Annotated in this window: 58 protein-coding genes and 1 pseudogene (1 of these 59 running past the window's edge); 54 read left to right on the top strand and 5 right to left on the bottom strand. The window is 42.2% G+C overall.

Going from position 1 to position 57,671, the window contains the following annotated elements; all coding sequences use genetic code 11:
• The 30 genes and pseudogenes from LKD41_RS15955 to LKD41_RS06025 form a co-directional block, all read left to right on the top strand.
• On the top strand, nucleotides 1-1,295 hold the 3' end of the coding sequence (locus tag LKD41_RS15955) for a DUF4368 domain-containing protein (RefSeq protein ID WP_227700724.1). It extends 1,669 nt beyond the left edge of the window; 1,295 of the gene's 2,964 nt are visible here — the last part of the coding sequence; the start codon falls outside the window, past its left edge; it ends in the stop codon at nucleotides 1,293-1,295.
• Nucleotides 1,292-1,636 carry a TnpV protein gene (locus LKD41_RS06170; protein ID WP_227700723.1) on the top strand — a complete coding sequence of 115 codons (345 nt, stop codon included), beginning with the start codon at nucleotides 1,292-1,294 and terminating at the stop codon, nucleotides 1,634-1,636. The genes LKD41_RS15955 and LKD41_RS06170 overlap by 4 nt, the downstream gene beginning before the upstream one ends.
• A gap of 157 nt (nucleotides 1,637-1,793) precedes the next feature.
• Entirely contained in the window at nucleotides 1,794-2,153 is a 360-nt protein-coding gene (locus tag LKD41_RS06165; protein ID WP_227700722.1) for a PadR family transcriptional regulator, read from the top strand.
• Nucleotides 2,150-2,608: an HAAS signaling domain-containing protein gene (locus LKD41_RS06160; protein WP_227700721.1), complete on the top strand. Its 459-nt coding sequence runs from the start codon at nucleotides 2,150-2,152 to the stop codon at nucleotides 2,606-2,608. Before LKD41_RS06165 ends, LKD41_RS06160 begins: the two co-directional genes overlap by 4 nt.
• A gap of 2 nt (nucleotides 2,609-2,610) precedes the next feature.
• The gene (locus LKD41_RS06155; RefSeq protein WP_227700720.1) at nucleotides 2,611-3,051 is read left to right on the top strand and encodes a DUF6591 domain-containing protein; all 441 of its coding nucleotides are present in this window, start codon (nucleotides 2,611-2,613) and stop codon (nucleotides 3,049-3,051) included.
• Between the two features lie 349 nt (nucleotides 3,052-3,400).
• Complete coding sequence (locus LKD41_RS06150) at nucleotides 3,401-3,760, top strand: DUF3847 domain-containing protein (protein WP_227700719.1); 360 nt, start codon at nucleotides 3,401-3,403, stop codon at nucleotides 3,758-3,760.
• Nucleotides 3,726-5,222: a MobQ family relaxase gene (gene mobQ / locus LKD41_RS06145; RefSeq protein ID WP_227700718.1), complete on the top strand. Its 1,497-nt coding sequence runs from the start codon at nucleotides 3,726-3,728 to the stop codon at nucleotides 5,220-5,222. Before LKD41_RS06150 ends, mobQ begins: the two co-directional genes overlap by 35 nt.
• On the top strand, nucleotides 5,219-7,090 hold the full coding sequence (locus LKD41_RS06140) for an AAA family ATPase (RefSeq protein WP_227700717.1): 1,872 nt from the start codon (nucleotides 5,219-5,221) through the stop codon (nucleotides 7,088-7,090). The genes mobQ and LKD41_RS06140 overlap by 4 nt, the downstream gene beginning before the upstream one ends.
• 141 nt (nucleotides 7,091-7,231) lie before the next feature.
• Nucleotides 7,232-7,390, top strand: a complete 159-nt coding sequence (locus LKD41_RS06135) for a transposon-encoded TnpW family protein (RefSeq protein ID WP_003500132.1) — start codon at nucleotides 7,232-7,234, stop codon at nucleotides 7,388-7,390.
• A 41-nt stretch (nucleotides 7,391-7,431) separates the two neighbouring features.
• Nucleotides 7,432-8,256 (top strand): annotated as a pseudogene (locus tag LKD41_RS06130) (VirD4-like conjugal transfer protein, CD1115 family); the annotation flags it as partial.
• 124 nt (nucleotides 8,257-8,380) lie between these two features.
• Nucleotides 8,381-8,596 (top strand): Maff2 family mobile element protein, encoded by a 216-nt coding sequence (locus LKD41_RS06125; protein WP_118656865.1) that lies wholly within the window; start codon nucleotides 8,381-8,383, stop codon nucleotides 8,594-8,596.
• Between the two features lie 3 nt (nucleotides 8,597-8,599).
• A complete protein-coding gene (locus LKD41_RS06120; RefSeq protein ID WP_055264206.1) occupies nucleotides 8,600-9,472 on the top strand; it encodes a VirB6/TrbL-like conjugal transfer protein, CD1112 family in 873 nt (290 codons plus the stop codon).
• 12 nt (nucleotides 9,473-9,484) lie between these two features.
• Nucleotides 9,485-9,901 carry a PrgI family protein gene (locus LKD41_RS06115; protein ID WP_227700716.1) on the top strand — a complete coding sequence of 139 codons (417 nt, stop codon included), beginning with the start codon at nucleotides 9,485-9,487 and terminating at the stop codon, nucleotides 9,899-9,901.
• Nucleotides 9,840-12,311, top strand: coding sequence for a VirB4-like conjugal transfer ATPase, CD1110 family (locus LKD41_RS06110; RefSeq protein WP_227700715.1), 2,472 nt, complete (start codon nucleotides 9,840-9,842; stop codon nucleotides 12,309-12,311). The genes LKD41_RS06115 and LKD41_RS06110 overlap by 62 nt, the downstream gene beginning before the upstream one ends.
• 1 nt (nucleotide 12,312) lies before the next feature.
• A complete protein-coding gene (locus LKD41_RS06105; RefSeq protein WP_227700714.1) occupies nucleotides 12,313-15,003 on the top strand; it encodes a CD1108 family mobile element protein in 2,691 nt (896 codons plus the stop codon).
• A gap of 18 nt (nucleotides 15,004-15,021) precedes the next feature.
• Nucleotides 15,022-15,285 (top strand): DUF4315 family protein, encoded by a 264-nt coding sequence (locus LKD41_RS06100; RefSeq protein WP_055264214.1) that lies wholly within the window; start codon nucleotides 15,022-15,024, stop codon nucleotides 15,283-15,285.
• On the top strand, nucleotides 15,260-16,999 hold the full coding sequence (locus LKD41_RS06095; protein ID WP_227700713.1) for a CD1107 family mobile element protein: 1,740 nt from the start codon (nucleotides 15,260-15,262) through the stop codon (nucleotides 16,997-16,999). The genes LKD41_RS06100 and LKD41_RS06095 overlap by 26 nt, the downstream gene beginning before the upstream one ends.
• 2 nt (nucleotides 17,000-17,001) lie before the next feature.
• Nucleotides 17,002-19,113, top strand: coding sequence for a DNA topoisomerase 3 (locus tag LKD41_RS06090; protein ID WP_227700712.1), 2,112 nt, complete (start codon nucleotides 17,002-17,004; stop codon nucleotides 19,111-19,113).
• Between the two features lie 75 nt (nucleotides 19,114-19,188).
• A complete protein-coding gene (locus LKD41_RS06085) occupies nucleotides 19,189-19,428 on the top strand; it encodes a histidinol dehydrogenase (protein WP_227700711.1) in 240 nt (79 codons plus the stop codon).
• Between the two features lie 88 nt (nucleotides 19,429-19,516).
• Complete coding sequence (locus LKD41_RS06080) at nucleotides 19,517-19,834, top strand: hypothetical protein (protein ID WP_227700710.1); 318 nt, start codon at nucleotides 19,517-19,519, stop codon at nucleotides 19,832-19,834.
• 117 nt (nucleotides 19,835-19,951) lie between these two features.
• Complete coding sequence (locus tag LKD41_RS06075) at nucleotides 19,952-20,248, top strand: hypothetical protein (RefSeq protein ID WP_227700709.1); 297 nt, start codon at nucleotides 19,952-19,954, stop codon at nucleotides 20,246-20,248.
• An 86-nt stretch (nucleotides 20,249-20,334) separates the two neighbouring features.
• The gene (locus LKD41_RS06065) at nucleotides 20,335-28,824 is read left to right on the top strand and encodes a DUF3849 domain-containing protein (protein ID WP_331470901.1); all 8,490 of its coding nucleotides are present in this window, start codon (nucleotides 20,335-20,337) and stop codon (nucleotides 28,822-28,824) included.
• Between the two features lie 432 nt (nucleotides 28,825-29,256).
• A complete protein-coding gene (locus LKD41_RS06060) occupies nucleotides 29,257-30,216 on the top strand; it encodes a hypothetical protein (protein ID WP_021960360.1) in 960 nt (319 codons plus the stop codon).
• A 106-nt stretch (nucleotides 30,217-30,322) separates the two neighbouring features.
• Nucleotides 30,323-30,688 carry a DUF6033 family protein gene (locus tag LKD41_RS06055; RefSeq protein ID WP_008118586.1) on the top strand — a complete coding sequence of 122 codons (366 nt, stop codon included), beginning with the start codon at nucleotides 30,323-30,325 and terminating at the stop codon, nucleotides 30,686-30,688.
• 470 nt (nucleotides 30,689-31,158) lie between these two features.
• Nucleotides 31,159-31,746 (top strand): hypothetical protein, encoded by a 588-nt coding sequence (locus tag LKD41_RS06050; RefSeq protein ID WP_227700707.1) that lies wholly within the window; start codon nucleotides 31,159-31,161, stop codon nucleotides 31,744-31,746.
• 16 nt (nucleotides 31,747-31,762) lie between these two features.
• Nucleotides 31,763-32,419: a hypothetical protein gene (locus LKD41_RS06045; protein WP_008118593.1), complete on the top strand. Its 657-nt coding sequence runs from the start codon at nucleotides 31,763-31,765 to the stop codon at nucleotides 32,417-32,419.
• 12 nt (nucleotides 32,420-32,431) lie between these two features.
• Entirely contained in the window at nucleotides 32,432-33,103 is a 672-nt protein-coding gene (locus LKD41_RS06040) for a hypothetical protein (RefSeq protein WP_008118594.1), read from the top strand.
• A 69-nt stretch (nucleotides 33,104-33,172) separates the two neighbouring features.
• On the top strand, nucleotides 33,173-33,502 hold the full coding sequence (locus tag LKD41_RS06035; RefSeq protein WP_117947817.1) for a winged helix-turn-helix domain-containing protein: 330 nt from the start codon (nucleotides 33,173-33,175) through the stop codon (nucleotides 33,500-33,502).
• Nucleotides 33,503-33,719: 217 nt separating this feature from the next.
• Nucleotides 33,720-37,775, top strand: coding sequence for a YodL domain-containing protein (locus tag LKD41_RS06030; RefSeq protein ID WP_227700706.1), 4,056 nt, complete (start codon nucleotides 33,720-33,722; stop codon nucleotides 37,773-37,775).
• Nucleotides 37,776-37,779: 4 nt separating this feature from the next.
• Nucleotides 37,780-37,986, top strand: coding sequence for a transposon-transfer assisting family protein (locus tag LKD41_RS06025; protein ID WP_117831464.1), 207 nt, complete (start codon nucleotides 37,780-37,782; stop codon nucleotides 37,984-37,986).
• A 156-nt stretch (nucleotides 37,987-38,142) separates the two neighbouring features.
• Here LKD41_RS06025 and LKD41_RS06020 read toward each other — a convergent pair whose 3' ends face one another.
• The 3 genes from LKD41_RS06020 to LKD41_RS06010 form a co-directional block, all read right to left on the bottom strand.
• Complete coding sequence (locus LKD41_RS06020; protein WP_117831463.1) at nucleotides 38,143-39,132, bottom strand: Abi family protein; 990 nt, start codon at nucleotides 39,130-39,132, stop codon at nucleotides 38,143-38,145.
• Nucleotides 39,133-39,194: 62 nt separating this feature from the next.
• Nucleotides 39,195-40,565: a relaxase/mobilization nuclease domain-containing protein gene (locus LKD41_RS06015; protein ID WP_117831462.1), complete on the bottom strand. Its 1,371-nt coding sequence runs from the start codon at nucleotides 40,563-40,565 to the stop codon at nucleotides 39,195-39,197.
• The gene (locus LKD41_RS06010; RefSeq protein ID WP_117831461.1) at nucleotides 40,514-40,855 is read right to left on the bottom strand and encodes a plasmid mobilization protein; all 342 of its coding nucleotides are present in this window, start codon (nucleotides 40,853-40,855) and stop codon (nucleotides 40,514-40,516) included. The genes LKD41_RS06015 and LKD41_RS06010 overlap by 52 nt, the downstream gene beginning before the upstream one ends.
• 486 nt (nucleotides 40,856-41,341) lie before the next feature.
• Here LKD41_RS06010 and LKD41_RS06005 point away from each other — a divergent pair, with 486 nt between their 5' ends.
• From LKD41_RS06005 to LKD41_RS05960, 10 genes are all read left to right on the top strand, one after another.
• The gene (locus LKD41_RS06005; RefSeq protein WP_055264237.1) at nucleotides 41,342-42,052 is read left to right on the top strand and encodes a LytR/AlgR family response regulator transcription factor; all 711 of its coding nucleotides are present in this window, start codon (nucleotides 41,342-41,344) and stop codon (nucleotides 42,050-42,052) included.
• 11 nt (nucleotides 42,053-42,063) lie between these two features.
• Nucleotides 42,064-43,470, top strand: a complete 1,407-nt coding sequence (locus tag LKD41_RS06000) for a sensor histidine kinase (protein WP_227700705.1) — start codon at nucleotides 42,064-42,066, stop codon at nucleotides 43,468-43,470.
• The gene (locus LKD41_RS05995) at nucleotides 43,460-44,293 is read left to right on the top strand and encodes a hypothetical protein (RefSeq protein WP_227700704.1); all 834 of its coding nucleotides are present in this window, start codon (nucleotides 43,460-43,462) and stop codon (nucleotides 44,291-44,293) included. Before LKD41_RS06000 ends, LKD41_RS05995 begins: the two co-directional genes overlap by 11 nt.
• Before the next feature lie 18 nt (nucleotides 44,294-44,311).
• Entirely contained in the window at nucleotides 44,312-44,872 is a 561-nt protein-coding gene (locus LKD41_RS05990; RefSeq protein WP_227700703.1) for a hypothetical protein, read from the top strand.
• A gap of 132 nt (nucleotides 44,873-45,004) precedes the next feature.
• Entirely contained in the window at nucleotides 45,005-45,496 is a 492-nt protein-coding gene (locus tag LKD41_RS05985) for a hypothetical protein (protein ID WP_055306800.1), read from the top strand.
• A 60-nt stretch (nucleotides 45,497-45,556) separates the two neighbouring features.
• Nucleotides 45,557-46,174, top strand: a complete 618-nt coding sequence (locus LKD41_RS05980) for a hypothetical protein (protein WP_227700702.1) — start codon at nucleotides 45,557-45,559, stop codon at nucleotides 46,172-46,174.
• A gap of 19 nt (nucleotides 46,175-46,193) precedes the next feature.
• Nucleotides 46,194-46,640, top strand: coding sequence for a hypothetical protein (locus tag LKD41_RS05975; protein ID WP_006859235.1), 447 nt, complete (start codon nucleotides 46,194-46,196; stop codon nucleotides 46,638-46,640).
• A gap of 80 nt (nucleotides 46,641-46,720) precedes the next feature.
• Nucleotides 46,721-47,404 (top strand): DUF3879 family protein, encoded by a 684-nt coding sequence (locus LKD41_RS05970; RefSeq protein ID WP_138347646.1) that lies wholly within the window; start codon nucleotides 46,721-46,723, stop codon nucleotides 47,402-47,404.
• A 50-nt stretch (nucleotides 47,405-47,454) separates the two neighbouring features.
• Entirely contained in the window at nucleotides 47,455-47,733 is a 279-nt protein-coding gene (locus LKD41_RS05965) for a hypothetical protein (protein ID WP_055264245.1), read from the top strand.
• A 116-nt stretch (nucleotides 47,734-47,849) separates the two neighbouring features.
• Nucleotides 47,850-48,272, top strand: coding sequence for a winged helix-turn-helix domain-containing protein (locus LKD41_RS05960; protein ID WP_227700701.1), 423 nt, complete (start codon nucleotides 47,850-47,852; stop codon nucleotides 48,270-48,272).
• Between the two features lie 21 nt (nucleotides 48,273-48,293).
• On the opposite strand, the gene LKD41_RS05955 is transcribed toward LKD41_RS05960, so the two are convergent.
• The gene (locus LKD41_RS05955) at nucleotides 48,294-48,551 is read right to left on the bottom strand and encodes a helix-turn-helix domain-containing protein (protein WP_006859232.1); all 258 of its coding nucleotides are present in this window, start codon (nucleotides 48,549-48,551) and stop codon (nucleotides 48,294-48,296) included.
• A 169-nt stretch (nucleotides 48,552-48,720) separates the two neighbouring features.
• On the opposite strand from LKD41_RS05955, the gene LKD41_RS05950 reads away from it, so the two are divergent.
• Nucleotides 48,721-49,056 carry a hypothetical protein gene (locus LKD41_RS05950; protein ID WP_006859231.1) on the top strand — a complete coding sequence of 112 codons (336 nt, stop codon included), beginning with the start codon at nucleotides 48,721-48,723 and terminating at the stop codon, nucleotides 49,054-49,056.
• 93 nt (nucleotides 49,057-49,149) lie between these two features.
• Here the strand turns inward: LKD41_RS05950 and LKD41_RS05945 are convergent, their stop codons facing one another.
• Nucleotides 49,150-49,500: a helix-turn-helix domain-containing protein gene (locus LKD41_RS05945; RefSeq protein WP_171029199.1), complete on the bottom strand. Its 351-nt coding sequence runs from the start codon at nucleotides 49,498-49,500 to the stop codon at nucleotides 49,150-49,152.
• 526 nt (nucleotides 49,501-50,026) lie between these two features.
• Between LKD41_RS05945 and LKD41_RS05940 the strand changes: the two genes are divergently transcribed.
• The 13 genes from LKD41_RS05940 to LKD41_RS05880 form a co-directional block, all read left to right on the top strand.
• Nucleotides 50,027-50,467, top strand: coding sequence for a sigma factor-like helix-turn-helix DNA-binding protein (locus LKD41_RS05940; RefSeq protein WP_227700700.1), 441 nt, complete (start codon nucleotides 50,027-50,029; stop codon nucleotides 50,465-50,467).
• Nucleotides 50,451-50,699: a helix-turn-helix domain-containing protein gene (locus LKD41_RS05935; RefSeq protein WP_227700699.1), complete on the top strand. Its 249-nt coding sequence runs from the start codon at nucleotides 50,451-50,453 to the stop codon at nucleotides 50,697-50,699. The genes LKD41_RS05940 and LKD41_RS05935 overlap by 17 nt, the downstream gene beginning before the upstream one ends.
• A gap of 444 nt (nucleotides 50,700-51,143) precedes the next feature.
• The gene (locus tag LKD41_RS05930) at nucleotides 51,144-51,338 is read left to right on the top strand and encodes a DUF6462 family protein (protein WP_055264249.1); all 195 of its coding nucleotides are present in this window, start codon (nucleotides 51,144-51,146) and stop codon (nucleotides 51,336-51,338) included.
• 101 nt (nucleotides 51,339-51,439) lie between these two features.
• A complete protein-coding gene (locus LKD41_RS05925; protein ID WP_227700698.1) occupies nucleotides 51,440-51,619 on the top strand; it encodes a hypothetical protein in 180 nt (59 codons plus the stop codon).
• Nucleotides 51,620-51,656: 37 nt separating this feature from the next.
• Nucleotides 51,657-52,898, top strand: a complete 1,242-nt coding sequence (locus tag LKD41_RS05920) for a tyrosine-type recombinase/integrase (protein WP_227700697.1) — start codon at nucleotides 51,657-51,659, stop codon at nucleotides 52,896-52,898.
• A 181-nt stretch (nucleotides 52,899-53,079) separates the two neighbouring features.
• Entirely contained in the window at nucleotides 53,080-53,538 is a 459-nt protein-coding gene (locus LKD41_RS05915) for a hypothetical protein (RefSeq protein WP_046408724.1), read from the top strand.
• A gap of 292 nt (nucleotides 53,539-53,830) precedes the next feature.
• Complete coding sequence (locus LKD41_RS05910; protein WP_049946793.1) at nucleotides 53,831-54,367, top strand: VanZ family protein; 537 nt, start codon at nucleotides 53,831-53,833, stop codon at nucleotides 54,365-54,367.
• A 49-nt stretch (nucleotides 54,368-54,416) separates the two neighbouring features.
• The gene (locus tag LKD41_RS05905) at nucleotides 54,417-54,845 is read left to right on the top strand and encodes a hypothetical protein (RefSeq protein ID WP_055291182.1); all 429 of its coding nucleotides are present in this window, start codon (nucleotides 54,417-54,419) and stop codon (nucleotides 54,843-54,845) included.
• A gap of 145 nt (nucleotides 54,846-54,990) precedes the next feature.
• Nucleotides 54,991-55,806 (top strand): zinc-ribbon domain-containing protein, encoded by an 816-nt coding sequence (locus LKD41_RS05900; protein ID WP_227700696.1) that lies wholly within the window; start codon nucleotides 54,991-54,993, stop codon nucleotides 55,804-55,806.
• Nucleotides 55,807-55,963: 157 nt separating this feature from the next.
• Nucleotides 55,964-56,530, top strand: coding sequence for a type II toxin-antitoxin system PemK/MazF family toxin (locus tag LKD41_RS05895; RefSeq protein ID WP_015530049.1), 567 nt, complete (start codon nucleotides 55,964-55,966; stop codon nucleotides 56,528-56,530).
• Complete coding sequence (locus LKD41_RS05890) at nucleotides 56,517-56,723, top strand: excisionase (RefSeq protein ID WP_002594704.1); 207 nt, start codon at nucleotides 56,517-56,519, stop codon at nucleotides 56,721-56,723. Before LKD41_RS05895 ends, LKD41_RS05890 begins: the two co-directional genes overlap by 14 nt.
• 99 nt (nucleotides 56,724-56,822) lie before the next feature.
• Nucleotides 56,823-57,050: an excisionase gene (locus LKD41_RS05885; protein ID WP_002594705.1), complete on the top strand. Its 228-nt coding sequence runs from the start codon at nucleotides 56,823-56,825 to the stop codon at nucleotides 57,048-57,050.
• A partial coding sequence (locus LKD41_RS05880) for an excisionase (RefSeq protein ID WP_227700695.1) occupies nucleotides 57,016-57,671 on the top strand: 656 nt, incomplete at its 3' end. The genes LKD41_RS05885 and LKD41_RS05880, both read left to right, overlap by 35 nt.

The following is a 57,671-nucleotide window of genomic DNA, read 5'->3' as shown; positions in this document are numbered from 1 at the left end:
AAGGCTACGGTCCGTATCAGATCGCCAGCAAACTGAAATCGGAAAAGGTGCTTATTCCGTCTGCTTACCTTGCCAAACACGGCGAGGGCGTGAACAAAAACAAGACTTTCAAAGATGTGTACGGCTGGGGTTCTTCCACCATCTGCAACATTCTTGAAAAGCGTGAGTATCTGGGACACACCATCAATTTCAAGACCCGAAAGCACTTCAAGGACAAAAAAAGCCATTATGTCCCGGAGGACGAATGGACGATTTTCGAGAATACCCATGAGCCTATCATTGACCAGCAGACCTTTGACCTTGTGCAGAAAATCCGTGGGAATGTCAGACGCTACCCGGACGGCTGGGGCGAAGCAGCTCCCCTCACAGGCTTGCTTTATTGTGCAGATTGCGGCGGCAAGATGTATGTCCACCGTACTAACAACGGCAAGCGTATTTCTCAATACACCTGCTCACAGTACACCAAAGTTCCTTGCGGAACGTTCTGCAAGACCCAGCACCGTATCAATGAAGATGTGGTACTGTCCCTTGTCTCTGAAATGCTGAAAGCCATTGCCGAGTATGCGAAGCATGACAGAGCCGAGTTTGTCCGTGTGGTGCAGGAAGCGCAGTCCAGCCAGCAGACCACAGAGGTCAGGAAACAGCGGACACGCCTTGCCACCGCAAAGCAGAGAGTTTCCGAGTTGGAAGTCCTGCTCTGCAAAATCTATGAGGACAACATTTTAGGAAAGCTGTCCGACAGCAGATACGCCACTCTGGACGCTCAATACGAAAAGGAACAGTCCGAGCTTACCGCTGAAATCTCTGTTCTGGAAAAGGCTATCAAGAGCTATGAAAAGCACGAAAAGGACGCTGACCGTTTTATCGCTCTGATTGACAAATATGAGAACTTCGACAAGCTGACCATTGCCATGCTCAACGAGTTTATCGAGAAAATCCTTGTGCATGAGCGTGACCGCAAAGGCAGTATACAGACCACACAGGAGGTCGAGATTTACTTCAATTTTGTTGGGCGATTCGTTCCCCCGGCGTTTGGTGAAGTGGAGTTGACCCCAGAAGAATTAGAGGAAATCCGCAAACGTGAGGAACGCAAGGACAGGCTTCATCAGAACTACTTGAAGCGGAAAGCCAGCGGAGCGCAGAAGCGATACGAGGACAAAATCAAGAAGAGAAAAAAGGCGGAAATCGAAGCCAAGAAAGCCGCCATTCGTGCGGAGGACATTGCAAAGGGCGTGTTCGTTCCTGTCAGCAGTTTACCGCAGAGAGAGCCGCAGAAAGGAGCGCAGATAGCATGAATATCACTTACAGTCAGAACGACGATTATCTTATCCCGAACATCGTTATCCGCAAGACCAAGCCCCTCGGACACTACGGCAGACTTCGCAAGGCATATCTGGAAATACACCGCCCGATACTGTTCAATGAGCTGGTGCTATCCGACAAGCTCTTTGAGCATTGCGCCGAGATTGACGAAGCGGCACGAAACCGCATGGAGCTGATTGGGTCAGAGCTGGCGAAGCGAAACGGAGTGACCGAACAACTGAAAGCCGACAACCAAATGGAATGGGTACGACAGATGATCGCTTGCAAGGCACAGACAGAAGCTATCGTGAAGTTTGAGCTGATTTATGATTGACACCGAGAACGCCCGGACGAAAAATGTTCGGGCGTTCAATCACTTGAACAAACTGTAACTTTTTCAAGGAAACCATTGACTAAGGCGCCGAATATGAGTATAATTAGTTTTGCTATTTAGCGACACTAATCAGCAAAACTAAAGCGTGGTGAAGATTATGGATAACAAATATGTGCAACAATTCAAAAAAGGCTCTCTTGAAATGATACTATTATCCTTAATCGGGCGCAGAGAGACCTATGGCTATGAAATAATCACAGAGTTAAATAGCAGTGCATCTGTCTTAGGATATGCAAAAGAGGGAACGATTTACCCTATTCTGTATCGTTTACAGGAAGCAGAACTAATTCAATGTCGTTTAGCACCAGCGGCCGCTAATGGCGGATCAAAAAAATATTACTCCCTTACTCTTAAAGGAAAGGAAGTTTTACAGGAGTTGATTGCGTTTTGGGCCAACTACACGGATTGTGTAAATAGCTTTATCGCCACCTATCAACAAACGGAGGTCTCTGAATGAAGGAGCAATACATAAGGCAGGTTGAAAAGGAATTAAATTTATCACGCAAAGCCAAAACTGAGGTTGTGCGTGACTTGAATGAAATATTTAATTCTGCCGTTGAGCATGGAGAAACTGAACAACAGGTAATCGAAAGGCTTGGAACGCCGCAAGAATTTGCTAACAGCACAGCAGAACAGTTTGGAATTGATAATTCCGTTCCAAAGAAACGGAAATGGATCATTTCAAGTGTCATTTCCCTTGTGATAGCTATTGTTGCTTTTTTAATTTATACTACTGCAAAATCTGGTAAAATGCCGGAAGGAGCAATCGGGCAAGCAGACGCAATGACAAACATTCAGGTTAAGGGTGATTTTATTTTTGATGCTTCTCAAATTATTTTATTGGTTGGCATAATCGCTTTTGCATTTGCCACAATTCAGATTATCAGAACCGTCCACAACAATAGGAGGTAACTATGAAAAGATTTATTTCGGTAATTGCAATTTTGCTTATATTGTCATTGACTGCTTGCTCCACCCAAAAAACACCATCCAGAGATACAGGAGATGCAAGCAATTCGCAATCTGAAGGAATTATTAGGCTTGATGAGGGAGAATGGCCAGTCAATGAATATACTGAGGGACTTCCCGTTCCAACTGGCACAGTTGCATGGGCTATGCTTGATACAGACCATGGAAATTGCAGTATCAGTATTTCAGGCATAGAAAAAAATGACTATGATAACTACATGGAACTTTTGATGCAAAATGGCTTTTCCGTAGTTGAGGATGTGTCAGAGAAAATCAAAGGAGAGAACTATGTTTCTGTCGGAACGCTTCTATCAAATGGAGAAAAAGGTTTAAGTATCAGCTACATACCTGATAGTTTAACGATTTATGTTACATTTGAAAAATGAGAGTGTGCAATAAACGGCAAAGCAAAAACCCTTTAGGAACTAAAGGGCGCACTTCTATACTCTCCTATCGAGAGTATCGTGCGTCCTGCGGAGCTTCATTCTCTGTCAGCAAAAAACTGCATGACCTCGAATGTTGCGTCACTTCGTTCCGTCAAGGTGGCTACACCCCCTTGCGCCGCTAAAGCGGCTATCCCCTGTGGACTTGCCGTCCGCAAACAGCATAAAATGCTGTTCGCCGCCAGCAAGTTTGAAAAACGAATACCGAAAATCAGACCGTTGACCTGCGTCGTGTGCGCACAAAGTCAGCGGTCTTTTTTATCATCAAACTCAAAAAAGGAGGTCAATCACAATGGCAAAACCGAAAACTCTTGACCAGCTCCGAGCCGAAAAGGAACGAGCGGAGACGCAGCTTGCACAGGAACAGCACAAGCTCAACCGTCTTGAGAACAGAAAGAAGTATCTGGAGAAAGGCGAAAGGCAGAAACGCACCCACCGCCTTTGCAATCTGGGCGGCACGGTTGAGAGCCTTGCCCCGGAGATCAAAGATCTCACACGCACCGAAATGACAGAGCTGATGGAACACATCTTTTCCCTGTCCGAAGTCCAGCGAGCTGTCCGTCACATGGCGATTACCCACATCAGCCAAGCAAACAGAGAAAGGGAGTTGAAAGCCGATGGCACTATTTCACCTGAGCGTCACGCAGACTAAGCGAAGCGCAGGACAGTCCGCTATTGCTTCTGCCGCCTACCGTGCCGGGGAGCGATTGTATAGCGAGTATTACGGCGAGTACAGCGACTACACCCGCAAGGGCGGCGTGATCTGCTCCGGCATTCTCCTGCCGTCCCATGCACCGCCAGAATACGCAGACCGCCAGACCCTATGGAACGCCGTGGAAAAAGCCGAGCGTGGAAAGAACGCCCAGCTTACATACAGCTTTGACATTGCCTTGCAGAATGAATTTTCCCTTGAGGAAAACATCGCTCTTGCAAGGCAATTTTTGTTGGAGAACTTTGTGAGCCGGGGCATGGTGGTTGACTTCGCCGTACACCAGCCAGACCGGGAGGACGGAGGCATACCAAACCCGCATTTTCATGTGCTTTGCCCCATCCGCCCCATCGAGCAGAACGGCAAATGGGGACTAAAGCAACGCCGGGTGTATGAGCTGGACGAGGACGGCAACCGTATCCGAGACGCAGACGGAAAGTTTGTGTTCAACGCCGTTCCCACTACCGACTGGGGCAGTCCCGAAACGCTGGAACATTGGCGGCAGACATGGGCGGAGCTATGCAATGGCAAGTTTGCGGAAAAGGGGCTTGACGTTCGTATCGACCACCGAAGCTATGAGCGTCAGGGCGTGGAGCTTCTTCCCACCGTCCATGAGGGCGCAACCGTCCGGGCAATGGAGAAGAAAGGCATACGCACCGAGAAAGGTGAGTTCAACCGCTGGATCAGAGCCACCAATGCCGTTATCCGGGACATCAAGAAGAAAATCGCTCTCCTGTTCGATTGGATTGCCGAAGCAAAAGCGGAGCTTGCCAAGCCGCAGGCACCAAACCTTGTTTCTCTGCTGAACGCCTATTACACCAGCCGCAGAGCCGGGGCTTATTCGCAGAAAGGCAAGGTCAGCAACCTAAAGGAGATGAACGAAACTTTCAATTATCTCCGGGCAAACGGCATTTATTCCCTTGAAGATTTGGAACACCGTGTCAGCGAACACAGTGCTGCCACAGAGAGCTTGAAGAAAACGCTGGACGAACAGACCGCCCGAATGAAAGCAATTAAGCAGCTCTATGACAGCTCCGCTGCTTTCCAGAGCTTGAAGCCTGTCTATGACGGCTTGCAGAAAATCAAGTTTGAGAAGCCCAGAGCCAAGTACAAGGCAGAGCATGAAACGGAACTGAAACAGTTCTACGCCGCCAGACGAAAGCTGACCGGGGAGTTCCCAGACGGCAAGGTGGATATGAAAAAGCTGACCGAAGAGTATGACGAGCTGGAACAGGCGCACAACACCACCTATGGCGAGTTTAAGACCGTCAGAGACGATTTACACCGTCTTTGGAAGGTCAAGTCATGCGTAGATACTGCCGCCCGTTTTAACGAGCGTACAGAGGAACAAAAGCTCCAAAATCGACCTCAAACACGACAGAAAAAGGAGGAACTATCCCGATGAATTACACCCAAGCACAGATTGACCGGGCAAACGCCGTCAGTCTGGAAGATTTTCTCCGCACACAGGGAGAGACACTTATCAAAAGCGGACGAGAATACCGCTGGAAAGAACATGACAGCCTGACCGTCCGGGGAAACAAGTGGTTTCGACACAGCCAGAGCAAGGGCGGCTATCCCATTGATTTTGTCATGGAGTTTTACGGCAAGTCCTTTCCCGAAGCTGTCCAGCTCCTGACCGGCGAAAGCGGCGAAGGACAGACCGAAGCCACCACAGCACCGCCCACAGCGTTCCACTTGCCCTTGCACAACCGAACAGCCGACAGAGCAATTCAATATCTTTGCGAAAGCCGAGGTCTCAACCCGAAACTGGTTGAGGCTTTTCTTCTTTCCGGGGATATTTACGAGGACGCAAAGCGGCACAATGTTGTCTTTGTTGGCAGAGACCGAAGCGGTACGCCGAGATACGCCCATGTGCGAGGAACGGCAGACCCATTCAGACAGGATATTACCGGGTCTGACAAGTCCTATCCGTTCCGCTATGAGGGAAACGGCAACCAGCTTTTTGTTTTTGAAGCGCCGATTGACCTTTTGTCCTTTATCTGCCTTTATCCGCAGGATTGGCAGAAAAGAAATTATCTTGCCCTGGGCGGCGTTTCGGGCAAAGCCCTTGACCGTTTTCTTTCTGAACGCAAGGACACCCGAAAAGTGTTCCTCTGCCTTGACAGCGACACCGCAGGAAGCGAAGCCTGTACCCGACTGGCACAGTCCATTCCCGGCGAGATCGCCGTCATTCGCCTTGTCCCGGCAAGGAAAGACTGGAACGATGTTCTCCGTCAGCAAGGGGACATTCCCAGCCGCAAATTCATAGCCGAGACAATCACGCTGCGAGAGCTGCCCACCGCCCAGCCTGTTCCCATGCTCCGCATGGCAGATGTGGAGCTGACGAGCGTGGATTGGCTATGGTTTCCCTATATCCCCTTTGGAAAGCTGACGATTATACAGGGCAACCCCGGCGAGGGCAAGACCTACTTTGCCATGCGTCTTGCGGCGGCTTGCACCAACCGAAAGCCTTTACCCGGTATGGAGACCCTTGAGCCTTTCAACATCATCTACCAGACCGCAGAGGACGGTCTGGGCGATACCGTCAAGCCCCGACTGATGGAAGCGGAAGCAGACCTTGAAAGAGTGCTTGTCATTGACGATAGGGACACACCGCTGACCCTTGCCGATGAGCGTATAGCAAGGGCAATCCGGGAAAACAACGCAAGGCTTGTTATCATTGACCCGGTACAGGCGTTTCTGGGCGCAGATGTGGACATGAACAGAGCAAACGAGGTGCGCCCGATATTCCGCAGTTTGGGAGACATTGCACAGGCTACCGGGTGCGCTATCGTGCTGATCGGACACCTGAACAAAGCCGCAGGAACGCAAAGCACCTATCGGGGATTAGGGTCTATCGACATCACGGCGGCAGTCCGCAGTCTGCTCTTTATCGGCAAGCTGAAAGACAGTCCCACGACGAGGGTGCTTATCCATGAGAAAAGCTCCCTTGCGCCGCCCGGACAGTCCCTTGCTTTTTCTCTGGGAGACGAGAAAGGGTTTGAATGGATAGGTGCTTATGACATTACCGCCGATGAACTGCTTGCCGGAACGGACACAGCCAAGACGGAAAGCAAGACCGCACAGGCAGAAATGCTGATACTGGAACTGCTGGCAAACGGAAAGAAAATGCCAAGTGCAGAGCTGGAAAAAGCGGTCAATGACCGAGGGATTTCCTCACGCACCATGCGAACGGCGAAAAGCCGTATCGGAGACAGGCTCATAACCGAGAAAGACGGCACAGCATGGGTTTGCTATCTCCGAAACTGACACAGGAACAAGGCAAGCGTGGCAAAGACGGCAAGGTGTTTATAGATACCTTAATGTTGCCGCCTTGCCTTGTTCCCTCATACTGACACCGCCCGACGATGAACAGTCACCGGGCATTTTTCATTTACAGGAGGATTTTGAATGAACAATACCGCAACCAACACCGCCACTTGCCCGACTGTCAGAAAGCAGATCGGCAAGACAACCTATATCGTGCGTGTGCATTTCAGCCAGACCGCCAAGGAGACGATGGAGGACAAAATCAAGCGTCTGCTGCGTGAGGAAGTCCGCAGAATGTGACTTCTTTGTGAATTTGATGAAAAAGTCCTTGACTTTTCGTCTCTGGAAAGACAGCAAAATCTATTTTGATTAGCTGTGGTGCAAGGTTGGCACCATTTGACATCAAGGAGCTGCGTGACCTGACTGCTTATGATGAACTGGAGCTTGATACATTGGGTGAGAAAAAGACAGCACTGTTTGTCATTATCTCCGATACCGATGCGACATTCAATTTCATTGTAAGTATCATGTATTCGCAGTTATTCAATCTGCTTTGTGACAAGGCAGATGATGTATATAACGGAAGACTGCCGATTCACGTTCGGTGCTTACTGGACGAGTTTGCAAACATCGGGCAGATTCCACAGTTTGAGAAGCTGATAGCGACCATAAGGTCGAGAGAAATATCAGCTTCTATTATTTTGCAGTCAAAGTCACAGCTCAAGGCTCTGTACCGGGACAACGCTTCCACGATTGAAGGAAACTGCGACACTACCCTGTTTCTGGGAGGAAAAGAGAAAGATACTCTGAAAGACTTGGCAGAAATCCTTGGAAAAGAAACAATTGACCTTTATAATACCTCGGATACGAGAGGTACGAGCCAGTCCTACGGTCTGAATTATCAAAAGACCGGAAAGGAGTTAATGAGTCAGGACGAGATTGCGGTTATGGATGGCAGCAAGTGTATCATGCAGCTTAGAGGTGTGAGACCATTTTTCTCAGATAAATTTGATATAACGAAGCATAAGCAGTACCCGCTGTTATCCGATTATGACAAAAAGAATGAATTTGACATTGAAAAATACGTCAAGAACCGCAACAGACTCCGCTTTAAGAGGAATGATGTGGTGGATGAGGTATGCGATGTCGGAGAAATCACAGCTTAACTTCTGGACATTGTGACCAGAAGTTGTTTTACAACTGAATATGGAACTTATGATATGGGAGCTTTTCTAAAAATTATAATTCAGAGAAGCTCCCTTTTTATTTTTTGAAAAAGGAGACAAATAAATGGGCTTTTTTACAACATCAGTAACAGGACTTAAAACAGTAGTAACCGCAATCGGCGCAGGTGTAGGCGTATGGGGAGTTATCAATCTTCTCGAAGGATACGGAAATGATAATCCCGGTGCAAAATCACAGGGAATCAAGCAGCTTATGAGTGGCGGTGGCATCATCATTGTGGCACAGACGGTAATCCCACAGCTTACCACACTGTTCTCATAATTCATGGGCGGGATCATTGATAAGATTACTGAATTCATAAAGGAACTGTTGCAGGGATGGGTGTTGACAAACTTTGAAACCATGTTTACCGATGTCAATGACAAGGTAGGCACGATTGCAGGGGAGGTCAGCAAAACTCCTAGCACTTGGAACTCCGGTATTTTTGACATGATAAAAACCCTGTCCGATAACGTGATGATTCCCATAGCGGGAATGATCATCAGTTTTGTACTCGTCTACGAGCTTATTTCCATGGTTATTGACAAGAATAATCTGCATGACTTCAATACGGCAATTTTTATCCGTTTTTTTATGAAAGCGTGTATTGCAGTCATGCTTCTTAGCAAGACTTTTGACATTGTAATGGCGGTATTTGATGTGGGAAGCCACATCGTCAATTCCGCAGCGGCAGCAATCAGCGGGGAAACCAGTATTGATGTTTCAAGTACGCTGCAGACGATGTTCAATGAGCAGTTTTCGGAGATGAGCATAGGCGAGCTGTTAGGACTGGGGATGGAGACCATGATCGTCAGTTTATGTATGAAAATCATGTCAGTCCTGATCACCGTCATTCTTTATGGGCGAATGATTGAAATATATCTTTATGTATCAGTAGCACCTGTTCCCTGTGCAACCGTAACCAACCGGGAATGGGGAACGATAGGAACTAATTATTTTAAGGGACTTTGTGCATTGGCATTTCAGGGCTTTTTTATGATGGTGTGCGTCGCAATCTATGCGGTGCTGGTGGCAGGTGTGGCAGTAGCCGACAACCTGCATACGGCACTCTGGTCGGTGGCAGCATATACTGTGATTTTATGTTTTTCCCTGTTTAAGACAGGTTCGCTGTCAAAATCTATCTGGAATGCGCACTAAGGGAGGAACGACATGGCAATATCTGTGCAGGTGCCAAAAGATTTGTCCGGTATCAAGACAAAAGTGGCACTGAACTTGACAAAGAGACAGATCATCTGTTTCAGCGGTGCGGCAGTAGCAGGGATACCCTTGTATTTTTTAACCAAGGGACTGATCGGAACATCAGCCGCATCACTTCTTATGATGGGAGCAATGCTTCCGTTCTTCTTTTTTGCGATGTATGAGAAAAACGGGTTTCCGGCGGAGAAGATTTTGTATTTTATGCTCCGGCAGAAGATACTCACACCGGGCATAAGACCATACCGGTCAGAGAACTTATACAAGCAGTTGGAAGAAAAAGAAAAATTACGAAGGGAGGTTCGTTATCTTGAAGAAAAAGCAAAAGGCAGAACCGGAAAGCCGCAGAAAAAGCAGTTATCAGGGCAATAGCAGGAACAACAGTAAAAGTGGCGGTCTTACCTTTTCAGAAAAGAAGCGTCTTATACAGTTAAAGCATATTTTATCGGGAAAGAGCATTGAGAAAGAAAAGCCGACTACCGCACAAAGGACGATCACTTTTGAAAAGATGTTCCGTGACGGTATCTGTCAGGTCAGCCACCGTTATTATACAAAGATGGTGGAATTTTTTGATATAAACTATGAGCTTCTGGAAGTGGATGACCAGGCGGACATACTGGCACAGTACAGTAAGCTCATCAATTATTTTGATCCGTCTGTGAAGTTTGAACTGGTGCTTTTCAACAGGCAGGTCAACGAGCAGATGCTTACGGAACAGTTTGACATTCCGTGGCAGGAGGATGATTTTAACGATATTCGTGAAGAATACACGGAGATGTTAAAGAAACAGGCGGCAAAGGGGAATAACGGTATTATCAAGTCAAAATACCTGATCTTTGGTGTGGAAAGCAATGGCTATAAGGAAGCAAAGAGCCGCCTTAACAACATTGAAAAAGATGTCATACGGAACTTAAACAACATAGGAACCCTTGCGAGGGGACTGGACGGAAAGGAAAGACTGCGCATCCTGCATGAATATTTTAATCAGGATACGATGGAGCCTTTCCGTTTTTCATTTAAGGATTTGGCAGAATCCGGTAAGTCGGTCAAGGACTATATTGCACCGCCGGGATTTGATTTCCGCTATCCGAACCGCTTTAAGTCGGGGAATATGAATGGCTGTGTGTCCTATCTGGATATTATCGCACCGAAGTTTACGGACGAGCTGATCAAGCAGCTTCTTGACATTGATGCAAACCTTACTATCTCCATGCACATGCAGACGGAAGATCCGGTAAAGGCAATCAAGAAGTTAAAAGCGGTCATTTCCAATATCCAGAAGATGAAGATTGAAGAGCAGAAAAAGGCAGTCCGGAGCGGCTACGATATGGATATTCTTCCAACGGATATTGTGACCTATGAAAAGGACACGCTGGAATTTCTCGATGACCTGAATACGAGCAACCAGAAGATGATCAACATGACATTTCTCATTACCTGTTATGGCAGAACCAAGCGGGAACTGGAGAGCTTAATGCAGAGGGTGTCCGGTATTATTCAGCAGGCAAACTGTGACCTTAGATGTTTACAGTATTTACAGGAGCAGGGCCTTATGGCATCTGCACCGATTGGGTGCAATGAAACCGGAATTGAGCGTACCCTTTCCACAAAGAGTACCGCAATCTTAGTACCATTCTGCACACAGGAATTGTTTATGCCTGCACCGGCAATCTATTACGGATTAAATGCACTCAGCAACAACATGATTATGGCAGACCGCAAAAGGCTCCGTACACCAAACGGAGTTATCTTAGGTACTCCCGGAAGTGGTAAGAGTTTTAGTGCAAAGCGTGAGATTTTAAGCTGTTTTCTTATCACAAAGGACGATATTATCATCTGCGATCCGGAGGGAGAGTATTTTGCTCTTGTGGCAGCACTACATGGACAGGTGGTAAAACTTGCCACCAATTCCAAAGACTATCTGAACCCTATGGATATACAGTTATCCCATAAGGGGGATAAGGAAGCGTTAAAGCTGAAATCCGATTTTATTATTACTCTGTGTGACCTGATTGCAGGCGGCAAGGATGGATTGCAGAACGATGAAAAAGGTATCATCGACGAGTGTATCCGTCATATTTATGATAAGTATTTTGAAAATCCGGTGCCGGAAAATATGCCGCTGCTGGAAGATTTATATGATGCCCTGTTAGCACACAAAAATCCAAAGGCGGAGCGTATCGCAAACAGCCTTGTGCTGTATGTGCATGGTTCACAGAATTACTTCAACCACCATACCAATGTGGACAGCGGCAACCGTATCATGTGCTTTGACATCAGAGACTTGGGAAATCAGTTGAAAGAGCTGGGTATGTTAATCGTGCAGGATGCGGTTTGGAACAGGGTATCGCAGAACAGGGAGCGAAAGATTGCTACCCGTTATTACTGTGATGAGTTCCACCTTCTTCTGAAGGAGAAGCAGACAGCTATTTATTCCGTGGAAATCTGGAAGCGTTTCAGAAAATGGGGCGGTATTCCGACAGGTTTGACGCAGAACGTGGGCGATTTTCTTCGTTCTGAGGAGATTGAAGGTATTTTGGGTAACAGCGATTTTGTGTATCTGTTAAATCAGAATGCCAAAGATCAGGCAATTCTCGCTGATAAACTGGGACTATCTGATAAGCAGCTTTCCTATGTCACCAACTCCGAGCCGGGAAGTGGTCTGATACTGTTTGACAATGTGGTAATTCCATTTGTAGACAAATATCCGACAGACACCAAGACTTACAGAATTATGAATACCAAGCCGGAGGAATCGGTGCAGAAGGAGGACGCAGTATAAAATGGCAGAAAAAAGACAGAAGAAGCAGGCAGTAAAGGCATTTGAAAAAGAGACATTTTCCAAGGATAAGGAAGTGACTGGAGCAAAACACACAGAACACAGGCAGGATAACACCTTTCCTACGGAAAATCATTTTCATGCCAATGAGAAGCCTGTGAGCAATCTGCCACGGGATGCGAACCATGGCAGTGATACAAAAAATGTAACTTCTGGTCACAATGTCCAAAAGTCGGAAACTGGAGCAGAGAGAAAAACGGGCAATAAAAAGAAATATTACCGTCAGTTGCAACAGCAACAGAACACTTCTGGTCACAATGTCCAGAAGTCAGAAGCCGATGCGGAAAAGGCATTCTTAAAGGAAAACAGTTTCATGCAGAAGGAACAGCCGGGGGATTCTGACAGCACGATGGAAAATGAGGTTCATGTCAGGGACACCTACCAACGGTCTGAGGAAAAAGGAAAATATCACAAAAGGCGTGTGCAGAGAGAACACGCACACAGAGAGCGTGCAAAGTCAGAAAATGCAAAGCAGTCCGATTATGGAGATCTTCAGATAAAGGACGCCACATTTTCGCAGGGGCAGGCGGACGAATTTACAGACCAAAAAGTACAGAAGGCTTTTGATAAGTCGGAAAAGAACCGCCGAAAGTTGCAGAAAGCAAAGGACAAGATGCCGACAAAGCGGCAGTATGAGATGAAGCGTGTCTTTGATGAACAGACCGGAAAAGCAAAGTATGTTGTGGTTCCGGTGGATGTGGAGAAGCCATTTAAACCGGATGGACTGGGAAAAACTGCGGTTCACAAGCTCCAGACCGAAAATATGTATTTTGTGCATCGCAAGATTGCAGAGACAGAAAAGGATAATTCTGCTGTGGAGGGCGCACACAAGACGGAACAGCGAGCCGAGGATATTTACCACTATATGAAGTATCACCGCAAGAGCAAGGCACAGAGAAAGCGTGACCGCTTAGAGCGATTGCACAAAAAACAGGTTACAGCGGATATGAAGCTGGAGTATGAGAAATTCATCAGTGAAAATCCACATCTAAAGGGCAACAGTCCAAAGAAGCAGTTGCAAAGGCAGCTACAGAAACAGCGCATCAAGCGTGAGTATGCCAAGGCAAGGCGGGTAGGAGCAGAAGCCAAGACTGCAAAGGAAACATTTACAAAGACAGCCAATGCTGCAACCGGGATTGCAAAGAAGTTACAGGAAATTGCCACGAAAAATAAAACACTGATTATCACAGTGGGTATTTTTGCACTTCTGCTCATTATGATCATGTCGGCACTATCAAGCTGCGGTTCCATGTTTACCGGAACTGTGACAACAACGATGGCAAGCACATATCTTAGCCTTCCGGCAGAGATTGATGCAGCAGATTTATCTTTTACAGAAAAGGAAATGGAACTGCAAAATAAGATTGACCGGATTGAAACTGATTATCCGGGATATGATGAATACGATTATAACCTTGGTGCAATCGGGCATGATCCGTACACACTGATCAGTTATCTTTCCGCAGTCCATACGGAATTTACTGCCGCAGGAATAGAGAGTGAGATTCAGGAATTATTTGATGCCATGTATTCACTTACTACCGAGGAAGTAGAGGAAACACGGACAAGGACAGTCACAAAGACCGGAACCAGAATAGTAACAAATCCGGACGGGACTACCCGTACCGAGGAATACGAGTATGAGGAGGAAGAAGAATATACCGTAACAATTCTTCGTGTCACACTTACGGTCACACCGCTTGAGAGCATTGTAGCCGGACGCATGGACAGCGAACAGACGGAAATTTTTGGAGCCTATACGGAGACAAAAGGCGGCTTACAGGTCTTTGCTTCTCCGGTTGATTATTACTGGTATTACTATATCAGCAGTTATTATGGCTACCGGAAAAATCCAAACACCGGAGCCGAGGAGCTTCACAGGGGTGTGGATATAGCGGTGCCGACAGGAACGTTTGTATATGCGGCACATGATGGAACGGTAACAGAAGCAACTTACGATTCCTATTATGGAAATTATGTGGTGATTACGGACAGTAAGGGATATACCACAAAATATGCCCACATGGACAGCTTAAATGTGTCCGCAGGGCAGAGTGTAAAAAAAGGTGACAATATAGGCAAAAGCGGAAATACAGGAAGCAGTACCGGAAGCCACCTTCATATCGAATGTCTGTATAACGGGGAATATTATAACCCGTTATTTTATTTTGAAGCAGGAGAACAGACCATTTATGGAGAAACAACGGGCGGCACCGGAGGAGGAACCAGCAATGTGATACCGCCGGAATCCTATGATGATGCAACCGTACAGACGCTTATGCGTGAAGCAAACAGGTATCTGGGAATGCCATATACTTTTGGCGGCACAGCTCCGGCTAGTTTTGACTGTTCCGGTTTTGTATGCTGGGTATTTTCAAACAGCGGCGTACATAACCTGCCAAGAACCACAGCACAGGGCATTTATGACCAGTGTACTCCGGTATCAGCGGCAGATGCAAAGGCAGGGGACATTATATTTTTTACAGGAACCTACAATGCAGGACGTCCGGTTACACACGTTGGTATCTACTGTGGAAACGGTACGATGGTGCATTGCGGTGATCCAATTCAGTACACATCAATCAATACTTCTTACTGGCAGAGCCATTTCTATGGTTTTGGAAGATTGAATTAGCGAAGGGAGGAATTATTTTTGTCAGTAGAACGAATCAATTCACAGCTTAAAAAGGTCAGAGAGCAGATAGCACAGCTACAGGCAAAGGAAAAAGACCTTGCAGAACAGAAACAGATGGCGGAGGATGCCGAAGCCATGAAGATCATACGAAAATATAAAATCTCATCGGAGCGTTTGCAGATGTTAAACAAGCTCAGTGAGGATGAAGTCAGAAATTTATTACAGAAACGGGAACAGGAAAAGGAGGTTTCAATCAATGAAAAACAGGAAATTATCGGCTAGGGCGGTAGTGTCCCTTATGCTGTCGGCAATACTTTTTTGTATGCCGATTGGGGCATTTTTTGCCAACAGGACAAATACGATAGAGGTTCATGCGGAGGATACTGCCGAGCAGAAAACGGAAAGTGCAAGTGACGCAGAAAATACGGTTACACCCGGCAATGGCAGGGAAGAAAATTCAGGAACAGATACCGGAGAGGGAAAGACGGAAAATTCCACAGAAGGCACAACAGAAGATTCGTCTGAAGAAACACAGCCTGCCGCAAAATGCACCTGCAAAGAAAAGTGCAGCCAGTATGCGGTGGATGAAGATTGTGAGGTGTGTGCAAAGAACTATAAGGAATGTACCTATATCAATCCGAGCGTAAAAATCACAATCAATACACCGTCTGGATGGCATAATGATACCACGAAAGTAACGGTCAAGGTAGAAGATACGGTAGTGTCCGGCAATTTTACCATTCAGAAAGTACAGGCGAAAGTCGGACAGAATGGAAGCTGGACGGATATTACCGAGGATATGTACATAGAGATTTCCGAGAACAGCACCATTTATGTGCAGGTCACAGACCAGAAGGGCAAGAACTACGAGAAAAACCGTTATATCAAGTGTTTTGATTTTACCAAGCCTACCTTAAATGCGGCAGTCAGCGACGGTCTTTTGAGCATTCAGGCACATGATACGGATTCCGGTATCAAGGCAATCTATGTCAATGGCTATGAGTTTACAGAGCATACGAATGGAGCCTTGAATATCCGTCTGCAACAGTTCGATGCAGGGTATCAGTATTTCACGATTTCTGCCATGGATAATGCAGGAAATACCTCTGAAATCTATAAAACAGCCAATCCGTATTACACCGATCCGGAGAATAAGGACAGCAGTGAAAAAGATCCGGCACAGCAGCTTCCGGTGGATGCGTCGGCAACCAAGCCAAGCTCTGCAACCGCACAGGTCACAGAGCATACAAAAACGGATGTGAATGGAAATACAGTTTCCCAGACAGGCAGTGGAACAACTTCAAGCAGTTCCGCAACAGCAAAGCAATCTCCAAGTACGGGAGATACTTCTAAGGATGCAGACCAGAGCAGTGACAGCCAGACCACAGAAAAAGGCAAGGAATTTTACACAATCCAGACTGCATCAGAAAAGATATTTTATCTTGTGATTGACCGTGATGGGGAAGATGAAAAGGTGTATTTCCTTACAGAAGTCAGTGAAAACGACCTGCTGAATACCACAACGGATAACAGCGAGACACTTCCGAAAAATTCAGCGGCATTGGAATCTGCAATCCCTACCAAAGACAGCGCATTATCAAACAATAATGCTGATACCACAGGAGATAAAACACAGGGAGCAGAAAGTGTTGAGGACAGCACCGAAGATAGCACGGAAGATACAAGTGAGCCGAAAGAGGATACCGCAAAAGCAGATGGTTCCGGCTTTACATATATTTTAATAGGCATTGCTGCGGTAGCTGTGATCGGAGTGGTATATGTTGTGAAGTCTAAGAAGAAAAAGGAAAACTTCATTGATGAGGATGAAGATGAGGACGAGCTTGACGAGGACTATGATTATGAGGACGAAGCCGAGCAGGATTCAGACGAAGCATTCTTAAATGGTGGCGATGATACAGAATCAGAGGACACAGGCGAGAATGACAGTGAAGATAACAGTGACAACGATAATGATGAAGAAAACGGGGAGGAATAGAGATGGAGCTTGTAATTGCAGAGAAGCCGAGCGTGGCACAGAGCATTGCGGCAGTTCTTGGTGCCACACAGCGTAAGGACGGTTATTTGGAAGGCAATGACTATCTGGTATCATGGTGTGTGGGACATCTGGTAGAACTGGTACAGCCGGAAAGCTATGAGGAAGCATGGAAGAAATGGAGTTATGACAATCTTCCGATCATCCCACAGGAATGGCAGCATGAAGTGAAAAGTGATACGAAAGCACAGTATCAGATTTTGAAAAAACTTATGCATGATGACAGGGTGGATGCAGTCGTGTGTGCTACCGATGCCGGAAGGGAGGGAGAGTTGATCTTCCGCCTGACCTACAACATGGCAGGGTGCAGAAAACCGATGAAACGATTATGGATTTCTTCCATGGAGGAGAGTGCTATCCGTGACGGCTTCCATAATCTTCGTCCAGGCAGTGATTATGACAATCTGTACAAGTCAGCACTATGCAGGCAGGAAGCAGACTGGCTTGTGGGTATCAATGGCACTAGGCTTTTTACGGTATTGTATGGTGGCAAGGCATTAAAGGTCGGCAGAGTGCAGACACCGACACTTGCCATGCTGGTAGACCGTGAAAGTAAAATCATGAATTTCAAGAAAGAAGCCTATTATATGGCTCATATCATGGAAAATGGTCTGGATGCTGTATCGGAGCATATCAGTGATAAAACGGAAGCAGAGAGGATTGCAGGAGCCTGTGAAAACGGACAGGCTCTTGTCACTTCTGTGATAAAGGAAGAAAAGTGGGTGGCACCACCGAAACTCTATGACCTTACCACACTCCAGAGGGATGCAAACCGTCTGTTTGGCTTTACTGCCAAGCAGACATTGGAATATACGCAGAGCCTTTATGAGAAAAAGTTAGTAACATATCCGAGAACAGACAGCCAGTACCTTTCCGATGACATGGAAGGTACTGCAAAAAATGTGATCGAAGCGATTTTCAATTCTCTGTTATTTGAGCAGAATGTCATGTTCAATCCGGATATAAAAAGAATTTTGAACAGCAAGAAAGTGACAGACCACCATGCAATCATTCCGACCATGGAGATCATCAAACAGGATTTAAAAGCAATACCGGAGAGTGAGATGAAGATACTTTCCCTGTGTGCTAACCGTCTGCTGTGTGCGACCGGGGAGAAGCACATTTATAATTCCACAAAGGCAGAGATTACCTGCAACAATATTGTGTTTAAGGTATCCGGCAAGGAAGTGTGGAAAAATGGATGGAAGGAATTTGAGGATTTCTTCAAAAATTCCTATAAGACCACAGAGGATAAATCAGATGCCGAGGAAGAAAAGAAGCTGCCGGAGCTTCGTGAGGGCATGACGATTGCAGTGGAGCAGACAAAGGTTTCCGAGCATTTCACACAGCCACCGAAGCATTATACTGAAGATTCCCTTTTGTCGGCAATGGAGCGAGCCGGAAACGAGGACATGAGTGACGATGTGGAGAGAAAAGGACTTGGTACACCCGCCACCAGAGCGGATATCATAGAAAAACTGGTAAAAGACGGATTCGTAAAACGTGAGAAAAAGCAGATGATCCCGACAGAGGACGGAATGAAGCTGATCACGATACTTCCGGATGTAGTAAAATCTCCGAAACTGACTGCTGACTGGGAGAATGAGCTTACTCTTGTATCCAAAGGAGAAGTTGCTGCAGAACAGTTTATGTCAGGTATTGAAGCAATGGTAACTGATCTTGTAAAGACCTATCACAGCGTTAGTGATGAACATAAAGCCATGTTTGGCACAGGCAAGGGTGGACAAGAAGTGCTAGGCAAATGCCCGAAGTGTGGTGCTGATGTAGTCAAGGGAAAATTTGGAGCGTACTGTACCGGAAAGTGCGGTATGAATGTCGGCAAGGCACTTGGGGTAACACTTTCCGATTCACAGGTCAAGAGCCTGCTTCAAGGGAAAAAGATACTTGTAAAAGGATTAAAAGGCAAGAAAGGCAGCTATGATGCTTATTTGATTCCGGAGAGCATCGAGAAATTTTCCTACACGAAAGACGGTAAGGAAATCAAGGGATTTCAGTATAAATTTAAGATGGAATTTCCACCGAAAAAGGACAAATAGAAGAAAACAATTCCAAAATAATTTGTAAGATTTTGTCGAAAACTGTCATGTATATAGTGAAGGGAGGACTTTGGCATGAATAAGGAAAAAGAAATAGATATGCTGAAAGAAAAACTTGACTATTATACGTTGGTAGCCACCGATGAGGAATTTGATGCCGAGGAAGTTATAAAAATTGTAAAAAGGCTGGAAGAACTTGAACCGACAGAAGCACCGGAAAAATCTGTCGCTGAATTTTTGCACGATTTCTGGAAATATTGCGAGGAACGAGAAAGGGAGGAAAAAATACTAGAAGAATTTCGGAAGCAGAAATAGCTGTATCTATGATGAAAAAAGTGTGGTATTATGAGAGAAAGAAATTTGCAAATCGTAAGTTGTGAACTTAGAATTAGAGGTGTTGAAAATGAAAATAATAATTATATTTATTGATTTACTGATGGCAACTGTTCTCTTTTTTGTTGGAAGATTTTTTATCAAATCAAGGAATACAGAAAGAAGTGTGCTGTTTTTATCAGGAGATTATACTGGATTAAATACAGAGAAAATATGCAGAGTTACTGGAAAACGGATTAAGACATGGTCAATGCTCTTTTGTCTTGGCGGTATAATTGATTTTATCAAGCTGGGCGCAGGAATAATAATAGTTTCCGTTTTTTTTATTATCTTACTTGTATTTCATTTGGTTGATATGACTATAAATCGAGACAAGTACCGGGTATAAATTCAAGTTTGTCGGTGCAACACTAATACCACACATAACTAAAATAACAACACAGCGTCAGAGCGTATGGGAAAACCTGTACGCTCTAATTTTTTATCAAAAAATGGAGGAAAACACATGGAAGAAACAAATATAACAATGACAGCAGAGGAAATTCAGGGTGAGCCTGCGGCAAAGGAAAATGAGACAAAGGCGGAGAAGTTTATCCGTATTGGCGAGTACCGCATGAATAAGGCGGTGGATGCCATTGGAAGATTGGAGAATCTTGCAAATCGAGGTTCCTATGAATATACACAGGAACAGGTAGATGCTATGTTTCAAGCATTAGAGGGGAGGGTTGCGGAAATTAAGGCAAGGTTTACGCCTAAGAAAACGGCTGAGAGTAAGACTTTCAGCTTTGGTACAACAGAATAGGAATGTAACGGGAAATAAAGGAAAGGCAGTCATGGTAGTGTATGTGGCTGCCTTTTTGTCATATCTATGACAGGAAGGAGAACTGCGTGAGAAAATATGATTTTATATCGGCTCTGGCAAAGGAGACAGCAGCCGAGGTTGTCAAAAATCGTGAGGAATGGATGAAATACCTGACCACAGCGGCAAGACTGTATAAGTATCCGTTCCGGGAACAGCTTTTAATCTATGCACAAAGACCGGATGCAACAGCGTGTGCTTCCATAGAGCTGTGGAATGAGCGGATGCATTGCTGGGTAAACAAAGGTGCAAAGGGTATTGCACTTTTGGATGAGGATGATGCACATGGAAAGCGCCTGAAATATGTTTTTGATGTTTCTGATGTCCATGCGGCAAGGAGAATCGGACGCTATCCGGAACTTTGGGAATTGCATGAGGAACATAAGGAAGATGTAATTAAGCGTCTGGAGCAGATCTATGGTGCCACAGATGATAAGAAGCTGTTTGAAGAAAGACTTATGGAGTTAGCTGACAGAATTGCGGCAGATTATTATGAGGAATTGTTGCCGGATTTGCAGTACATGATCGAGGGCAGCTTCCTAGAAGGACTGGATGAGCAGAATGTCGGTATCCGTTTAAGAGATACTTTATCTGAGAGTATTTCTTTTACACTTTTATCTGCCTGTGGTGCAGATATGGAGGAATATGGTTCTGAGTTTGCTTTTGATTTTATCCACGAATTTAATTCCATGGATACCCTTGCGGTACTTGGAGATGCAGCAAATGAACTTGCAAAACCGGTACTTTTAGAGATTGGAAGAACCATAAGGGCATATAACAGAAGCCACGAACAGGAACAATCACAAAATTTAACGCAAAAAGGACTTGCAAATACTTCTAAAATAGACTACAATGCGTTAAAGCGTGAAAGTGAGAGCGGACATGAGGAATATAGTGACAACAATCCAAACAGCGTAGAAAGGGGCAATAGCGATGAATCTGACATACGAAAAGAACGGGGATTATCTGATCCCGACATTACAGGCGGACATTCAGCCGGAGGGAACGGTAACGAAGTACGGAATGATGAGGGAGACTTATCTGAAGGAGAACCACAGGGGCGTGTACTCAGCGTTTCTTCTGAAAGGGACATTGAAAGAACACCTGCTGACGATCCAGAAGCAGGCAGAGGAGAGAATGGAGAAGCTGACAAGCCAGATGGCGGCAACCGAGGGAGTGACCGAACAGCTCAAGGAAGCCGATCAGATGCTCTGGGTAGCAAAGATGAACAACATTCAGAGCAGAGCCGAGGAAGTGGTATTGAGCGAGCTGGTATACAGCCTGTAGCAGATACGCCACTCCGGGGAGATGCACCGGAACCTACCTTTACACAACTTAGCCTGTTTCCTTCTTTTGAGGAGCAGGTCGGAACAGTCGCAGCAGCGGAAGCAAGTATGAAATATACCATGCCCGCTGCTTTTTCTTTGCCACAGAATGAGCTTGAAACCATTCTTCGCAGTGGTGGAGGAAAACAGCATAGCAGGAAGCGTATTTTTGCAAAGTACACCGAGGGCAGAAATGCCGAGCAGATGGTAGAGTTTCTGAAAAATGAGTACGGACAGACCGGAAAAGGTTTTGAAATCAATGGAAATCCGGTATCGGTGTGGTTCGATGCGCATGGTATGAGTGTCGGCTATGGAACACAGGCAAGGGAAACACCGATTGTCACGATGGATTGGGAAGATGTGGAGAGCCATATCCGTTCCATGATCGAAAATGGAACATATATGAGTGCCAGTGAAGCATTTCTTGTAGATACGCAGGAGAGAAATCGTGTTGCTAATCAGATATTTTTCTTTCTTCGGGATGGCATGGATGAGACACCGGAAGAACTTGGATTAAAAGCCGGAAATTATCCGGAAAGTGAAGCAAAACTCATGGAGCTTCTTTCCACCCATGAGGGCAGGGAACAGCTTAAAAATATTTTGGAAGATGCAGCAGAGCGTCTTGCATCTGGAGAAACAGAATTAAAATGGCGGCATGTGAAATCACCGGAATATCTGTTATCGGAGATAGCAGACCTTGACAGGGAGAGACTGGAATTTCCATTGCCGGATACTGTGGAGGTAGCACAGGAAGATTTTATCACACAGGATGAAATCGACTATGCACTTGGCAGAGGAAGTGGCTATGAGCATGGAGCTTTCCGCATTTATGAGTATTTCATGGAAGGACATGACCAGAAAGAAACAGTTGCTTTTCTGAAAAATGAATATGGCATTGGTGGTGGTTCCGGCGGACTGCCGGGCAATGATGATTCCCATAATGAACATGATGGAAAAGGTATCCGTCTGGAGAAAGGCAGTTATGGCAATCCGTATGCAAAAGTGCTTCTGAACTGGAATGTAGTCGAGAAAAGGCTACGTGAGCTGATCCATGAGGATAATTATTTATCTCCACAGGGGAAAGAAAACTACAAGGCATACAAGGAAGAACAGGCAGAGAAAGCAAGACAGCGAGAGCTTTCCCGTCTGGAGCATGGACAGCGACTTGAATGTAAGAAGGACATCGAAGCCTTGATTGCCGAGAAATTCAATGGTTTTGTGCTTCCGAGGAATACCGCAGATGAAATCATAGATAAATATGGCATTGACTGTGTGGAATTTGTTCTTGCAAATACCGTCACGCATTTTGATTATGATGGGCGGTTTTCGCAGAACAATAAGGAATGGGCAAAAGGCATTGTTGCGGAAAATGAGTGGCAGAATAATGATCTGATTCTAAGCTCACATCCGGCGGTATTGGACGGATTTACCAATCAGGCGAGAAGATATATCAATGTGCTTCGGGAAAAAGAAAAGGAAGCACAGGAAACAGTCACGATTGATGGATATGAATGCATTCCGGTTGATCAGTGGGGCAGTGAAAAAGAGAAATACCTGCTTGGAAATAACATAGAGGACAGCAGTTTTTATTATGCACAGGTCAATGGGAAAACCTTTGAATACGACCATAAGCCGGAGCGTAGCGAAGTAGAGGACGATTATATCAATGCCATTGCAGAGGAAGATATTGACAGGCACGAAGCAGAAGTGTTTTCACGCTTTGAGGGGACGGATGGTATCGCAGAGCTGGATGAAGTGCAGGAATTAGCGTGGCATGTGGTACATGATGCAGATGATGAATATGGAAATCCGACACAGTGGAGTGCCACCTTATCAGAGGGAGTATTTCTTTGGATTGATAAGGAAGTGGACGGATATGCTATTTATGATACGGCAGACACCACCCGTCCGGCATTGGAGACATTTTCGACTTTGCAGGAAGCAATGGACTGGGGCAATGAGCTTGCAGAAAGTGGCAGGGAAGCAGAAGCGGAGTTTTCTGATGAAAAGGAACAGAATGTTGTTACAGAACAGACCGAAGATGAACTGGACAGTATAGATACGCAGTCTGCCCGTGAGCGTCTGGAGAATGGTGAAGCAGACCGACAGACAGAGGAAATGCTGTCACAGGTGCTTACCGGAGAATGGGAGCCGCTTACACCTTCGGCAGAGGAGAATAAGACTGTACAGGAAAGATCTGTGGCTACACCGGATAAAAGCAACGCAGTCAATTTTCATATCAGTGATGATCGCTTGGGCGAAGGCTCTCCAAAAGAGAAATTCCAGAGAAATGTTGCAGCAATCAGGCTGTTGGAGCAGATCGAGGGCGAAAACCGTTATGCTACACCGCAGGAACAGCAGATTTTATCCCAGTATGTCGGCTGGGGTGGTCTTGCCGATGCGTTTGACGAGAGCAAATCAAACTGGTCAGCAGAATATCACCAGTTAAAGGAACTGCTATCACCGGAGGAGTACCGCATGGCAAGGGAGAGTACCTTGAATGCCCATTATACAAGTCCGGTCATTATCCGCCAGATGTACGAAACATTGGAGAAAATGGGATTTTCCAAAGGAAATGTACTGGAGCCTTCCATGGGTATCGGCAACTTTTTCGGTATGATGCCGGATTCCATGAAAGAGAGCAGGCTTTACGGAGTAGAGCTGGACAGCATTACCGGACGCATTGCAAAGCAGCTTTATCCGCAGGCAGATGTGCAGATCAAAGGCTTTGAAAAGACTGATTATCCGAATGATTTCTTTGATGTGGCAATCGGAAATGTGCCTTTTGGTCAGTATAAGGTGGCAGACAAGCAGTATGATAAAAACAATTTCCTGATTCATGATTATTTCTTTGCAAAGACGTTGGATAAGGTGCGTCCCGGAGGTGTGGTTGCTTTTATCACAAGCAAGGGAACCATGGACAAGGCAAGTCCGGAAGTCAGAAGATACCTTGCACAAAGAGCAGACCTGCTTGGTGCAGTCAGACTTCCGAATACCGCATTTAAGGCAAATGCAGGAACCGAGGTCACTTCGGATATTTTATTTTTCCAGAAGCGTGATCGCATGGTAGAGCGTGAGCCGGACTGGGTACATCTGGGAGAGGATGCAGATGGCATTGCAATGAACGCTTACTTTGCACAGCATCCGGAGCAGATCGTAGGAAAGATGGAAATGGTATCCGGTCCTTATGGCATGGAAAGCACCTGCAAGGCAGATGATGGCAGACCATTTGAGGAGCAGTTAGCGAAAGCACTTCAAAACATTACAGGACAGATTGATACGATTGATCTGGATGAGGAGCTTGCGGATGAAATGAGCAGGCAGAGTATTCCTGCTGATCCGTCCGTCAAGAATTTCAGTTATACCGTAGTCGATAATGAGGTATATTACCGTGAAAACTCTGTCATGAAGCCGGTGGAAGTATCAGACACCGCAAAAGAACGTATCAAGGGAATGGTGGCAATCCGTAACTGTACGCAGGAACTGATTGATATGCAGCTTGAGGAATACTCCGATGTAACAATTAAGGAAAAGCAGACAGAACTTAATAGCCTGTATGATAATTTCTCTAAGAAATATGGTCTGATCAATTCACAGACGAATAAGAGAGCCTTTAATCAGGACAGCAGTTATTGCCTGTTGTGTTCTTTGGAAAAACTTGATGATGAGGGCAATTTCAAGGGCAAAGCGGATATGTTCACGAAGCGTACCATTAAAAGGGCAGAGGTGGTCACAAGTGTGGATACTGCAAGTGAAGCATTGGCAGTATCTTTAGCAGAGAAAGCTAAAATCGACCTTGATTATATGGCAGAGCTGACTGAAAAGGACAAGGATACGCTGATTGAGGAGCTTCGTGGTGTTATTTTCCAGAACCCGCTTACCGATGTCTGGGAGACAGCAGACCAGTATCTCAGCGGAAATGTGCGTGAGAAACTTGCCATTGCAGCAACCTATGCAGAAAATCATCCGGAATATGCTCCAAATGTGCAGGCTCTTACGCAGGTACAGCCGAGGGAGCTGGACGCATCGGAGATTGAGGTGCGTATTGGTGCCACATGGATTGATCCAAAATATATCAATGATTTCATGCGTGATACGTTCCAGACACCGGAGCATTTATTCCGCAGAGATACGATTGGGGTGCAGTTTTCGGGTATGACCGGAGAGTGGAACATTAAAGGGAAAAACGCTGATTTTGGAAATACGCTTGTCAACATGACCTATGGTACAAGCCGGGTAAATGCCTATAAGATACTGGAAGATTCCTTAAATCTGAAAGACACAAGAGTTTATGATACCATTGAGGAAGATGGAAAGGAAAAAAGAGTTCTTAATAAAAAGGAAACCATGATTGCAAGCCAGAAGCAGGAAGCGATAAGGGAAGCATTTAAGGACTGGGTATTCCGTGATCCGGAGCGCAGGCAGACACTTGTGGCAAAATATAATGAGCTTTTCAATTCCACCAGACCAAGAGAATATGACGGTTCACATCTGAAATTTCCGGGTATGACACCGGATATTGAATTAAAGTCGCATCAGAAAAATGCGGTTGCCCATGTGCTGTATGGGGATAATACCCTGCTTGCACACTGCGTTGGTGCCGGAAAGACCTTTGAAATGACAGCGGCGGCAATGGAAAGCAAGCGTCTGGGACTATGCCAAAAGTCATTATTCGTGGTGCCGAACCACCTGACTGAACAATGGGCAAGTGATTTCTTACGGTTATATCCAGGAGCAAATATCCTTGCGGCAACGAAAAAGGATTTTGAACCCGCCAACCGTAAGAAATTTTGTTCCCGTATTGCAACAGGTGATTATGATGCCGTTATTATCGGGCATAGTCAGTTTGAAAAAATCCCGTTATCACAGGAAAGACAGGCAGCCACAATCGAAAAACAGATTGATGAGATTGAGCTTGCTATTGATCAGGCAAAAAGAGACAACGGGGAGCGTTATACCATTAAGCAGATGGAAAAATCGAGGAAAGCATTGCAGGTGCGGCTTGACAAGTTAAATGACCAGAGCCGTAAGGATAATGTCGTGACTTTTGAGCAGTTGGGTGTAGACAGGCTGTTTGTGGATGAGAGCCACAATTACAAGAACCTGTTCCTTTATACGAAAATGAGGAATGTGGCAGGCATCGCACAGACAGAAGCACAGAAGTCCTCCGATATGTTTGCCAAGTGCCAGTATCTTGATGAAATCACAGGCGGCAAGGGTGTAACTTTTGCGACCGGAACGCCAATTTCCAACAGCATGACGGAGCTTTATACGAATATGCGTTATCTCCAGTATGGTACGCTTCAGAAGCTGGGACTGGGACATTTCGATGCGTGGGCGGCTTCTTTTGGGGAAACACAGACCGCCATAGAACTTGCACCGGAGGGAACCGGATACCGGGCAAAGACAAGATTTGCGAAGTTTTTTAATCTTCCGGAGCTGATTGCACTTTTCAAGGAGAGTGCGGACATTCAGACACCGGATATGTTAAAACTTCCTGTGCCGGAAGCAGAGTATGAAAATGTGGTATTAAAGCCGAGTGAATTTCAGAAAGAAATGGTGGCTTCTCTTGCGGAACGTGCTGAAGCAGTCCGGGACAGACAGGTGCAGCCTTACGAGGATAATATGCTAAAGATTACAAATGACGGAAGAAAGCTGGCACTTGACCAGAGGCTGCTCAACGATATGCTTCCGGATGAGGAAAATTCCAAAGCGGCAACCTGTGTGGAGAAAGCCTATGAGATATGGGAGAACACCAAAGAGCAGAAGTCGGCACAGTTAATCTTCTGCGACCTCTCCACACCGAAGGGCGATGGCACTTTCAATGTGTATGAGGATATAAAAAATAAGCTCATGGAAAAGGGAGTGCCGGAGCAGGAGATCGCATTTATCCATGATGCCAATACAGAGCTTAGAAAAGCGGAGCTGTTTGCAAAGGTAAGAAGCGGACAGGTTCGTTTTTTATTAGGTTCCACAGCCAAAATGGGAGCCGGTACGAATGTGCAGGACAGACTGATTGCATTGCATCATCTGGATGTGCCTTGGAGACCTTCTGACATTGAACAGCAGGAGGGAAGAATCTTACGACAGGGCAACCAGAATGATAAAGTAAAGATATTTCGTTATGTTACGGAAGGTACGTTTGACAGTTATTCATGGCAGCTCATTGAGAATAAGCAGAAATTCATCGGACAGATCATGACCAGTAAATCCCCGGTGCGAAGCTGTGAGGATGTGGACGAAGCGGCACTTTCCTATGCAGAAGTCAAGGCACTTGCCACAGGTAATCCCTACATAAAGGAAAAAATGGATCTTGATATTCAGGTATCGAAGTTAAAGCTGATGAAGGCAAACCATACCAGTCAGAAGTACAGGCTGGAGGATAACATCACACAGCATTATCCGCACCAGATCGCTGTTTACAAAGAACGTATCGAAGGTTTTACTGCTGATATGGAAAAATATGCGAAAAATAAGCCGGAGGATAAGGAGCAGTTCTTTATGCAGGTGGGTGGAAAGCCATACACCGACAAGAAGGAAGCGGGAACTGCAATCATAGCCATGTGTAAGGAAATCAAAGGTATCAATGCCAGTGCGGATGTAGGTGAATATCTTGGATTTAAGCTGAATGTAACCTTTGATTCTTTCAACAATAAGTTTGTGATGAATGTTAAAGGTGCTATGAGCCACCCGATGGAAGTCGGCTCTGATCCGCTTGGAAATATCACAAGAATCAACAATGTACTGGAAGCCATGCCTTCACAGCTTGAGGAAGCACAGACGAAGTTATCCAATGTGGAACATCAGCTTGAAACAGCAAAAGCGGAGGTAGATAAGCCATTTCCACAGGAAGCGGAGCTATCTGAAAAGCTGGAACGTCTTGCAGAGCTTAATGCCCTGCTTAACATGGACGAAAAAGGAGATGATGCGATTGGCATGGATGACGATGCTGCAGAACCGGAAAAACCACAGGAAGATGTGAAATCGGTGGATAAAAAAGGTGATGAGGTTGCGGATATGCCGGCAAAGCAGAGTAATCTTGGAAAAACAGTTACGGATAGTAAGCTGTCAGACCGACCGGCAGAACGGACTTCATTGCAAGAGAAGCTCGCAGCAATGAAGGCAAGGGTGTCCGGGACACCTGCAGGAAGGGATGCAGCAGATAAGGCAAAGAAAAAAGAAAAAATTTTATAGGAAAATCTATTTTATTCCCAAGTTTATTCCCAACCTGTCAGCGCTATTTGGGTTGGGAATATTGAAAAGTGTTATAGCAGTTTATGTAAGGGCAGTCCGTAGTGGCTGCCCTTTATCGTGCAAAGATGGAGATCATTTATGGCAGACAATTGTTATTGGTAGGAGCATGTGGCAATGAGGATTGGCAGATGTTACCGTTTTGCTTGGATGCGCAATCAGGAATTGTATCAGATTGTGAAAATGCAAAGGAGTATCGAAAACTTATAGGGTTACAGATATAGTAAGAGGCACGCCCAAATTTCAGGTTTCGTTCCATTCTGTAAAGAAAAATGAATAAATGTCGATAAATATTATGAGCTAAGGATGGCGTCTGTTTTCAAGGGATTGAATGTGAAAATAGACGCTGTTTCTGTTTGGATTGGAGGTTATATTATGAGAATACAAGCGGCAAATACATTTTATACAGGTACTTACTCTGTTTTGAATACGAAGTCATCATTTCCATATGCTGTGAAAGTTGAAGGTTACGGAAATACAAGAAACCAAAGGAGTTTATTTCAGTTTGCACATGTGACAATAACAGAACATATGGTAAATGCAAAATATGGTACAAAGATTACAAACGGTTCGAGAGTGCAGATGCAGACCGCAGGTAGTAAGAAAAAAGAAGATTGGACTGAGGTTTCCAAAGAACAGTTGGCAGAAGTAAAACTACCGGCATCATTTGATAAATTGAAAGAACAAAATTCTTATTTTTATCATGGAGAAAACATATCGGATTATGAACTAGTGCAAACTGCAGTAGCATTGGGGAAAATGGAATTACCAACAGATGAGAAAAAGTGTATCCCAGACAGAGTTGCAATGGATGCATTTGAAGTGCTTGTCAGAGACCAGGCGGCTCCAAAAAACTCATGGTCAAATACATTGTATTCGGAGGATGGAAAATATACCTTTACAAAGACTGAAAGCGGAAGATGGCAGATGCATTTGATTGATGATGCTGCCATAGGTGCATCTTTGGAAGATATAGCAAATTGGATGATGAGCGGCACGCCCAATAGAAATATTGAGACACGCTACCTAAATTATCTTCATACTGTTGATCCGGATTTATATAATGTGGCGATGCGAATAGGTTCCGAGGTTCGTTCTTATGGTTTTATGGAGGATTTACATCAGCAGGGAGTATTAAGTGATAGTCAAAATCAGTATGATATGAGTCTGTTGGGTATGTTATTCGGTAAAGATGCGGATAGTATGCGTATGATATTGAATGGGTGTAAGGAGTCTGGTAATTTTTTGGAATTATTGGATTTGTATAGCCCGGATGGAGCAAAATCGTTGGATAAGCTTCGGGAACAGCAATATAAGCACGGTGGAATTGTTTAACATAGCGAGTTTTATGACAGGATATGAAAAAGCAATTAATTCTCGAAGTAGAAGAGTGTGAAACACTAATGTAGCAACGGAGGTAAAGACAAACAGCAAGGACAAAGTGCAGGAATACTATGAGAAACTGTGTAAAAAGTTCCCGGAGATTACTTTTAATACGGGTAGCAGTCTTATGAGTGGAAATGAAAATAAAGTGGTAATAAATCTTTCTAGCGAATGTCTAAAGAAAATGGCAAATGATCCGGAATTTGCCAAGAAAGTAGAGTTTAATTTAACTGGTGCAGTACCGGGACAGAATAGAATGTTTGCACAAGCCAAAGCTGATAATGCAGTGATACATGGTGTTACAACTGTAATAGATGCCGATGGGAATGCTTCTGTTACTTGCGGAGGTATGACAAGAACCAGTGGTTCAAAACAAAATTCAACTACATTGAATGCGGAAAAGAAACAAAAAGAAAGATTATAGAAAAAGCGTGAGGAAAGAAAAATCTCAGAAGAAAAGGCAGCTAAGAGACGGGCAGAGAAAAAGGCGCAGTTGGAGAAGCTGACAGAAGATGAAACGTTTACAATATCAGCTACTGGCACTGATGTAAAAAGTGTTACGCAGAACCTCTTAGCTGCGGTTTCTGGTACATCTGCGCCGACAGGGGCAAGTTTTGATATAAAGGCATAAGGAGAAATTGTTCATATTCCGCAAGGCGCATAAACCTTTGCTTTTGCGGACTGCCCGGACTTATTGCAAGGGGGCAGGGGCGGCAATATAAAAAATTGATGACAATGGAGGATTAGGAAATGGCTATTAATGGAGTCGGACATAATTATGATTATTTGGGAACGACTACAAATTATATACGGGGAAAAGCAACTGTTAGGGAAGCAATCTCAAAGATGGTGAAGCAGTAGGCAAATCTTTCTATTTCTGATGCAGGAAGAAATATGCAGCGGGAAATGGCAAGCAAATTTGAACCCGATTCGGATTATACCAATGTCAGGGAACTGACAATACAAAATACAAATGAGGTTGCTTGGGAACACTATACCGCAATGCGGGATATTAGCAGCCTAACATTAAAAGACGGGAATTATAATGTTGAAGATGTGATGAAATCTATAATGGATACATATGAAACCCGTTATAATGAAATCGTAAAAGAACATGAAAATGGAGATCGTGAAGTTTCCTACGAACTTACGGGGAAAAGGTCATTGACACTTGACGAAGATTTAGCCGGATTGGACGAAGCCTTTAAAATGCGTCTGGCAAATTTAGAAGGATATATTACCTGTCAACAAACCAATAAAGCATTTGAAAACGCAGGCAGTTCATGGTATTTCCGTAGAAATAGCCCTCAAAATGAAGTAAAAACACAAGATAAGGCTCAAATGTTTGATACAAAATATCAGAAAACCGCAGTATCAATAATGGAGCAGGCTAAAGAGAAGTTTTTGGTAGCCTTTAAAAGTATAAATTACAAACAAGGAACAGCAACAAGCATACTATCGGATATTATGAAAAAGTGCTGATAAAGGAGGATTAAAAATGGCTATTAGTGGAGTAGGACAGAGTTATTATCAGAACAATGTTGCAACAACGAAAAGTACAAAGAGCGTAAACAGCACGGGAGAAACGGGCAATACAAAGGAATTATCAGAAGCGGAAGAAATGGCGATTTTCAAAAAGGAATTTTATGCTGAAATTGATAAGATACCCAGAAATAGAACTATAACCAATGTGGCTATCAACATATCAGAGGAAGCATTTAAGAATATGAAAGATGATCCGGAGTACAGGGAAAAGATATTATCAGCACTTAAACGTGACTTAACTTCGTCCTTTGCACCGTTGGAAGCTTCTATGGTGCTCACTGTAGGAGCTACTGCTAAAGATTATAGGGGCGATTCATGGTCTGGTGTTAATAATCAATCGGAATTTTATGCTCGTTCACAAAACAGTTTTTATAAAAAGACAAGCAACAAGAAAGATAGACAAAAAGAGCTTTTGGAAGAATATCTGGAAAAACGGGCGCAGGTTAAAAAACAGCAGCAGGAAATGTTGAATGAAAAGATTGCAAAGCAGGAACAGGAAAGAAGCCGATTATTACGGTCGTGGAACAATGAAAGGCTGTTGTCAAAAGCGTCTAATGCTTATGAAGCAAATGCTATGACGGAAGCGGTTACGGATAGTGCTTTTAAGTAAGGAGAAAGAGATATGTCAATTACATTTTTAAGTCATCCTATTCATCTGCCGGATTTTTTCAAGTTTGATAGGGAATATTTGGGAAAACAGGAAAGCCAAAATGAAGACCAGAAAGTGTTTCATAAGGATATTTTAGAGGTTTCTCAATTATCGAAAAACAGGGAAAATTTAATGGATAAAATTAAGCATACAGTTGTGCATTCGGTTACATCGTTCAGCGATATGAGAGCCGGAATATTAAAAGAAATTAGGGAAGAAAAAGGGCAGTATGACTATACTGATGTTGTAAATGCCTGCGGATTGAGTTATGCAAGGCTGTATTCTGAAATTGAACAGCGCTATGAAAATGAACAGTATTATAAGGTAGATGGGACGCCGCTGACAAAAGAAGATGAGATAGAGTGGCTGGATATACAATTTGAGCAGGAAGCGGCATGGCAGAAATCCTGTGCAAGAATAGCAGCCCAGGGGCAGGTCATTCAGGGGAAAATTTTTGAAATGCCAACAAAAGAGATGGAAGAATTGGAAGACAGCTTTTATCAAGCGAAGGATGCTTATATGAAGCTGTACCGGGAAAGCAGGCAGGTGGGGAAGCCGCTTGTTTTGCAAAATTATATATTTGGCAATGGCCGGATGTATGAAGTGCTGAACAGATTAGGTAATTTACAGGAGAGGGTGGAATAATGCGGGTTAATTTATCCAACAGTTCATTGCAGAACAGATATTTTTCAGGAACAGGAAGAAGTCATTCAGATGTCAGGTATGAACGAGCATCTGTTGAATTTCAAAGGTCTTATGATAGATGAGGTTCAACGGGTAATCATTCGGGAAAATCAGGAGATAGAGCTTACATATACCGAGTTTGAAATCTTGAAGCTTTTTGCAAAGCATCCGGGAATAGTGTTCAGTAAGGAACAGATTTATGACATTGTGTGGAAAGAATCCTATTCCGGCGATTACAACATCGTCATGAGCCATATCCGGAATATTCGGGAGAAGATAGAGGATAATCCTAGCAAGCCAAGCTATATACAGACTGTTTGGGGAGTTGGTTATCGGTTCAATAAAAATTTAATAGCATAGAAACAGGCAATTAAGAAACAAAATCTTGGTTGTCTTTTTTATTTGTAAAAACATTTACAGTGACAGGTGCAGAAAGGAGACAGGAGTACATTGCAGAAATCAAAACGAATACGGGCAGTAATGATAAAGGTTTATAAGTGAATATCGTAGTTATGCAAAGGCAGTCAATAATGGCTGCCTTTTGTCATGCAAAAAATAAGCAGATGGAGGAAATACTATGGCAGAATCTAAAACAGAAAAACAGAAAGTACAGGAAATAACGGAGAAGCTAGAGCAGGGTATCAAGGAGCTTTTTGAAAGCGAGAAGTACAAGACTTATCTGAATACCATGTCAAAATTCCATAATTACAGCTTTAACAATACTATGTTAATTGCGATGCAAAAGCCAGACGCTACGTTAGTGGCCGGATTCAAGGCTTGGCAGAAGAATTTTGACAGGCACGTTAAGAAGGGGGAAAAGGGTATTCGTATCCTTGCCCCGGCACCCTATAAAATCAAAGAGGAGAGGGACAAGATTGATCCGGTCACACAAGAACTTTTACTTGATAAGGACGGAAATCCGCAGAAAGAAGAAGTCGAGATAACAATTCCGGCATTCCGGGCAGTATCCGTTTTTGATGTGGCGCAGACAGACGGAAAGCCGATACCGGAACTTGCGGCAAAGGAGCTTCTTTCAGATGTGGAAGGGTATCAGGATATGATTCGTGCAGTAGAAGCCATTTCACCAGTACCGATTGAACTGGAGGAGATAGCCGGAGATTCCAAAGGCTACTATGACAGGGAAGCAAAGCGGATTGCGGTGCAGGAAAACATGAGCGAGGGCCAGACCTTAAAGACCATGATCCATGAGGTGGCTCACTCCAAGCTGCATAGCAAGGAAGTGGAGCAGGATGAGCAGATGAAAAAAGACCGCAATACCAAAGAAGTGGAAGCTGAGAGCATAGCTTATACAGTATGTCAGCATTTTGGAGTGGACACTTCCGATTATTCCTTTGGATATATTGCCGGATGGAGCAGTGGCAGAGATACCAAGGAACTGAGAGCTTCCATGGATACGATACGGAGGACAGCTTCGGAGTTGATTACCGGGATAGAGGAACAATTACAGGAATTACAAAGGAACAGGGAAGTATCACAGGAACAGACAAAGGAAAGTATTCTCCTCATACAGAATACTGACCTTTCAGAGTTCAGTCTGCTTGATGTATATGGCATGGACAGACCGGAACTGATGCAGGCATTGTCAGAAATGACAGACGATGACAAGTTGAGCATACAGGCATATTTGGAAAGCAGGGGTGCATGGACAACGGAAATCGGCAATCAGGATTCCAGAGAGTACGGAGAGTATCATCTGGATGTGCGTTATAACACAGATACAGATGAGCTGATTGATATGAAGGAGAGAAAGGCGGTCTATGATAAGGCAATGGAGCCGATCAATGCCGATGATGTGGTTGTTAAGTTCGCTTCCATTTTTGAAAGCGAATGGGAGGTTTTGAAAATCACAAATATGTTGAGGGATGATGTCAGAAAAATGCTCAAAGATATGGCTTCTCTTGATGAAAAAGAATGGGATGGCAATTACCTTTCATATATGGAAAAACAGGGAGCGGAAATCACGTTACTTGCGTCCAGTAGTAAGGAATTAAACGGAAATATGCCGGACTTTTGGGATTATGAATACGATTTTGATGCAGGTCTGACGGATGCGGAGAAATTGTCTGTCATTCAACAGGCAGAGCATATCATTAACCGGTTGGAGCATGGACAGCCTGCCTTTTCCGATGATGAAAGAAATCTGATTGTAAATTATGCTTATAAGCTGAGTAATGTGGAGAAAACAAGGGAGCTTGCAGAACATATCTACGCACAGGAAGTGGATGGAAATCAGGATGTTGCATTAGCAATGTTTGATGCACAGGCAGAAATCGACGCACTGCCGGATAGCATGGTCGGAATATCTGAAATGCAGGAATATGGCTATACATGGAATGAAATGTTTCCTCTGACACAGGAAAGGGCAATAGAACTATTTGATCATGATTTGCCTGTGTATCTTCTGCATACGGACGGTTCCGAGACTACTGTATCCGATAGAAAACAGATTACAGAACATGACGGGATGTGTGGCATTGAAAAAGGGGACTGGCTGAATGAACGAAAGCTCCAGATGATGCAGGAAGAACTTTCAGAGAGTGATTCCAACAGGGAAGCACAGCTTTTGTATGGAAATACCGATAAATATGGCATTTATCAGTTGAAGGATGATCCTGAACTGGATAAGTTTCGCTTTGAAGGAACGGAAAGCCTGAAGCGTATGAGAATAACCAAAGATAATTTTGATGCTGTATTGCCGGAAAATTATAAGCTCGTGTATATGGGAGAACTGACGGAATTGCAGGGACAGACACAGTCGGAAACATTGGAAGCAATCTATACAAAGTTCAATATTGACCACCCGGCAGATTATAAGGCTCATTCGCTTTCAGTCAGCGACATTGTAGTATTGCATGAGGATGGCGAGAACAGCGCACACTTTGTTGATTCTTTTGGATTTACGGAACTGCCGAAGTTTATGCTGACATTGGAAGGCAAGGAGAACGAAATACAGACAGAGCTTGCGGTACATATCGCAGACCGTTATATCCTTATGCATGAATGTGATGAGGGATATGATTACTCCATTCTGAATGAGCAGTATCATTTACTGGATGGCGGTGTTTATGACAACCCGGATATTACGATTCAAAGAGCAATGGATATGGTAATTGCAGACTTGCAAGAACCACGCTTTTCATCAGTCACAGAGCAGTATTATCGTGACGAATATTTGCAGGGCGAAGTATATGCGGGTTCTGAGGTGGAGATTGTAGATTATGAGGAGCTTTCAGAAAAAGCGGAGGAAGTGGAACGGGCAGATTTGGAAGCAAAGCAGGCAGAATTCAGAGAGAACAATCCGGATGTGGTTGCAGATTTCCGGGCAAAGACAGAAGAATTGTTTCATAGTCTGGACGGACAGAGTGCGGACGATATAGAAAAAACAGTGTATGCTTATGTGCAGTCGCAGATTGATGAATACGGTCTGGATGCGAAAATCGTGGATGTAGTGGTAGCCGGGAGCCGATGCAGAGGTATTGAGCAGGAAAATTCGGATTTGGATGTGGTTGTGGAATACACAGGCTCCACCAGAGAAGATGACCTTTTCAATATGCTTCATGAGGACAGCATTTATATTGCAGGCATACAGGTAGATATTAACCCGATTACAGAGGGCAGAACCGGAACATTGGAGACTTATCTTCCGGAGGTGGAAACTTACCTGCAGGAGAAGGCACAGCAGGAGCAGATCAACAATCAGCTTGTCACGCAGGGGAGAGAATTGGTGCAGGAACAAAACGCACTTGTATCAGAAGAAAAAGTGCTTTCTGAACTGGAAAAAGAGCCTGTAATTGAACCAGAGACAGTCCATATCACATTTACCGTTGCGGAGTGTGGAGAATTTCATAATATGGGTGAATACCATGAGGGCATTGAAACGATAGAGGAAGCTATGAAACTTTACAATGCCATTGATCCTTCCCGTATGCATGGGATTCCTTCTATTGGTGTAAATATGCACATCGAGGGGACTGAAGAATGGGAAGATGAGCAGGCAGACATTGTAAGCGGCAAGAGAATTGATGTGGATTTCCTGAATTACACACCAGAGCTTCGGGATACTCCCACAGTGCAGGATGCACTTAAAAAACTGATTGCGGCATATCCGGAGAAAGAGGTCAATGACCGGGAGACAAAAGAAACGAAGATACAGACGCTTGCGGCAGAACTTGATCAGTTATCCTATGATATTGACACTTTTGAATATAGAGACTCGGTACCGGACAGGGAAGCACAGGTTCAAATGATTGCAAATGATATAAAAAGCGGTAATGTGAAGCCATTACAGATTTTTTTGCAGACATCTATTGATGAGGGAATTGACGAGGACAGCGAAAGACAGGCAAAAGAGCTGATTGCTAAGCTGGCAGAATATAAGCCGCTTGCCAAGATCGAGGAGTTGGAGGAGCAGAATTATAACATGATTGATGACAGGCTCAACAATGGTGTGGAGAAATTCAATCGTGAGGAAGAAATGAAAGAACAGGCGGAAAAGCCGCAGGTTCGTACTTCCTTAAAGGAGCGTCTGGCAGCTAAGCAGAAGGAAGTGGCACAGGGCAAGAAAGATTCCAAAGAGCAGGAAAAATCAAAGAATACACACAGGGAGATGTAAGAATATGAATAATCCATTTACAGTTGAAGAAACCAATTTGATATGTATTTTCCATAGTGACAGCAGGGCAAAGGTTATAGAGGGCATTCATAAGGCAATGAAACATATCGACGATGATGAACTTTTAGAATTGTCGATGCGTGTGGCAGGAAAACTGGAAAGCATAGGTGATGAAGAATATGCCGGATTAGTGTTGGAAGCGGCAGAATAAAAATATGGTAGTCATTAGGTGCACCTTTTGACTACCGTTTTTTTATTAAAAATTAAAGAGGAGCCGGATCACTCCGACTCCTCCAAGTATGTGTCCGCAAACACATACCCCAATTGCTATCTATAATATACTATAGGCAGGTAAAATATGCAAGCATTATATGGAATTTTTTAAGATGTTTAAGCGAGAGAACAAATCAGGATGAATCGAAATAGCTGAAACATTCGGGTTTACAGAAGATTCGTATTCTCTTGTAATCTTTTCAAATTCACGGATGAATGATTTGATCTCTGTTTTAGAGACTTTCAGTAATTTTAAGTAGTAACAGATAAGGATGATGTAATCGCCGATTGTTTTGAAATTTATGTATGGCATCCCCATTTCTAAAATCAGGCATTGTTTCATTGGTCTTGAAGGGTCCATTTTTTTGAAACGGGTATCATATACCACATCGTTGTGAGCAATGGCATTTCTTAAATCTTTTAAGGCATATACATATTTATAAAGTAATTCCCGGTAAGTATCACTTGATAGATTGATGCCGATTGCACGGGATACTTTTTCACGCATATCAATGGTCAGGCATGAAAGCAAATATCCAAAATCGCCCATAGTGAGAATTTCAAATATTGCCCATAAAGGAACTTCATTGTAATTGACATTATTATAAAAATGAGTGATTTTCGGATTCTCTTTTCGGTATGCAGCAGCAATGGCATTTTGTATGGAGCCTTGAAGATTTAGTTTGTTGTTCTGGTATTTCTTCTTTATATCCTCACGAGTTCCGGCAGGAGCATTCTTGTAGCTGCTGATTGCCTTATCGTACATATCATAGATACTGCTGGAATCAATTTCTGACATAATGGTGTTCAAAGCAATATTTTTTAGAGCAGTTTCTATAAACATCATTTTTCCATATAAAAGAGATTTTAATTTTGTATCATATTGTATGGTTGCGTTAATCTCATTATATGAAGTGAATGGAAGTCTGTTAGAGGAAGATACAAAAAAACGGTATCCTTTATATCCGTGAAAATATCCGGTATTGATTAGTTGTTGCTTTTGTGAACTCCCTGAGATGGAAATTCCATTATCCCTAAGATGCCGCATTAAAGCATCGGGTGATTTATAATCTGTATTTGCCATAGTCTCTCCTAAACATTTGTAATAATAAATTAAGTATAATACATGGGTTTAACATTAACAAGCTACAAGATGGGATTATTCTTTTTCCTAGACTGTTCTGAGGTAAAATCGGGCTGTGTCTGACCGAGGTATTGGCTCAAATTTTCCAGTTTTCGGTTTAATGATTGAACCTCTTTTTCACAATCTTTATAGGTGGAAGTCAGTTCATTTTTCTGTTTCATCAGTTCCTGATATTCTGCTTTTAGCTTATCAACATTCAATCCTTTTAAGTTTATCCCAGTCTGCTCAAGTACACGTCGTGCACCGCCATATAGAATGAGCTGGCTTTCGTATCGGCGGAAATATGCGTCTGGGTTCTTTGACTTTTTGTAGGCGATGTGATAGGAGCGGTTGGTTTTGTACTGCTCGGCATATTTGATGATTTCTGCAAGGTCTTTCATGCGGTGTTCCAGTTTCACAACGCTCTGTTTGGCAGATTTTCCCGCTTCGGTTTTCACAGTAATCTGATGCTTCAGATCGGAGAGAGAACCAACTTCATTATAGCTTTGTGCAGCAATCTTCAAATTCTCGATAGTTGCCCATTGCTGGAGTCCGGGACTGCTTTGGAATTTTTCATCCGAGGTATCAATGAGCCTGCGGACAGAGTAGTCTTTTTTCGGAATAACAGATTTTCGCTCACGCTTCATTTCGATGCGTTCCCGGATACGTTCCTTTGTGTATTCCTTACCAAGCGATTTCATACTGCCACGGACAAAACGTTCTTTATCCAGAGGACGGAAAGAGATGTATTTGGCAGCACTTTCTTCAAAAGATTCCCCTTTAATTTCATATCCTTTGGCTCTCATTAAAAGTAAGAAATCTTCGTATGTGGAAGCTGACTTGATGCAAAAATTGATGTCTCTTCTAAGCTGGGTTTTCCAAGTAGAGCCATTCTGCTCAGACTGCCATTCTTTATATTTTTTACCACGTTCACCACCCGGAATGATGATGGAAAGGTTATGCTCTTTGCATAGTTCATCACTTAGTTTCCGGATGTGGTAATACGACTGTTTGCAGTCGTGATATTTGCTATGCTCGATGTTATCAGCAGCACAAAATATGATGTGATTATGAATATGTCCTTTATCAATGTGTGTGGTGAGAACATACGAATATTTCCCTTCTAAAACTTTGTCAGCAAGTTCTTTTCCAATGCGGTGAGCTTCCTCATAACTGACTTCTCCCGGAGCAAAAGCCTGTATCAGATGATAGGCTTTGTTAGGACTGTTCTCCCTGCAATGGTCAAGGGTGTACTTAAAGTCAATCGCTGCTGTTTCTGGCGCACACGCATAAGATGAAACATAGATTTGCTCATCTGTTTTGTCGGGATTGCAGATGTAATCTATTGCTTTATCAACGGTTGCTTTGATAGCATGGATTTTTGTGTATGCCATACTTTATTCATCAACTCCTTTACTTCATTCATATCGTCCTGATAGATGTTTCCGGTACTGTTTACCCGCTTTGCAATTTGATTCAGACTTGAGCTGATTCGTCCAAGCTCTGTATTATAATTTCGCAGATAACTGTAATCGACATCATACACATATCCATATAAAATCAGTTTGCGTAAAAAGGCTGACATGCTTTTCATGCCGGATGCTTTGAACTTGGTATTGAGAATGTATTGTTCATCATTACTGAGATAAAATTGCACCGGATTAGTGCGGTTTCGGTTTGCCATTGTGCCATGTCCTTTCTAAATTTGGGTACAAAAAAACTGCTGTAAAATGTTCGATTTTTACAACAGTCTGTTTCGTGTTTTATTCAATTTTGGGTATAATTACCCATAACAAATTGTAGCAAAAACGGTAAGAAAGGTCAATGCATTTCGACGGTAAAATGAAGAATAACCGAAGAAAAATCGAGAGAGGGTTAGGGATACTTCACTATGGAAATTCAACTACACAGACGATAGGAAAGTGTGGGGGATTTCGCCTGTGTCATGACACAGGCAGTGCTTGCTATGTGTGTTTTCGACACTCCAAAAGGGTGTGTCGGTGTTCCGATTGCTTAGGCAATCTGATTGGAACACATATCTTGGGCTGATAGAATTACTTTAGCTATTTTTTGTCCACTTGCGCTATTAAACTGTCCATTTGCGCTATCGGCTTCAGAAATTTTTATATAATTTCCGATATAATAATCGAAAAGAAAAAAGAGGTGGAACATGATAAGAATTGCAATATGTGATGATGAAAAGAACATACGAACCTATCTTTCATCACTTGTCAGGAAACAGAACATAGAATGTGAAATCACAGAGTATGCTTCCACTGATGAATACCTGTCAGATCAAAAGGAGCATGATTTGCTGTTTCTGGATATTGAAATGAAAAGCGTTGCGTCCGGTATGGACGGTATGAGCATGGCAAAACAGATCAGGGCAACGGAGCTTACAAAGCAGCCAATTATTATATTTGTTACAGGCTATGAAAAATATGTCTATGATGCTTTTGATGTAGGAGCATTTCAATACCTGTTAAAGCCTATTGATGAACAGAGATTTGCCCAAGTTTTCCGGCGGGCAGCCGAACAGATTATATCAGAAGCGGAGCAGCAGAAGAAAACGCTGGTTATCCAATATGCCAATACGAGCAAGGCTATACCGTTAGATCATATTTACTATCTGGAAAGCCAGAGCCACAAAGTTGTAATTCATATGAATGAGGAAGAACTGGAATATTATGCAAAGCTCGGAGATTTGGAAGAAGAATTGCAGGGACAGTTTTTCCGTATTCATAAGGGATATTTAGTCAATCTTGCCTGCATAGATGAGTACAACAAGACAGAAGTAACGCTTGTCAATGGAGATAAGCTGCTGATTTCAAAATATAAATATCCGGACTTTGTAAAAGCATATCTCCGGTATATGCAGTAGGAGGACAGCGGATGAGTGAAACAGAGTTTGTGTTGTTCCAAAATATAATAGGCGGAATTGAAACTTTTTTATATGCAGTCTGTCTGACAGCTTTTTTCTATCCATTTATGACAGAAAAGAAAGAACGACAGGGAAGTAAATTAAAAAAGATACTAATAGTTTTTGGAAGTTATATAGCCATATCCCTTATTGGAAACTTTGTTCCTGCTTATGGGTGGTTAGGTTTGATGATTGTAATAATTTTATTGACGGCATCTTCTGGCTATTTAGGCATGAATAGAAATTTTACATTTTTTATGGGGATTATATTTTTCTGCATTAGAAATTTAAGTATGCTGATTGTGGAAAGTATAGATTTCTTTACAAGCAGATATTGGGTGCAGGAAAAAACATTAGTAGAGGATATTTTTCGTAATGCATCATTGAATTACATTTTTATTGCCGCATTTAGAATCTTCTTGTTTTTAATTATGCTTTTTGTTGTTGGACACCGATTAGGAAAAAAAAAGATAGAACTGCAAATAAGGGAATTGTGCTATCTGATTTTGACACCGATAGTAGCAATTTTATTTGGAAATATTATTGTCCGGCTTTGGATAGTGGTGAAAGATGATTTGATTTTTCAACTTTATGAACAATATCCAATATTTCTGGGAATAGTGCCAGTAATTGCAATTTTATTCTATGCAGGAATTTTAATCACAATAGTGTCCTATCAGGAGATGGAAAAACTTCAGGAAGAAAAGAAAAAGCATTTTATTGAAGAACAACAGGTTCATTCAATACAGGAGCGAATGGAGGAAGTAGAGCAGTTTTATAACGGAATACGGCAGATGAAGCATGAAATGAGAAATCATTTGACGAATATCAAGGGACTTATGGAGAGTGGCAATTATGAGGATATGCAACAATATCTGTCAAAAATGGATGAGAGTATGAATGTGTTTGAGATAACTATTCAGACAGGCAATGCTGTTACGGATGTGATTGTAAATGATAAGCAGAAAGCAGCAAGCAAACAGGGAGTACAATTTCAATCAGAGTTCTCTTATCCGGTATCAGACAGATATGATGCGTATGATATTGGAATTATCGTCAACAATTTGTTGCAAAATGCACTTGAAGCCTGTGAAAAAATGAATACGGGGGAAAGATATATTACGCTGTCTGGAAAACAAAAAAGAAAATTTTTCCTGATAGAAGTAAGAAATTCTTTTGACGGGGAAATCAAGTTTGATAGCAATACAAATCTTCCAGTTTCCGATAAAGAAAAAGATATTTCCTTACATGGAATAGGATTATCCAATGTAAAGAGAGAAGTAGAGAAGTACATGGGAGATTTAGATATTAAGGTAAAGAAAAATGAGTTTAGTGTAACAATATTGTTACAAGAAAGGAGAACAGAAAATGAGTATTAGTGGTGTAAATGGTATTGGCGCAACTGCCTACGCTTATATGAACAGCAGTATGAAAACAACAGGGGAAGGCAATTTTGCAAGTGAAGTACAAAAGGCAGAGGAAAGACAGAGCACAACATCAACTACCTCTGCATGGGCGGGGGATATGGTTATTCCGTATCCGCCAAATTATAGTGGGTTTACATATGATAGCTCCATTTCCAATAAGTCGAAAGAGGAAATGACAATGGATGAATATAAGCAGTGGGTTATGAATGAAATGTCACAGATGCCTGTAAGTGCGTGGGTTCGTTCTACATATTCATCGGGAGCAACAGTGATTAAAGAAGAAGCATTTGAAAGGATGAAAAGTGATCCGGAGTATGAAAACTATGTTTTGAACCGGGTTCGTTCAGCATATTCAGTAAGCAGCCTGCCTGCCGGATCAAATAATGTCAGCTATGATGTTATCGGAGCATCGCCGGAAGAATGTTATGGATATGCAGGACCAGTAGGAAACAGTAGTTCCAATATTTCAGGTAATGAGAAATCGTGGTGGGAAAAACGACATGAAAAAATGGAAGAATTGTTAGCGGAGCAGGAAAAAGAAGCACTTAAAAGGGCACAGGCACGCAGGGCACAAGCACAGGAAAATTTTCTCCAAAGTCAGTTGGAAAGTAGGCAGAGATTGCAGAGTTTTTTCATGGAAAAAATGCAGAACGAGCAGGGCACTGTAAATATGTCGGCTTTTCAGTCAGCAAGTGTTTCTGCCTCCGCTGTATCAGCCTACGAGGATACAATAAGTACATTTAGTAAGAGCGTGATAGAAAGTCAAAAGCTTTAAACGAGGAGGTTTAAAAGTATGGATATACAGGCACTTGGAATGCTGAGTAATATAACAGCAATTGTGCAAAAACAAAATGTGAATACTATTTCAGGTGATATAAATGTAGAAAAGGATTTTTATGGGACTCTAAGGGAACAGCAGATAAACTGTGTAAAAGAAGATATATATAATAAATTTCATATTGATGTGGGTGCTGCAAATGGCTATTTTGAGTGCTACATTCCAAGTGATGTGCTGTACAGAATGAATACAGACACAGTATTAAGACAAAAAGTTTATGATATGCTTGCGGATTATAGCAGCGATAAATTTAAACTAACGATGCAGACACTTAATCCGCCTGTAAAAAAATGTACACTGGTTTTTGATGATAATGGAGAGGTAGTTGCCACATTAGAGCCGGATGTAGGTGGAGAGAAGGCTGATTCGGAGAGATCAAAGAATACTGAAAAAGTAAGGATAATGAATGGGAGCGATATAAAAGCCTTATTGCAAAACGATATACAGGAGATGATTGAAGAGATAGAAAGACAAGGAGTTATGGCAACGGAATATAAAAAGAAAAGTATTTTATAAATAATGTAAAAAGAGAATGCTTGGACTCAAAAAGAGAAAGCATAAGCAATTCTGACTGACAGAGGAATTGCAGAAACAGGTAGCAGCCGGAAACGGAGTTTTAAGATATTGAATTGCAAGGTGGTGAATAAATTGAAAAAAATAGTTTTAACAATTACAAGCATTTTTATGATAATAATTAGGTTTTTAATAGCAAATGATATGGGTCAAAGCGCTTTAAGGCACGATGACACATCTATAACAAATAATATATTGAATAGTAAAGAGGAAACATTTCAAGGGGTAAAAAGTAATAAAGACAGCTATGAGAGTGACATAGGATATGCAGATAATGATTTGGTGTTTCGGGAGTATTCTTGGGGGTATCGTTTAGAAAAAGGATATGAGATACTAATTGAGCAAGATAAGATTATTGGTGAAGTAGAAAACACGCAAACAATAGTTGTATTTTGGAATGATAGTGTGTATAAAGAGTTTGCTTTTGATGGCAACGATATTGAGTTTGAAATAGATAAAAGTGGCAATTACAGTTTTTATGCAATTGATTCAGATGGTAACTCCTTTGATATTATGTCGATAGTAAAAGCGTATAAATCAGCAGATGGAGGTGTAATGCCATTGTAATCAGATGTGAGTATAAGTGATTCTAGCTGACAGAGGAATTGCAGAAAGGTTGAAAAAATTATGGATATACAGGCACTTGAAATACTGAGTAATTTAGCGGCAATTACAACAAAGCAAGGTTCAGGAGATGCCGAAGTTGTTTCTGGGGACTTTAGCAGACTCTTAAATGAAATAAATGCTATGCAGAGTGTTAGCGATATGCAGGAGGAAATTTGCAAAAAGTTTAATGTTACACTTCATGTTGTAGATTATGCATGTAATACGACAGACCAAACTGCCGAAAATTTTGATCTAGCGATGCTTGACAGTGGGAAATTTTATGGAGCTGGAAATGTAGTCATTTCTAAGAAATCTCTATTGAGAATGCAAACAGATAGTAGGTTTAGGCAAAAAGTATATGAGTCAATAGAAGGATTGGGCTGTACGAGTAAAATGACAGGAGGAATTGTAAAAAGTACAGGAGTATTTATTCACGAAGATGGAACAGGCGGTTACTGGACGGAATTTGACTGGGGAGACGAGGAAGATAATGGAAAAGGGAAAAAACTGTTAATTAGTAAAAAGCCTTTAAATGAATTTTTTCAAGAGCGCAGCAATATAGGTTATCAGCTGACAGAAAATGATATAGAAAATATTATGCCACTCATGATAACGGGGTATTATAAAAAACAGGAGTAATATTTTTTGAGTTAGAGTAATGCTTGAAGATGCCTGTAAAGAAATGGGATTATCTGATGAAGCAGCAGAACAGATAACAACTGCATACGGTAAACAGGCAGAGGAGAAAATCAATAAAGTGAACAGTATGGTTGAGTTTGTTGCAAAGCAGGTAAAAATTGAAAGAGAGAAATTCTATCAGGAGCATGGAGAACCTGCTTACAGAGTGGGAAGCTCTCCGGCAAGGAATACGACAGGAAAAGACAGCGTGGAAGTAAATAAGGAATCGAACAGTGATATTTACAAGATGTTTGCAAATCTTGATGTAAGCAGCAAAGAAAACTTCAAAAGCAGCTTTGAAAATGCGCTGGCAGGGTTCGGAAATTATTTTGTTTCTGATCCGATTGAAAATTATAATGGAACAAGTCGGGAGCAGATGCAGTTAGATGAACTGGTGAAACGATTTCAGAACTTCTTAGAAGTATAGGCATCAATTTGGATATAAAGATTTAAAATTAGTTGTAATGAAACGGATTTCACATTTAATTTGACAAGGAGGTTGCAATTATGCCGAGAATTACAGATTACAGTTTCTTATTTCAGAGTATGTTTGGGACATCAAGGATGAATTTAGTCAACAACATTCAGTTGTCCCAAATTAACAGTAGCTCCGTACAGGCACAACTAAAAGCAGCAGGGATTGACACAAACAGTAAACAGTACAAAGCGGCACTTAGCGAAATGATGAAAAATGGAAATGGTGCAATGTTTACGAATGTTCAGGCGATCAAGAATCTAATGAGCCAGTATGATAAAAATGGAGATTGGGTTGATCCGAATACCGGATTAACAGGGCTTGCTGTAACTGATGAGAACAGAAATAGTTATAAACATATCATCTCTATTCCGGAGAGCAGCCGGGAAGAAATGTTTGAACTGGCAAAGAAGGAATTTTTAAGGGATAATGGCACTCTGAATGGTGATACCACAAAGAGGGAAGATGTATATGTTAACTTATATAGAAAAATGAACAAAGATGACCGTTTGTCAGCGGGATGGACAATGGAGCAATATGAACATCAATACAGGCAGGCATTTGCAGCAGCGGCGAAAGCTGCTGATCCCTCATGGAAAGCGGGTGATCCGATACCGTCTGGAGCATTGGATGGCATTACAAGAGAGTCCATTGAAAGCACACTTGCAAAAAGTGGAAGCAGTTTTGTGAAGAAATCAATAGACGTCAGTATTTAAAAACTGTAGCATTAAATAATGCTTGCGGAGCTAAGGGATAGGTGGCTTACATGGGTAAATATAAAGTATTAGATATTTTTTCTTTTTTACCTGCTAATGTGATAAGTTTAGAACAATTAGAAAAAATGTTTTTAGATAGCTTATCAGAAATATCTAATAATACAAAATTGGGTAATGAAGAAATTGTTGTTACTTGTAGTTCTCAATCTCGGTTTACTGAAAACATAAAAGAATGTGCCACAGAATTAAAGAGTGAGGGAAAGCAAGTAGCATATATCGTATGCAACGAAAAAGTAATTTCCGTTATAGGATATAGGGAAAATGAATAAGAAAAAACAAACAGCAGATAACATACTGCTGGGCTGGATATGGGAATCATTCTTTTGAATTTTCCAGAACTTAGGCAGTATATAAAAGTAATAAGGCAGGTGATGTGTATGGGAAAATGTTAGTTCTGACATTTGAAGATAATGAGGATGATATGATGAGCCACATATTATCGTTGATAAATACCAGAGAGGAAATCATTCAGATGTCAGGTTTGAATAATCATCTATTGAATTTCAAAGGTCTTAAGATTGATGAAGTTCAACGGGTGATCATTCGGGAAAATCAGGAGATAGAGCTTACTTATACGGAATTTGAGATTTTCAAGCTTCTTGCAAAGCATCCGGGAATAGTGTTCAGCAAGGAACAGATTTATGACATTGTGTGGATGGAATCCTATTCCGGCGATTACAACATTGTCATGAGCCATATACGCAACATACGAGAAAAGATAGAGGATAACCCGAGCAAGCCTGTTTACATACAGACGGTATGGGGTGTAGGCTATCGTTTCAACAAAAATTTAAGCAGCGGTCTGTAAAGAACAAATACAGATCACTGCTTATTTTTCATTTCTGACACCTAAAAGATATTCACAAGATACATGAAAAAATTCAGCAAGGGCAACCACTTCATAATCCGGTACAAAGCGTGTCCCTTGTTCTATTCGTAATACGGTCAAATCGCTAAATTCATATCCGGCAAGCTGGAGCTGTTCTGCCAGTGCTTTTTGCGATAGCTGCCTTTCAGTTCGCAATTCCTTTACTCTCTGACCTATCAGATTTTTGGAATTGCTTTCTTTATTCCAGTAAATTTTCATATCATCACCAACTTTCTAAAGATGAAGTGCCACATGATTGATTTTACGGAATAATCTTGATAATATACTTCTAAAGATGAAGTACGAAAAAATATTGTTGTAAGAAATTTTAGGATTGATAATACTGCCTGTAAAATGCAATACTTATTTAGAGAAAGGTGGACACAAAATGAATGAAGTATTTGAAAGATTATCTGATGTTTTTGAGGAGCTTCGAAGCGATGCAGGCGAACGGGAGTATTCCATACAGACAGAGGAAGCAAAGAAGGCGGATAAGGAACTGAAAAAAGAAAACCGGGAATATGAAAAATTCTTATCTGACCTTTCTACAGAGCAGAGAAATTTTTTAGAAAACTATATGGATATTGTAGACCATGCACACTTTCAGGAACAACAGAGAGCCTATTATCAGGGGATAGTAGATGCAGTACAGATACTTGCTGGACTTGGGATTGTTAAAGAGAGTGTTAAGGTAAAAGAGTTACTGAATACAATAATGAAATAAGTAAGCAGGGTGGAGCGTTTAATCATGGAATTTCCACCCTGTTTTTCTTCAGAATAATTCAGAAACAATCCAGAAAAAATCGAAATCTTTCTGCTATTCTGTCTCATGGGTTTTATATGTACGAAGATAGGCTTCCACAAGTGCAAGAATAGTGGTGATCTGATCGTCCGTACATTCTGAAAGATAAACCAGCAGCCTTTGGTAATCCAGATTATCGGTTGGAGCTGCCGGATAAAAAAACGGATCAGCAGAGATATGTAAAGCACGAATGAGTTGTCCGAGTTTTTCAAGACTTGGAACATTGCCATGATTTTCAATCTCTTTGATATATCTTGATGAGACACCGGATTTTTCGGATAACTCATCATAAGTCAGCTTTTGGTCTAATCTGGCTTTCTTCAGGCGAAAACCCATGTCTTTATCAATTTTCTTAGATTTAGCCATATCATGCACCTCCGTATATAGTGTATAGTTCACCATTTAAAAAGAAAATGAACTAATAACACACTATATAAGAGGGGAATAATGCACTTTAATAAAATAAGAAACTTTGGATATTGCATATAAAAAAACGCAGTATTCAAAGGTTTTTTCTCATGTTTTTTATCCTTTGAATGTGTTTAGGAGAGTTATGTATTCTGAACCATTGAAAGGATATTTTTGTATTTGGAAAATATTATCCTGCCCATTGCGTGGAAGGACAGGTAAATAGGTCGCATTTTAAGTAATGTGGCAAATTCTACAATTGAAAGTGTACTATATACACTCGTAAAATGTGGAGAAAATTTAATATCAGATATGAACAGCGTCCTGTGGGTGTGTGCCTGCGAGGACGTTTTTTGTATACAGAAAAATTTCTATAAAAATTTTTCAATCCACCCGAACATCTCCCCGGTTTCATTTGGGAGATACACCGGAAGGGAAAAAGGGCAAAAGCCTTGGCATTCGGAACGGGAGGAGGTGAACTCGTATGGGGCAACCTTCTTCTAAGGATGAAATGACTATCCGGCACCAGTTTGACCGGTTATGCCAGATGGCATTAAAAGGCGAAGCTGTAAATTATTACAAGCACATGGACTATCGCAGAAAACACGAAGTCACATTCTCTGAACTGTCAGAAAAGGAGTTGAGCAAATTATTTACTATGGATGAGTACGGAACAGAAAATCATCATTTTGAAGTGCATGGCTATGATATTGAAGTAAAAAATACTTTGATTGCGGAAGCATTAAAAGAACTTACGGAAAGAAAAAGGAATGTTATTTTACTTTCCTATTTCATAGAGATGAGCGATGCAGATATTGCAAGAGAAATGAATCTGGTTCGCAGTACCATTCATGAACACAGAACACGCTCACTGGAAATTTTGAGAAAGATTATGGAAGGAATAGCAGATGAAAAAGATGTCTAAAACCAGAAATAAAGAAAATTTGTTGCCTTTCCATATTATAAAGGCAGCATCAGAGGGCGATGTAAGTGCCATCAATACAGTGTTAAAACACTATGAGGGATACATAATCAAATTGTCTACCAGAAAGTTATATGACGAAAGCGGACAGGTGCATTACTGCATTGATGAAACTCTGCGTCGCAGATTAGAAACAAAGCTGATCACAAAGATATTGGCTTTTGAAGTTGCATAACAGGCAGTTAGCATTGTCCCTTTCCATTCGCTGATTGCTGCGTATGCACCCTGTACCTTGACAACTGAATATTTTTTGCATACAGGACGTGAGGATATGTGGAGCCACTAGGTAGATTCGCCAAGATGTACCTGCTCTTTGATAGGAGTGAATGTGAGGAAATGTTGAAACATTACATTGAAGCAAAGGTATGGAGCGAGAAGATCTGACAAAATGTGTGGCAGTAACACAGGGCGATGAAGCATATCCGTGATAATGATACTTCCGGATTGTAAGGAAATTTGCAGTCCGGTCAATTTGAATGACGGTGCAAGACCGATGTGGGCAGAGTAATGATCTGTCACCTGTATTGCATTTTTATCTGCCTATGAGAGCCAGCAAGAGAATTGTGGGTTGTCATTGGCGGATATAAAATGCGTGTTAAATTTAAGGAGGATTTGAGTAATGCAGAGGAAGCCAAAGACAATAAATAAGAAAAGACTGGTCAGATATAAGGAAGGGGCAGAAATGTACAGCATGGGTATGAATAAATTTCAGACTCTTGCCAAAGATGCGGGAGCAATTCTGAAGATAGACAGAATGGTGTTGGTAGACCTTGATGTGTTTGACAAATATCTTGAGTCATTTCGGGTGAAATAAATTTTGCCGACAAGGAAAAAGATTTTGGTTTAACCAAAATTCACTTGACTTTTGGTTAAACAGAAAGTATAATGATTATGAAATGGATGGAGGTGTATATTGTGGCTAGAACAGGTAGACCGAAGTCGGATAATCCTAAAAAAACTCTTATCGGATTAAAACTGACGGAGGAAGAAGCTGCAAGACTGAAAGGATATGCGTCCAAACATGACATGACCATAACACAGGTGCTACAAAGAGGGATTGATATGCAGTATGCAATGGATAAACCGGCTGAGTAGCTAGTACAAAATCTCTTTCCTTGAGAGAGGAGACGAGATGGCGAAATCAAGAAAGGATAACAAAGGGAGAGTATTAAGAAAAGGCGAAACTCAACGCAGTTGCGATGGTAAGTATGTATATACTTATGTTGATCCGGAAGGAAAGCGCCGGAGCATCTATTCTAAGGACATCATGGAATTGCGGGAGAGAGAAGTTAAACTGATGAAAGATCAGCTTGATGGGTTGGATGCGTATGCAGCCGGAACATCTACAATCAATTTTGTTTTTGACAGATATATATCGACAAAGGCAGAGTTGAGGGAAACAACAATGCGGAACTATAAATATATGTATGATCGCTTTATACGAGGTGGATTTGGCAAGAAGAAAATTGCCGCTGTGAAGTATTCTGATGTATTGCAGTTCTATCAGCATTTGTTGAAAGAGAAGGAAATGCAGATAAATACGCTAGAAACAATTCATACTGTTTTACACCCGACATTTCAGCTTGCTGTGCGTGATAACATCATTCGTGTTAATCCAAGCGATGGAGTAATGGCACAGATTAAAAAGCAACCGGGGAAAAATCATGGTGTGAGACACGCTTTGACAGTGGAACAACAGAGAGCCTTTATACGCTATATTGATGAAAGTCCTACATTTTACCACTGGGCATCTTTTTTTAAGTTTCTGCTTGGAACAGGTTGCCGAATAGGAGAAGCAATCGGTATCCGATGGGAAGACATTGATTTAGAAAAAAGGACGATCAGTATCAATCATAGCGTGGTTTATTACAGTAGAGAGTTCAAAGAACATCCGATATGTTCATTTGCTGTATCTCTTCCAAAGACAGAAGCTAGTATACGCACGATTCCGATGATGGATACGGTTTATGATGCACTCCAGATGGAATTGGATGACCAGAAGGAACATGGATTTAATGAAACAGTGATTGATGGGATGAAAGGATTTATCTTTATGAATCGTTTTGGCAATATCCATAATCCGCAAGCTGTAAACAGAGCAATCAAGCGTATATATGAAGCACACAATGCAGAAGAAGTGGTAAAAGCTGCAAAACAGCACAGAGAGCCTGTGATAATACCACATTTTTCATGTCATCATTTGCGACATACCTTTTGTTCAAGGTTTTGCGAAAATGAAACAAACTTAAAGGTAATTCAGTCTATTATGGGACACGCAAATATCGAAACAACCATGGATATTTATGCGGAAGTTACCGATACTAAAAAGCAGGAAGCAATTCAAAATTTAGCACACAATTTAGATGTATTTTAGGAAAGAGTCCGGCATGGACTGACGAGAGTACGACAAAATGTGTGCCATACGACAAGAGTACGACAAATTCGAGTGGTGTAATCAGCATAAATATGTTATTATAATAATGTTGGAACACCGAAAAAGGCTTTATTAAAGGAAAAAGCATTAAAGTAAATTAAATTGATGTGAAATCCCGACAATGAAGACCCTGAATGATGTAAATAAGAAAAATGATGTAAAATCTAAGGCTACTGAAGAAGTGAAAGCAGAGCCTGAAAAGATTGATTTTTCTAAGGTAAAGATTGAGCCTTTGTTTGAGGAAATGGTAGACTTTGATACATTCAGCAAGTCAGATTTCCGTGCAGTAAAGGTTAAAGAGTGTGTTGCAGTACCGAAGTCAAAGAAACTGTTACAGTTCACTCTTGATGACGGAACAGGCACAGACAGAACCATTTTAAGCGGTATTCACGCTTATTACGAGCCGGAAGAACTGGTTGGAAAGACTCTTATCGCTATCACAAATCTTCCACCGAGAGCTATGATGGGCATTGACTCTTGCGGTATGCTCCTCAGTGCTATTCACGAAGAAGAAGGCGAAGAAAAGCTTCATCTTCTGATGGTTGATGACCACATTCCGGCAGGTGCAAAGCTCTATTAAGATGATGTAAAGATGTACCGTTTTACCAAATAAACGGAACGTACTTCATTTGATAAAAAACTGAAAAAACAGCGATTTACATCAAACTTACATCATTTGATGCAGAAATCGGTGCAAGCAAGAAAAAATCGCATAATAAGCAGAATGAATGGGCAGTCCTTAATGGGATTGCCCATTTTTAGAAGAGAGAGAAATGTAAATCACCGATTAGGTTTTCATTGCAGTGGTTATGGAGAACAGTTATAATGGGGATAAAAGAAAACGACAAACTTGAAGTTATGGAGGAATGATAGTGAGTTATATTACAATGGAAATATGGACTGGAATATGGATATTAGTGAGATTATTTCCAATGGCACTTATTATTTTTGCAGGTGTTATGATTATCGAAGTGGGTATTGAATTTATCCAGAAGAAGAAAATTGAAGTTAAGATTTTAAATTGGTTATGTCAATTCTTATGGATTCTAATAGTTGTATCAATATTAAAAATTACAGGAATTATTGGTGGTAGTTTTGGAATATCCTCACCACTTGATAGTTATATTAGTTTTAAATTATTTGAGGATGGATTTAATGCGGCAACTATTTTGAATATATGTCTATTCATTCCATATGGATTTTTGCCAGTATTTATTTTTAAGAATATCCACAAGCATTGGTGGAATGGCGTTATACTTGGAGCAGTATTTTCGATTGGTATAGAATTTTTGCAAACATTTATTGGAAGGTTTGCACAGTTAGATGATGTGATTATGAATACTTGTGGGACTCTCGTTGGATTTTTGATAGGATGCTTGTTACTTCGTATAACCACAAGGAAAAAATAAATTTCAGTCTGTAGGGATGAAAATTTGAATTCGTAGGAGGTATCGAAAAATGAATAGGAAAACTTTATTCTGTTTTCTGACAGCTTTGATAATGATTTTTGTTCTTGCCGGCTGTAGTGGAAAGAATAGTGGTGGGAATATTGACAATGTTCAAATTCCTGATTGGAAACCATCGGAAATATATTCAGACAGTGATATTGAGGCGGCTTTCCAAACAGTAAAAGACTATTTCGGCAACGAATTTGACGGCTGCACACTGACAAAACTGTCCTATCCCGGAGATACATACGCCGATGAATTTGATGAATGGGCTGAACAATATGACGCGGATGAAGCAATCGTAATATTATCATCTTTCGATGTAGACTCATCAGGCGGGGATGGTTCGCTTAATCCGGATTCAACATATGATGATTGGAAATGGATTCTAATTAGGAATGACAGTGGGAATTGGGAACATGTTGACCACGGGTATTAAAGCGACAAATTTCAGTTTGATTAACTCCCTTTGAGAGAGGAATACCCTTTCTCAAAGGGCTTTTTTAATTTATCCGCATATTCGCAAACTTGGGGCAAGTACCTTTTCTTCATATAATAAAGCCAAAGGAAGGAGAGGATTTGATATGAGTAACAGCTTAGCGGCAGTACATCCGGAATTGGTTGCCGAGTGGTCGGAAAAGAATTTGCCACTGACACCGGACAGCATAACTTTCGGCTCGAATAAAAAGGTATGGTGGAAAGGTGCTTGCGGTCACGAATGGCAGACAAGCGTTAAGGCTCGTTCCAATGGAGAAAAATGCCCGATATGTTCCGGTGCAAGAGTGATTGCAGGCATTAACGATTTGGCGACATTAGAGCCGCTACTGGAAAAGCAGTGGTCGAAAAAGAATAAGATAAAACCGACAGAGGTTTCTATTGGTTCTCATAAGAAAGTGATTTGGAGATGTGAGAAAGGACACGAGTGGGAAGTTGCCGTTAAGAGCAGAACAATAAATAAAACAGGTTGCCCGTATTGCTCCCATAATAAAGTGTTGGCAGGATTTAATGACCTTGCAACACTTCTGCCGGATATAGCAGCCGAGTGGTCGGACAGAAATTATCCGTTACTTCCAACTCAGGTTACGGTCTTTGCCAATCGTAAGGCTTGGTGGAAGTGTAAGGATTGCGGCAGAGAGTGGAACACCCTTATTTCTACCCGTTCCGGTGGGAGCAAATGCCCGTATTGCAGTGGGTACATATTCCTGAAAGGGTTTAACGATTTGCAGACAACACACCCTGAAATTGCGTCTGAGTGGTCGGAGAAGAACTTGTCATTGAAGGATAGCACTTTCAATGTTGCAGCCACTTCAAAGGGAACGACTTATGAAGAATGTGTGCTGCGGTCTGAGTTCCAGAGCGATTGCAAAGCAGGAGGGTGTATATTACAGCTCCGTAGATAAGTCTATTGCAGCGGCAAAGAAAAACTTTATCAAATTTTATGAAAATCTCTGATTTTGGGTGTGCATTTCAGCACCCTTTGTCCAAATGAGTGAAGGGGTTATTTCATTCCGGATACGAATGACACTTTAAAAATTTGATTCTTGTGAGGTTATGTATATGAAAGAAAAAATGATTTGTCGTGGGGATTTATTCTACTATGACTTTGGAGATAACAGTGGTTCAGTACAAAGCGGAGAGCGTCCGGTGCTTGTCGTTCAGGCAGACGATTATAACCAGAATGCTCCGACGATTATTGTTGCAGCGGTTACAAGTGTAATCAAGAAAAGATATTTGCCATCGCACATTATTCTCGGCGAGGAGTTTGGACTGAAGAAACCGTCAATGGTTCTTCTGGAGCAGATACGGACAGTCAATAGAGAGGATTTGCGTGAATACATAGGTACGGTAGATGACGATAAACTTTTCAGACAGATAAATGCAACTTTGAAAAAGACTTTTGGACTTTGGGTTTACAAGCCGGAGGGGAAAGAAAATATTCGCTGTCTATGCCCGAAGTGTCTGAATGATTACATCCACAATCCAGACTATATTGTAAGGCGACTCGACCCATTTGCAAAGCGAAAAGACAGATGTGATAAGTGCGATGGGGATGGTTGGGATTATGTTGTTACCGACAGATATTCATCAAAGAAAGAAAAGAGGGGAAGCAATGACAGAAAATAAAATCATTATTCCTATCTGGAAGAAGTCCAATCTTACAGTAGAAGAAGCCGCAGCTTATTGTGGTATTGGCTCAAGAAAATTAAGAGAAATGTCCGACTCGGAGTTTTGCCCTTTTGTTCTTTGGAATGGAAGTAAGCGACTGATTAAAAGAAGAAAACTGGACGAATATCTTGATAATGCGTATTCGATATAGCTGATTTGTAAAATGTGCGATGGGTTGGTTCGCATGATAGGCTCATCGCCATTTTTAAATTATCATAAGGGCAGAAAAAAACAAGGAGGTGCTTCTGTAATGGCAGATACAGAAAAGATTATCCGAAAAAAATATGATGTGCCGATATGGCATAAGTCTAATTTGACGATTGATGAAGCAGTTGAATATTCTGGCATAGGCAGAGAAAGACTGAGAAAACTAACAAGCCAAGAAGAATGCCCATTTGTTCTTCATATAGGAAATCGTCGAATGATTAAGAGGAGGATTTTTGATGAATACATTGAAAAACTTACTTTCCTTGAATGATGATGAACGCTTACTTGCCGAAGTAAGAACATATCAGGAAAAACTCATAAGCAATGCTGAAGAACCGATATGGGAAAGAAAGTGGCTGACAATCGAAGAAGCCGCAGCATATTCCGGTATAGGAAGAACGAAGTTGCGTGAGTTGTCTAATCAAGCAGGTTGTCCCTTTGCAATATGGATAGGCAATAAAATCCATATTGTGAGGGAACGACTGGACAAATATATAGATGAGCACACCTTTAATAATCCGGCGGATATAGCTGCTGTCATGGGAGACTGTATGTGCCAGTTTGACAGGGAAGTAGTGTGTGTGGTCAATCTAAGGTCAGATTTAAAACCTATCAATGTGCATTTTGCAAGTGTTGGTTCTTTAAATGAGGCAATGGCACATCCGAGAGAGCTGTTTAAATCAAGTATCCTAAGCAATGCGGCAAGCATGATGTTAATCCATTGTCATCCATCCGGGAATGTATTCCCAAGCAAGGCAGACACGATGATGACAGACCGTATGAACAAGCTGTGTGAACTGATGGGAATACCGCTTATTGACCATATCATAGTCGGTGGAGACAATCGTGAATTTTTCAGTTTCAGGGAAAAAGGCATGATTGATAATCCTAA

The organism is Roseburia sp. CLA-AA-H209 (genome assembly GCF_020687575.1).
GTDB classification, from domain to species: domain Bacteria; phylum Bacillota; class Clostridia; order Lachnospirales; family Lachnospiraceae; genus Roseburia_C; species Roseburia_C amylophila.
Note: the sequence above shows the minus strand (reverse complement) of the source record. Positions and strands in the feature narration are given on the sequence as shown.

Coding starts and splice junctions, on each gene's coding strand:
- LKD41_RS06115 (WP_227700716.1), top strand. CDS start 9,485: ATGGCAATATCTGTGCAGGTGCCAAAAGATTTGTCCGGTATCAAGACA.
- LKD41_RS06060 (WP_021960360.1), top strand. CDS start 29,257: ATGAGAATACAAGCGGCAAATACATTTTATACAGGTACTTACTCTGTT.
- LKD41_RS06085 (WP_227700711.1), top strand. CDS start 19,189: ATGAATAAGGAAAAAGAAATAGATATGCTGAAAGAAAAACTTGACTAT.
- LKD41_RS06025 (WP_117831464.1), top strand. CDS start 37,780: ATGAATAATCCATTTACAGTTGAAGAAACCAATTTGATATGTATTTTC.
- LKD41_RS06150 (WP_227700719.1), top strand. CDS start 3,401: ATGGCAAAACCGAAAACTCTTGACCAGCTCCGAGCCGAAAAGGAACGA.
- LKD41_RS05900 (WP_227700696.1), top strand. CDS start 54,991: ATGAGTAACAGCTTAGCGGCAGTACATCCGGAATTGGTTGCCGAGTGG.
- LKD41_RS06140 (WP_227700717.1), top strand. CDS start 5,219: ATGAATTACACCCAAGCACAGATTGACCGGGCAAACGCCGTCAGTCTG.
- LKD41_RS06015 (WP_117831462.1), bottom strand. CDS start 40,565: ATGGCATACACAAAAATCCATGCTATCAAAGCAACCGTTGATAAAGCA.
- LKD41_RS05935 (WP_227700699.1), top strand. CDS start 50,451: ATGAAAAAGATGTCTAAAACCAGAAATAAAGAAAATTTGTTGCCTTTC.
- LKD41_RS05905 (WP_055291182.1), top strand. CDS start 54,417: ATGAATAGGAAAACTTTATTCTGTTTTCTGACAGCTTTGATAATGATT.
- LKD41_RS05885 (WP_002594705.1), top strand. CDS start 56,823: ATGGCAGATACAGAAAAGATTATCCGAAAAAAATATGATGTGCCGATA.
- LKD41_RS06105 (WP_227700714.1), top strand. CDS start 12,313: ATGGCAGAAAAAAGACAGAAGAAGCAGGCAGTAAAGGCATTTGAAAAA.
- LKD41_RS06030 (WP_227700706.1), top strand. CDS start 33,720: ATGGCAGAATCTAAAACAGAAAAACAGAAAGTACAGGAAATAACGGAG.
- LKD41_RS05890 (WP_002594704.1), top strand. CDS start 56,517: ATGACAGAAAATAAAATCATTATTCCTATCTGGAAGAAGTCCAATCTT.
- LKD41_RS06125 (WP_118656865.1), top strand. CDS start 8,381: ATGGGCTTTTTTACAACATCAGTAACAGGACTTAAAACAGTAGTAACC.
- LKD41_RS06005 (WP_055264237.1), top strand. CDS start 41,342: ATGATAAGAATTGCAATATGTGATGATGAAAAGAACATACGAACCTAT.
- LKD41_RS06050 (WP_227700707.1), top strand. CDS start 31,159: ATGCAGCGGGAAATGGCAAGCAAATTTGAACCCGATTCGGATTATACC.
- LKD41_RS06095 (WP_227700713.1), top strand. CDS start 15,260: ATGAAAAACAGGAAATTATCGGCTAGGGCGGTAGTGTCCCTTATGCTG.
- LKD41_RS05950 (WP_006859231.1), top strand. CDS start 48,721: ATGAATGAAGTATTTGAAAGATTATCTGATGTTTTTGAGGAGCTTCGA.
- LKD41_RS06155 (WP_227700720.1), top strand. CDS start 2,611: ATGAAAAGATTTATTTCGGTAATTGCAATTTTGCTTATATTGTCATTG.
- LKD41_RS06090 (WP_227700712.1), top strand. CDS start 17,002: ATGGAGCTTGTAATTGCAGAGAAGCCGAGCGTGGCACAGAGCATTGCG.
- LKD41_RS05990 (WP_227700703.1), top strand. CDS start 44,312: ATGGATATACAGGCACTTGGAATGCTGAGTAATATAACAGCAATTGTG.
- LKD41_RS05920 (WP_227700697.1), top strand. CDS start 51,657: ATGGCGAAATCAAGAAAGGATAACAAAGGGAGAGTATTAAGAAAAGGC.
- LKD41_RS06040 (WP_008118594.1), top strand. CDS start 32,432: ATGTCAATTACATTTTTAAGTCATCCTATTCATCTGCCGGATTTTTTC.
- LKD41_RS05970 (WP_138347646.1), top strand. CDS start 46,721: ATGCCGAGAATTACAGATTACAGTTTCTTATTTCAGAGTATGTTTGGG.
- LKD41_RS06000 (WP_227700705.1), top strand. CDS start 42,064: ATGAGTGAAACAGAGTTTGTGTTGTTCCAAAATATAATAGGCGGAATT.
- LKD41_RS05930 (WP_055264249.1), top strand. CDS start 51,144: ATGCAGAGGAAGCCAAAGACAATAAATAAGAAAAGACTGGTCAGATAT.
- LKD41_RS06020 (WP_117831463.1), bottom strand. CDS start 39,132: ATGGCAAATACAGATTATAAATCACCCGATGCTTTAATGCGGCATCTT.
- LKD41_RS05960 (WP_227700701.1), top strand. CDS start 47,850: ATGTTAGTTCTGACATTTGAAGATAATGAGGATGATATGATGAGCCAC.
- LKD41_RS05895 (WP_015530049.1), top strand. CDS start 55,964: ATGAAAGAAAAAATGATTTGTCGTGGGGATTTATTCTACTATGACTTT.
- LKD41_RS06135 (WP_003500132.1), top strand. CDS start 7,232: ATGAACAATACCGCAACCAACACCGCCACTTGCCCGACTGTCAGAAAG.
- LKD41_RS06160 (WP_227700721.1), top strand. CDS start 2,150: ATGAAGGAGCAATACATAAGGCAGGTTGAAAAGGAATTAAATTTATCA.
- LKD41_RS06080 (WP_227700710.1), top strand. CDS start 19,517: ATGAAAATAATAATTATATTTATTGATTTACTGATGGCAACTGTTCTC.
- LKD41_RS05945 (WP_171029199.1), bottom strand. CDS start 49,500: ATGGCTAAATCTAAGAAAATTGATAAAGACATGGGTTTTCGCCTGAAG.
- LKD41_RS06170 (WP_227700723.1), top strand. CDS start 1,292: ATGAATATCACTTACAGTCAGAACGACGATTATCTTATCCCGAACATC.
- LKD41_RS05965 (WP_055264245.1), top strand. CDS start 47,455: ATGGGTAAATATAAAGTATTAGATATTTTTTCTTTTTTACCTGCTAAT.
- LKD41_RS06045 (WP_008118593.1), top strand. CDS start 31,763: ATGGCTATTAGTGGAGTAGGACAGAGTTATTATCAGAACAATGTTGCA.
- LKD41_RS05940 (WP_227700700.1), top strand. CDS start 50,027: ATGGGGCAACCTTCTTCTAAGGATGAAATGACTATCCGGCACCAGTTT.
- LKD41_RS06035 (WP_117947817.1), top strand. CDS start 33,173: ATGTCAGGTATGAACGAGCATCTGTTGAATTTCAAAGGTCTTATGATA.
- LKD41_RS05980 (WP_227700702.1), top strand. CDS start 45,557: ATGGATATACAGGCACTTGAAATACTGAGTAATTTAGCGGCAATTACA.
- mobQ (WP_227700718.1), top strand. CDS start 3,726: ATGGCACTATTTCACCTGAGCGTCACGCAGACTAAGCGAAGCGCAGGA.
- LKD41_RS05975 (WP_006859235.1), top strand. CDS start 46,194: ATGCTTGAAGATGCCTGTAAAGAAATGGGATTATCTGATGAAGCAGCA.
- LKD41_RS06120 (WP_055264206.1), top strand. CDS start 8,600: ATGGGCGGGATCATTGATAAGATTACTGAATTCATAAAGGAACTGTTG.
- LKD41_RS06165 (WP_227700722.1), top strand. CDS start 1,794: ATGGATAACAAATATGTGCAACAATTCAAAAAAGGCTCTCTTGAAATG.
- LKD41_RS06010 (WP_117831461.1), bottom strand. CDS start 40,855: ATGGCAAACCGAAACCGCACTAATCCGGTGCAATTTTATCTCAGTAAT.
- LKD41_RS05955 (WP_006859232.1), bottom strand. CDS start 48,551: ATGAAAATTTACTGGAATAAAGAAAGCAATTCCAAAAATCTGATAGGT.
- LKD41_RS05995 (WP_227700704.1), top strand. CDS start 43,460: ATGAGTATTAGTGGTGTAAATGGTATTGGCGCAACTGCCTACGCTTAT.
- LKD41_RS06075 (WP_227700709.1), top strand. CDS start 19,952: ATGGAAGAAACAAATATAACAATGACAGCAGAGGAAATTCAGGGTGAG.
- LKD41_RS05915 (WP_046408724.1), top strand. CDS start 53,080: ATGAAGACCCTGAATGATGTAAATAAGAAAAATGATGTAAAATCTAAG.